The following is a 57671-nucleotide window of genomic DNA, read 5'->3' as shown; positions in this document are numbered from 1 at the left end:
TCGCCCGGTTCACCGACCGAGACGTCCCCGGCAGCGGGTTCGACGGCTACATCCCGTCGAACACTGCTGCCGGGGACGTTCTGCGTCATCGTCCCGTGCGAAACTGAAGACCGCACCCTGGGAGGCACGGACTTGCTGGACGGCTCGACTGAGGACTCGGCGGATAACTCGGCGGAGGACTCAACGGACGAAATCGCCATCGCCACCGACGTGGCCCCGACACGGCCTCCGCACACGGTTCTTCGCTGGGTCGCGGTCGGTGTCCTCGCCATCGCGGCCGGCATCGCGACGTATGTACTCGCCGTACGGACGGTGACCGGCCAGACCATCGAGAACGCCGCCCTGCGCGGCGCGGATCAGGCCGGGCGGGCCATGACGGTGCAGGCCGACTCGGTACTGGGCACCATCACCATCACCTCGATGGTGATCGCCATGCTCGCGCTGCTGGTGTTCGCCGTGATCCGCCGCCGGTCCTGGGTCGGTCTGGCCGCACTGGTCATCATCGTCGCCGGGCAGGTCGTGACGCAGATCCTCAAGAGCTATGTCCTGTCACGGCCCGAACTCATCGACGCCTACCCGCAATACCTGCAGAACAGCCTGCCCAGTGGGCACACCACCGCGGCGATGACCATCCTCTTCGGCGTGCTGCTGGTGACGCCGTTCCGGCTACGGGCACTCGTGGCGTTGGTGGTGATGCCGTGGGCGATCGGCGTCGGCGCCTACACGATCACCGCGAAATGGCATCGCTTCTCCGACACCCTCGCCGCCGACGCAGTGGCCCTCGCGATCGCCTGCCTCGTATGTGTGATCGGTGTGCGGCTGGGATATCTGCGGATCACCCCCGCCAACTCACCTGGGCGTCCGATCGGCCAGCGCGCGGTCGTTGTCTTCTGGTCGGTGCTGTTCGTGGTGGCCACGGCCGCCGGCGCCGGGCTCTGGGTGGTCACCTGGCTCGCCGGATCGATCGATGCCGCGGCTGAGTACCGGTATTTCCTCGGCGCGCTCGTCGGTTCCGCGGCCGGATCGATCGCAACCGCACTGATCTTCTGGTGGACGCTGCAGCGGGTGACGATCGGCGACGGACCCGTGGCCCGCGACGACGCCGGCAGCTGATCAGCGCCGGAGCTCGCCGAGAACGTCCGAATGCCCGTGCCGGCGGCACCAGCTCACGATGTAGCGGGCGTGTAGTCCGCACCAGCGATACACCGCCGCCTGCGACAGCGGCAGGCGCTCGTCGTGTTCGCCACGCTGGGTGATGATCGGGCCGAGATAGTGACTGGTCAGCTTGTTGGCCGTGTTGGGCGACACCTTGGCCGCGGCCGCGAGGCTCGCCGTGTCGGTGGCGCTGCCGGAAGCGATGGCGCCCGCGAGTCTGCCGGCGGTGTGCCCACGGCGCCCGACGAACAACTCGTACAGCGGCGGCATGCGACGGCCCATCGGCTGTGCCGTGGGCAACCGCTGCCCGAGGGCGACGGTGCGGATCGCGTTCATCAACGGCATCAGCCCGTCGGACTTGGCGATCACCCCTGACACCTCCGGACGCAGCCGCGCCTCTTCGAGGTGATCGCGTTCCATACTGTGCCCCTGGGTGGCCAGCAGCACCGGCGCCAGGCGATCGGCGTGACGTAGTGCGTCGATGGCGTCGAGCCCGTCGAACATCCATTCCATCGTCGGCCGATTCCAGATGAGGTCGGCGGCCACCACGTCGAACCGGACTCGCCTGGCGACGCCGTGCACGAACTCGTCCTGGTCGGCCGCCACCGTCACCACCACGTCATCGAACGACGATTCCAGCGGCTTGGCGACGACATGCCCCAGCGGCGACGCGATGAGAATGCGCATTTGACTACCCACATGCGCAATTTAGCCTTCGATCAGCAAGTCATGCGCGATCTGGCATCAAGAGCAACCGTTTGGGTGACAAGAGCACCCGAACTCCGCGGAACTGGTCACAACAACAGCTGATTCTGTCGGTGTGGTCGGTGACAGTGGATTCATCTGATCCACCTCCACCGCAGGGGAACACATGACCGCACAGATGGACCGCGACCTACGCGTGCCGCTCTACCCGTTACCCAGTCCGGCCACCGTCGCGATCGTCGCCGAGCGTGACCTCACCGATGCGGCGCTCGCCGCGCTCGTAAAAGGTCTCGGCTACCACGCGGTCATCATCGACGTGGACGTCGCCGCCGATCTGCTGCCGCCGACGATCGCCATTGTCCGGTCCGCCGACAAGCTGGCCCGATTCCGCGCGCGACGCGGAATGCGCAACTGCCTGATCGCCGCGATCGGCACCGACATCCGAGATGCGCCCGGGATCACCATCGCCAACACGCCGTTGGCGGCCCGTCAGCTCGAAAACCTCCTCGAGCAGACCGCGCGCCGCACACCGAGCCTGCGCAGTCGCGTCAACGTCACCGACCGCGAGCTGGAGATCCTCACCACCTACGCCCTGGGTGCGACGTTGCGCGAGACGTCGCATACCCACTATGTCGCCGAGAGCACGGTACGCGCGCACTATCGCCGCGTGTCGCAGCGCTACACCGAGGCCGGCCGTCCGGTCGGCAACAAGGCGCAGCTCCTGCTGCAGTTCATGGCTGACGGCTGGGTCCAACCTGCCCAACTCGCCGTCTGAAACGCGCGCCGGGCGGTTCTGGTCGCGCCGGACGGTTCTGGCCGCAGCTGCAGGTTCTGGCCGCAGTTTCGCCTCCAAGCCGGAACCCGCGGGTGCGGCCGGAACAGCCACTAGCCTGACGACATGCGCACACATCGATGGGTGGCGAATGGCTTCGGTGGGCTCGACGACTTCGAGTTCATCGCCGACGAACTTGCGCCACCGAGCGTCGGTGAGGTCACCATCGAGGTGCGGGCGGCCGGGGTGAACCCGGCCGACCTGAAGCACGCGCAGCGGGTCGTAGATCCGGCGGATCTACCGCTGCCGATCGGTTACGAGGTCGCCGGCACCATCGCCGCGATCGGCCCGGACACCGAGATCGCCTCCGGCGGTGGCGCCGTCGGCGACGAAGTGCTCGCCTTCCGGGTGCGCGGTGGCTACGCGACGGCACTGACCGTGCCCGCGTCGACGGTGTTCGCGAAACCGGAGACCCTCGACTTCCCGGAGGCCGCCAACCTGTTGCTCGCCGGGTGCACCGCCGCAGACATGCTTCGCGCGGCGCGCATCGAGCGCGACGACACCGTCTTGCTGCACGCGGCGTCGGGCGCCGTCGGCGTCACCGTCCTCCAATTCGCCCGACTCCGCGGAGTCACGGTGATCGGCACTGTCTCCCCAGCGAGCGCCGAGCGCGTACGGGCGTTCGGCGGGATACCGGTCCGCTACGGCCCCGGGTTGGCCGATCGCATACGCGCCATCACCCCACAGCCCGTGGTCGCCGCCCTCGACGCGGCGGGTACCGACGAGGCCGTCGATTCCTCACTGGAGCTCGTCGACGACAGATCGCGAGTGATCACCATCGCGGCACCACAACGCGCCCGGGCCGACGGATTCATCGCCCTGGGTGGGACGCAGCCGGAGAGCCTCGCGTTTCGGAACACGGTGCGGCCCCAGCTGATCCGCCTCGCGGCTCACGGCGAACTGGTGGTGCCGATGGCACGAACCTATCCACTCGCCGACGCCCCGACCGCGCTCGAAGTGGTCGCGGGTGGCCATCCCGGCGGCAAGATCGCTTTGCTTCCCTGACCAAGCATGGCGGGTCAGCTGATCTCGCCACTGTCCTGCAGGACGGTCTCTTCGGCCCGATGGTCGTCGGGATGCTCTTCGGCCGCCAGCCGCGGGATCAGTCCACCCGCAAGGACATCGGACACCTGGCGACGCGAGAGACGATGCCGGACAGTGAACGTCTGATCCTTGGTGGAGTTGCGTACGGTGAGCGTGTCGGCGGAATCGATCGCTTCGCGCAGGCCGTCCAGACGCAGCACATCGTCCCGGTCGATGTCGTCGTAGTCGGCCGGGTTGTCGAACTCCAAGGCCAAGACCCCGAAGTTCGCCAGGTTCTGCCAGTGGATGCGTGCGAACGACTTGGCGATCACCACGCGCAGACCGAGATGTCGCGGCGCGATGGCCGCATGTTCCCGCGAGGATCCCTGACCGTAGTTCTCCCCACCGATGATGACGTGACCGCCATCGGCCTGACGGGCACGCTCGGGATAGGTCTCATCGACCTGGGTGAAGCTGAACTCGGCGAGCTTGGGGATGTTGGACCGCAACGGCAATGCACGCGCGCCAGCCGGGGAGATCTCGTCGGTGGAGATGTTGTCACCCACCTTGAGCAGTACCGGTGCCTCGACGTCGTCGGGCAGGGGGTCCAGTTCGGGCAGGCTGGAGATGTTGGGGCCCTTGACCGGTTGGATCTTCTCCGCTTCGTCGGGCGACGGGGGCGCCACCAGCATTGCCGTGTTGATCGAATGCTGCTTCGGCAGATCGAGCTTCGGATAGGCCATCTTCACGTCGGCCGCCCAGTCCCGTGGGTCGGTGATCGCCCCGGTCAGCGCGGAGGCCGCCGCCGTCTCGGGGGAACACAGCCACACCGCGTCCTCCTTGGTACCCGAACGCCCCGGGAAGTTGCGTGGCATGGTGCGCAACGAGTTCCGTCCCGTCGCGGGGGCCTGCCCCATCCCGATACAGCCCATGCAGCCGGCCTGATGGATGCGGGCACCACCGATGACGAGTTCGGCGGTGGCGCCCATCTGTGTGAGGTCGGTGAGGATCTCCCGCGACGTGGGGTTGACGTCGAAATTGACCTCGGGCGGGGTCTGCCGCCCGGCCACCATCGCGGCGGCGATCGCAAAGTCCCGCAGCCCGGGGTTGGCGCTGGACCCGATGACGACCTGAGAGATATCCTCGCCGGCCACCTCGCGGACCTGCACCACGTTGCCCGGCGACGACGGCTTGGCGATCAGCGGTTCGATGTCGCCGAGGTCGATGGTCTCCTCGATGTCGTAGGTCGAGCCCGAATCGGCGACGAGTTCGGACCAGTCGTCTTCGCGGCCCTCGGCCGCCAGGAACTCCCGCACTGCGGCGTCACTCGGGAACACCGTTGTGGTGGCGCCCAATTCGGCGCCCATGTTCGCGATGACGTGCCGATCCATCGCGGTGAGCCCGTCGAGGCCCGGTCCGTGGTACTCGATGATCCGGTTCACGCCACCTTTGACGTCGTGGCGTCGCAGCATCTCCAGGATGACGTCCTTGGCCGAACACCACTCGGGCAGTTCACCTTCCAGGCGGATACCCCAGATCTCCGGCATCCGGATGTTGAGCGGGCGACCGGCGATCGCGAGGGCAACCTCCAACCCACCGACGCCGATCGCGAGCATCCCCAGCGATCCGGCAGCGGGGGTATGCGAGTCGGAGCCGACCATGGTCTTCCCGGGTATCCCGAAGCGCTGCATGTGGGTGGGGTGGGAGACACCGTTGCCTGGTTTGGAGAACCAGAGCCCGAAGCGGGCGCATGCCGTCCGCAGATACTCGTGGTCTTCGGCGTTCTTCTCGTCGGTCTGCAACAGGTTGTGATCGACATACTGGACGCTTGCCTCGGTCCGGGCCCGGTCCAGCCCGAGCGCCTCGAGTTCCTGCATCACCAGCGTGCCGGTGGCGTCCTGGGTCAGCGTCTGGTCGATGCGCAGCGCGATCTCCTCGCCGGGAGTCATCTCGCCGGCTTCCAGATGTGCTGCGATGAGCTTACGGGCGACGTTCTCGGGCATGATGTGCTCCTCCGACACGACTGGGCGGTCTTGTTCGGCCGTCTCATTGGGGTATGACTCCACAGCAGGCTTACCCAGAACACGCCGATTCGACACCCCGGAAGTGGTGCCTTTTGGCCCACGACACCGCCCTGGTCGTCGGCGCATGCTGAAGATATGAACACCGCATGGATGTTCGCCGCTGGTGCGCTGGCTGCCGCGGCGGTGGGCTATCAACGTGTGCTGAGGCAGCCGATCCTGAACTGGGGCGCCACCGACGACGAGGTCAACGCCGCATTGCCCGGCGATGAGCTACTGCCCGACCCCGACGGGGTGTCGACCAGGGCCATCACCATCCTGGCCCGCCCCGAGTACGTGTACCCGTGGCTGGCGCAGATGGGCCCGGACCCCCGAGGTGGCGCCTACACCTACGACTGGATCGAGAACCTTCTCGGCCTGCACATGCACAGCGCCGACAACGTGCTCGACGACTTCCAGCACCCGCAGATCGGCGACGAGATCGGACTGGGCCCCAACACGATGCGCATCGAGATCGCCGAGCCAGATCACGCGTTCGCGACGCGCTCGGCCGACGGCAACTGGGTGTGGGCGTTCACCCTGGCCGATCGGCACGACGGCACCACCCGGCTGATCAGCCGCAACCGCTTCCGGCTGCCTCGGCTGGTCGACCGTCTCGGCATGCTGCCGATGGAACCGGGTTCGTTGATCATGGAACGCAAGATGCTGCACGGGATCAGGGATCGGGCGGAGAATTTGGCGAAGGAGCAGAGCGTCGGGGTCGGCTGACGAAAGTCTCGGCTTGGCGACCGACGGAGCGATCAACAAACCGGGCGATCAACAACCAGCCACCGCTGGTCGAGTAGCAGCGAACGGAGTGAGTTGCGTATCGAGACACGTTGTGCTGCAGGTGGTCTCGATACGGCGCTCGCCTAGCGGCTCGCACCTACTCGACCAGCGGAAGGGGCTTGCCCAAGTAGCGGGTGAGTTACTCGACCAGCGGAGGGGGCTTACCCAAGCAGCGGGTGAGTTACGCGACCAGCAGAGGGGGCGGGGAGATCAGTCCTCAACCCGGTTGCCTTTCTCGTCCCAGTGCGCGGCGACCTTCTTGCTCGGCTGCACCCGCGGCGGTTCCCCCGGCATCTTCGGATAGCTTGGCGGATAAGGCATGTCGCCGAGACCGTTGGCGTCGTCGCGCTGCACCATCTCCAGCAGCGGCTCGATGCCCCGGCGGTGCGCGGCGATGTCGGACATCGGGTCTCCACGGCGCGCAACCAGATCCGGGACGGTGGCGATAGTGCAGTCGTCCGGGTTCACATCGGCGAGTTCGTCCCAGGTCACTGGCGTGGACACCCGGGCGTTGTGGCTGCGCCGCGCCGAATAGGGTGAGGCCATCGTGCGATCGCGGGCATTCTGGTTGAAGTCGATGAAGATGCGTTCCCCGCGTTCCTCTTTCCACCACGACGTGGTCACCGCGTCGGGGTCGCGCCGTTCGAGCTCGCGGGCCAGCGCGATCACTGCGCGCCGGGTGGCGATGAAATCCCACTTGGGTTCGATGGGAACGAACACGTGGATACCGCGGCCGCCAGAGGTCTTGGGAAATCCCGTGTAGCCCATATCTTCCAGGAGCGGTTTCAGACCTTCGATCGCGACGCGGCGCACGTCGTCGAAGTCGGTGCCCGGCTGTGGGTCGAGGTCGATCCGGAGCTGGTCGGGATGATCGTTGTCCGGGTCGACGGTCGGCCAGGTGTGGAAGGTGACCGTGCCGAGATTGGCGCCCCACACGATGTCGGCCGGAATGGTCGGCTTGATTGCGTCACCGGTTCGGCCGGAGGGGAACACGATTCGGGTCGACTGGACGTGTTCGGGCCTCTTCTTGGCGATGTGCTTCTGGTAGATCTCGCCGCCGTCGACACCGTCGGGAAATCGCTGCAGGAAGGTCGGACGGCCGTGCACGGCAGTCATGATGACACCTTGCAGAGCGATGTCGCGATAGTAGCCCACCAGATCCCTTTTGCGGCCGCCGTTCTCGCCGAGTTCCGGGAAATAGATCTTGTCCGGGTTGCTCATCCGGACGGCCACACCGTCGACGTCGAGTTCCTCGGCAGGAGAACGAGAAGGCATGTCTAGGACGTTCCTTCCAGCACGTCGTGCAGGTCGTAGGTCAGCGGCACGTCGAGCTGGTCGTAGGTGCAGCTCTCCGGATCTCTATCCGGCCGCCAGCGCAGGAATTTCACGGTGTGCCGGAACCGATGATTCTCCATCTGGTCGTAGGCCACCTCGACCACCAGCTCGGGCCGGATGGGAATCCACTCGCCCGATTTCTCCGAACGCCAGCGGGTCGGTTCACCGGCCGACGGCTTGTCGGGGTCCAGACGCATCGGTTCGAACATCTGTTGTAGCTCGATGCGTTTGGCATCGGAGAAAGCGCCGGCCCCACCCACCATCCGCAGCTCGCCGCCGGCGTAGAGCCCCAACAACATGGACCCCAGACCGGTACCGCTCTTGTGCACGCGGTAGCCGAACACGACACAGTCGGCGGTGCGCTTGTGCTTGACCTTCACCATCTCGCGCTTGTTCTCGACGTAGGCGCCGGCGAGTCGTTTGGCGACAACACCGTCGAGTCCGGCGCCCTCGAATGCGGTGAACCAGTCGGTAGCGACGGCAGGATCGCCGGTCACCCGGCTGACGTGGAGTCGACGGTCGGCGCCACCAGATGGGGCGATGGCCCGCAACAATGCTTCGCGCCGCACTCCGAAGGGCTCACCCATCACGTCGGCCGGCCCCAACGCCAACGCATCGAAGCCGATGAAGATCGCGGGCGTCTTCTCGGCGAGCATGGTGACCCGCGACTCGGCGGGATGAATACGTTGGGCCAGGGAGTCCCAGTCCAGGCGATGGGTGTCGCCGATCAGCGCCGGGACCCCGATCTCTCCGTCCACCACGGCTTTCTCGGGCAGTTCGGCCTTGGCGGCACTGACGAGCTCGGGAAAGTAGCGCGCCAGATCCTTACCGCCACGCGATCCGATCGCCACTTCGTCGCCGTCGCGAAAGATCAACGCCCGAAAGCCATCCCACTTGGGTTCATACGACCACACCGGGTCGTCGCCGGGCTGGTCGGGCACCGCGGTGACGGCCTTGGCGAGCATCGGCGCGATAGGTGGCATAACCGGGAGGTCCACGGGTCACATGGTACGGGCCGGGAAGGTGTGGGAAGACGGTGTTGGTTGCGTGGTTTCGATACGGTCTCGGCCAGCGCCTCCGACCTACTCAACCACCGACACACACCACCACCTCGGCCAGCGCCGGTTCGGAGGACGGACTCACGCCAACAACGCTCGCTGGACAACTCGCGGATTGAGTAGCCGCGAACAGAGTGAGTGGCGTATCGAAATCCGGCGTCGCCAGCCGGTCGGTAGGGTGATCGGCGATGGACCTGGGAGGAACCGCGATGCCGGCGGGGCGGTATGCGCCGTCCCCGTCGGGTGATCTGCACGTGGGTAATCTGCGCACCGCAGTGCTGGCCTGGCTGTTCGCCCGCACCACCGACCGGGCGTTCTTCATCCGGATGGAAGATCTCGACCGCACCGCGGTGGGCTCCGATCGCGGGCAACTGGCCGACCTCGCAGCGCTGGGCCTGGATTGGGACCCGCCGGTGATCTACCAGTCGCATCGACTGGCGTCATACCGTTCGGTCATCGACGGGCTGCGCGACCAGGGCCGCACCTTCGAGTGCTTCTGCACGCGGCGCGAGATTTTGGAGGCACCGTCGGCGCCGCATGCCCCACAAGGCGCCTACCCGGGCACCTGCCGCGACCTCACCGACGCCGAACGCGCCGATCGGCGCCGTTCACGTCCGCCGGCCATCCGAATCCGCGCCGACGTCGACCATTTCACCGTCGACGACATCCTGCACGGGCCCTACACGGCGATGGTCGACGACTTCGTGATCCAACGTAACGACGGCACCCCCGCCTACAATCTCGCGGTGGTGGTCGACGACGCTGCGCAGGGCGTCGACCAGGTGGTACGCGGTGGCGACCTGCTGTCGTCGGCACCGCGTCAGGCTTACCTGGCCGCGCTGCTGGGGCATCGGCAACCCACCTACGCCCACGTTCCGATGGTGCTCAACGACAACCGCATTCGCCTCAGCAAACGCGACGGCGCGGTGACCCTGACCGATCTGGCCGAAAACGGCGTGTCCGCCGCGCAGGTGCTCTCACACATCGCGCAGTCACTGTGGCTCGCCGAGGACGGCGAGTCGGTGGACCTGGCCGCGCTGGCCGAGCGTTTCCAGCCCGACGCCCTGCCGAAAGAGCCGTGGATCCTGACCGACGCCGACTGGCGCTGACACCGCCGACTCCCCACCGGTCAGGCGGTCGCGAGCAGCCGATCCAGCACGTCGTGCAACGTGAGCACACCGGCCACGTCGTCGTCGACCACCACGATGGCCAGATGCTGCCGCGTTTCACGCATCGTGGCCAGTGCCCGGTGCACGGGCTCGGTCGCCGCGAACGTCTGGACCGGACGCATCAGATCCGCTGCGGTGGCCTCGGGGGCTGCCGACAGGCAGTCCCGGACGTGGACGACGCCCACATACCGGTCGGCGCCGGTGGCGACGCCCTGCACGAGTAGTCGTCGATGTCCCGTCGACCTCGACGTCGCGCGGATCGCCGCGGGCGATGCGGTCGACTCCACTGAGCTCACCACGGCGCCGGCCAGCACGTCGGCGACGGTGAGCCGCTGCAGTTCCAGCGCCCCGGACAGGTGCGCGTGATAGCGCTCGTCGAGGGTGCCGACGGTGGCGGAGTGTTCGACGAGATGACGCAGGGCATCAGCGTCCTGCCCGGCGGCGACCTCGTCGACGGCCTCCACACCCACCCGGTGCAGACACCAGTTGGCCAGCACATTCAGCCGCACGATGAGCGGTCGGGTGACCCACATGAAAGCCCGCATCGGCAGAGCCAGCAACGTCGCCGACCGTTCCGGATGCGCGATCGCCCACGACTTCGGCGCCATCTCACCGACGACGAGGTGCAGGAACGTGACCGCGATCAACGCGAGGACGAACCCGGCGACGTCGGCGGACCACGTCGGCATACCCCATGTCTCGAACAGCGGCGTGAGCCAATGGTGCACGGCCGGCTTGGTCACGGCGCCGAGCGCTAGCGTGCACACGGTGATACCCAGTTGCGAACCCGCCAGCAGCACCGACAGTTCCGAGGCGCTGCGCAGCGCGGCGCGGGCCGAGCGGCTGTCGGCGGCCGCGTCTTCCAACCGGTGCCGGCGGGCGGCGATGAGCGCGAACTCGACGGCGACGAAGAAGGCGCTCGCCGCGATCAACGCGATGGTGACCAGTAAAACAACCCACGGATTGCTCATCGTGCACCCTCCTCGGCGGTGGCGTCGGGAATGGTGAGCAGCACCGACGACGGCACATGCCGTCCCACCGACAGCACGGTCATCGTGGCGGTGGCGGGCCGCAGATCGTCCTCGTCGAGCGGCACCGGGTCACCGACCAGGTCCACCTCGACCACGTCGCCGATGGCGGGCAGGCCGCCGAACTCGGCGATGACCAGTCCGGCGACGGTTTCATGGTCACCTTCGGGCAGGTCACGGCCGATCACGCGGGACACCTCGTCGAGGTGCGCGTCGCCGCGAACCCGCCAGCCCTCGTCGACACGTGCGATCGGTCGCGCTACATCGGAGTCGTGTTCGTCGTCGATCTCGCCGACCAATTCCTCGGCGATGTCCTCGACGGTCACCACACCGGCGAATCCGCCGTACTCGTCGATGACCACCGCCAACTCGTCGTGAGCGGCGTCGATTTGGGCTAGCACCTCGGGCAGCGGCAGCGATACCGGCACGATCACTGCGGGCCGAGCGAGATCGGCCGCGGTGGAGTCCCCCGCGTCGGCCTCGGGGGTCGCGTCACCATCCGACCAGACGAGCAGGTCGTGGAGGTGGACGACCCCGGTCACGTCGGCACGATCGTCGACGACGGGGTAACGCGTGTGCCCGGCGCTCATCGCGGCGAGCACCTCGGCGGCCGGATCGGTCGCGCGCACCACATCCACGCGCGTCCGCGGGATCATCGCGTGCTCAGCGGTTCGGGTGGGAAAGTCGAGCACTCGATCGAGCAGCGCCGACAGTTCCGCGGGCAGCTCGCCCGCGTCGCGGGATTCGGCGACGATGTGTTCGAGGTCGCGCGGGGTGGCCGAATGCTCGACGTCGTGCACCGGTTCGATCCGCAGTGCCCGCAGCAGCAGGTTCGACGCGGTGTCGAATAGGCTGATCAGCCAGCCGAAAACGGCCAGGTAGATGGTGGTGGACCGAGCCAACCACCGCGCGACGGGCTCGGGCCGCGCGATCGCGAGGTTCTTCGGGAACAGCTCACCGAACACCATCTGCACCACGGTGGAGAAGCCGATCGCGATGACCGTGCCGAGGGTGACCCCGACCGCAACTGGGACCCCGACGTCGCCGAGTAGTTCCCCGACGCCGCTGCCGATGAGCGGTTCGGCCACGTAGCCGACGAGCAGTCCGGTGACGGTGATGCCGAGTTGGGCTCCGGAGAGCATGAACGAGGTGCGCCGGGTGACGGTCAATGCACGGGCCGCGGCTGCGTCGCCGGCCTCGGCGCGAGCCTGCAACCGCGACCGGTCGACGGCCATGAAGCCGAACTCCTGCGCGACAAAGTAGCCGGTCAGGGCGGTGATGAGGACGACGACCAGGATTCCGACGATGATTCCGAGGACGGTCAACATGTGGCCACCGCCGTCGGTTCAGGCTTCGGCGAGCCGGGTCTTCGAGGTTTCTTGCGTTTCGGACGGGGGCGCTTGGCGCGTCTCATCGGGTCTTTCTGACTGGCGGTCGGGGCGGGGAGGGTGCGGTGTACGCACTGTCCTCACAAGTGCGCAACGAATTATACGGCAGTCGGGTTCCCGCTAGTCCGGTGTGGCTTCGGTCACCTGTCGCGCGACCTCGACGAGCGGTGTGTTCGTATCCTGCGACAGACGCCGCAGCAACTCGAAGGCAGCCACCGCGTCGATGGTGAAGCGCTCCATCAACATCCCCTTGGCCTGACCGATCAGATCACGGCTGGCCAACGCGCTGCGGAAGTCGCCCTGCTGACGGGCCCGATACAGCGCCAGCGACGCATGGGTGGCGTAGACCAGACCCACCTCGACGGAGTCGTCGTCGAAAGCGTTGACCCGGTCGGAGAACAGGTTCAGTGCACCGATGGTGGCGTGATGGGTGAACAGCTGGAACGACAGGCTGGATCGGGCCGGCGTCTCGGCCACGGTGCGCGCCGACAACTCGGGCCAACGCGGATCGGCGGCGATGTCGTCGACCCGGACCATGTGGTGCTGCCATGCGGCTTCCACACAGGGGCCCTGTCCGGTCTCTTTCTGCAGAAGATCGAGGTGGACCATGATCTCGTCGGTCGGGGCGATGGTCTCGTACTCGCGGGCCTTCGGGTCGACGAGCAGGACGCCTGCGTGATCGGTGCCCGCCACGTGCTCGACAGCACCGGCGGTGATGGCCTCGATCACCTCGTCACTTGCCGCGCGGTCGGTCTCGGGGATTGCGTGCATCGTGCGTGATAGGTCGGCGATCGCCTGATGGACACTCATCTGTCATCTCCTCCGGTCCCACGACGCCCCGGGTCCCCGGGCGACACGATCGTCGACGGCGGCCCGGTGTCCACCGTAGTAGGCCGCAGGCGGCGGCGGGCGCCCGCCATCAGAGCGGTCCCCGGGGCTACAGATTCCGAACCCCGGGGACCTGGCCCTCGGCGAACTCCGCGGCGCCCGCCCGGGCTTGGTTGGCGGCTACCCGCAGCTGCGAACGGTCAAACGCGCGGCTGCAGTCAGCTGCCGGTTCCCGCGTAGTAGCGCGCCAGGAACTCGTCTCGGTACTCCGGGTAGGTGCCGTCCTCGATGGCCTGGCGCGCGCGGTCGACCATCGTCACGATGAAGGAGACGTTGTGCAGCGTGGCCAGCGTCGCGGCCAACCCCTCCTTCGCCTTGAAAAGGTGATGCAGATAGGCCCGGCTGTACTGGCTGGTGTAGTTGTCGATCTCGGGATCGAGGGATCGGAAATCCCTGCGGTACTTGGCATTGGTAATGTTGTAGCGCCCGTCGAGGGAGTAGATGGCGCCGTTGCGCGCCACCCGGGTGGGTGAGACACAGTCGAAGGTGTCGGCACCGTTCTCGATGGCGGTGAAGATGTCGTCGGGTTCGCTGATGCCGAGCAGGTGCTTCGCGGTGTCCTCCGGCAGTTCCTGGTTGACCCAGCCGACGATGGTGCCCAGATTGTCCTTCTCCAGCGCCCCGCCGATGCCGTAGCCGCCGAAGCCGCGTCCACCGTCGGCCTGATCCATCGCACTCATGGTGACCAGGTCGCGGGCGGCCTTGCGGCGCAGGTCCTCGTACTGCGCACCCTGAATGACCCCCCACAGCGACTGCGCCGGACGGTGGGTGCGTTCCCGGGACAGCCGGTTGTGTTCGGCCAGGCATCGGATCGCCCACAGCCGGGTACGCTCCAACGAGTTCTCCTGGTAAACGCGCGTATTCATCAGAGTGGTCAGTTCGTCGAAGGCGAAGATGATGTCGGCGCCCAGCTGATGCTGGATCTGCATCGAGACCTCCGGGGTGAACCGGTGCGCGGACCCGTCCAGGTGCGATTTGAAGGTGACGCCGTCGTCGTCGACCAGCGACAGACGTTCGCGACCCTCGGCGGTGATCTCGTCGTTCTGCTCCCCGGTGACATCCATCGAGATGACCTTCTTGAATCCGGCGCCCAGCGACATCACCTGGAATCCACCGCTGTCGCTGTAGGTGGGGCCGGGCCAGTTCATGAATGCACCGAGCCCGCCGGCCTCGTCGATGATGTCCGGGCCGGGCTGTAGATAGAGGTGATAGGCGTTGGCGAGCACGGCCTGCGCGCCGAGTTCGCCGACGGCCTCGGGCAGCACCGTCTTGACGGTGGCCTTGGTGCCGACCGGCACGAAGGCCGGCGTGCGGATGCGGCCGTGCGGGGTGTCGATGACGCCGGTGCGGCCCATCGTCCCGGGCAGAGAGGTCCCGACGGAGAACGAGTGGTCGGGGGACAGAGACATGGAGCTCACCGGCGAATTCTCGCAGTTGGACACCACCACACAAAACCCGACGTTCGACGGGGGGACACGTGTTGGGTCCGGTTGCGCCGACGCGTGGGCCGTCGCTCGGTCGGATACGCGGCATGCGATTCGTTACGGTGAATCCATGTCGCGAATCGTCACACGGTTGTCTCTCGGTTTCTGCGCTCTGGCCCTCTGTGCGTTCGCCACCGCTTGCGGAACCGAGGAGCAGGCGGTCCAGACGACCACCGCCACCCTCAGCGAGAACCCGTCGGCGCCGGTGGTGGCCGGTCCGAGTCCGCGGCCTACCAGCGACACCACGCAGGCGCAGCCGACCGACGATCGCGAATGCGGCACCACGTCCGGCCCCGATGGCGCACTGCGCGTACTGATCACCGACGGGACCGTCTCCTGTGAGGAGGCCATGGCCCTGGCGGCGCAGTACGGACCGATGATCGCGACTGGACGCGACCAGATGGTCGACGGGTGGGAATGCGGCCCGTCGGACGACGCCGGAGTCCTCGCGAAGTGTGAACGCGACAACGACGCCACCACCGATGACGACGACGAGATCGACTTCGCGCCCTGATCCAACGGGGCCGGCCGCCCTGGATTGTGGCGCTCATGACCTGACGCCCTTGACCCTGACGCAACGTGAGGCGCAACAGTGTCCGGTGTGAACGATGCGGAACACGAGTACACGGTCGGCGCGGTGGCACGGCTCGTCGGGATCAGCGTGCGCACTTTGCATCACTACGACCACATCGGTCTGGTGGTGCCGTCGGGACGCACCGGTGCCGGATATCGGGTCTACGACGATGCCGATGTCGAACGACTGCACCGGGTACTGACCTACCGTCAGCTCGGGTTCTCGCTGGAGCAGATCGCGACCCTGCTCGACGATCCGTCGGTCGATGCGCTGGCGCATCTGCGTGATCAGCACGAATTGCTGACCGACCGGATCGATCGGTTACGTCGGATGGTCGCCGCTGTGGAGGACATGATGAATGCGAAGCGCGACGGCATCCAATTGACGGCTGCCGAACAAGCCGAGATCTTCGGCGACGACTGGCCGGGCGAGGACTACGCCGCCGAAGCAGAAGAACGCTGGGGTGACTCCGACGCGTGGCGGCAGAGCCAGGAGCGCACCGCCGGGTTCTCGAAAGGCGACTGGCAGGCGGTGAAGGCGCAGACCGACGCCCTCGAGGAGCGGTTGGCCGAGGCGATGCGTGCCGGCGTGATGCCGGGGACACCGGAGGCCAACGCACTCGCCGAGGCCCACCGGGCGTCGATCAACCGGTTCTACGACTGCGGACATGAGATGCAGGTGAACCTGGCGCAGATGTACCTCGCCGACCCCCGGTTCACGGCGCACTACGACGAGCGCGCCGAGGGTTTGGCGCAGTACGTGCACGATGTCATCGTCGCCAACGCCGACGGGCAGTGATCTCGATACGCGTGCTCGCCTGGCGGCTCGCAGGCTACTCGATCACCAGTTTGGCTCCCCGGCGCGAGGGAGCGCGACCTCCGCGAGCCGCGCCACCCCTCGGCGATCGAGGAGGGCACACACCTCCGCGAGCCGCCTCACGCTGGTGATCGAGGAGGGCACACACCTCCGCGAGCCGCCTCACGCTGGTGATCGAGGAGGGCACACACCTCCGCGAGCCGCCCCATGCTGGTGATCGAGGAGGGCACACACCTCCGCGAGCCGCCCCATGCTGGTGATCGAGGAGGGCACACACCTCCGCGAGCCGCCTCACGCTGGTGATTGAGTAGGCCGAGCCCCTGGGCGAGGCCGTATCGAAATCACCCGACCGCGGCTTCCTCAGCCCAGCAACGCCTGCGCGACCCGCTCGAGCGCCGCGGCACGGCTGGCCTTCACCAGCACCGCGTCCCCGGCCTCGAGGTCGGCGAGGGCGGCGACGGCACTGTCGATGTCGGGGACGTGGCGGGCGGACTCACCGTAATCGGGGGCGTCGACGGCGATCACCTCGACGCCGAGGTCACGCGCCTGCTCGGCGACCGACAAATGCGCTGCCGCCGAACCGGCACCGAGCTCCCCCATCGTGCCGAGCACGGCCACCCGGCGCCCGGCATCGAGCACAGCCAGCGACCGCAGGGCCGCGGCCATCGAGGTGGGGTTGGCGTTGTAGGCATCGTTGAGCACCAGCACCCCGGCGGCCGAGGTGACGAGGTCCATGCGGAGTCCGGACAGACTCGCACCGCGCAGGCCGTCGGCCATCCGATCCACCGGCACACCGAGCCAGCCGGCGGCGGCGACCGCGGCCAGCGCATTGGGCACCTGATGCTCGCCACGAGCACCGAGTGCGATGTCGGCATCACCCCACGGGGTGTGCAGCCGGAAGGACGCGCGCAGCTCGTCGTCGAGGACCACGTCCGAGGCGCGGACATCGGCTGTCGAACCGAGTCCGAAGGTCAGCACGCCCGCGTCGGTGCGCTCGGCCATGGCGGCCACCCGCTCGTCGTCGGCGTTGAGGACAGCGAGGCCATCGACCGGCAACGCCTCGACGAGCTCACCTTTGGCGCGCGCGACCGCATCGATGTCGCCGAACAGTTCCAGGTGCACACCCTCGACGCGGGTGACAACCCCGACGGTGGGCCGCGCGATCGAACACAGCAGGTCGATGTGGCCGATGCCGCGGGCGCCCATCTCGACCACGACAGCCTCGGTGTCGGCCGGGGCGTTGGCCAGGGTCAGCGGCAGCCCGAGCTCGTTGTTGAACGATTTCTCGCTCGCGGTGGCACGGAACGTGGTGGCCAGCGCCCCGGCCAGCAGATCCTTGGTGGAGGTCTTGCCGACCGACCCGGTCACCCCGACGACCCGGTCGGGCAGGCGATCGCGGGCCGCAGCACCGAGATCGGCCAACGCCGCGGCGGTGTCGGTGACGGTGATCGCCGGCAATGAGACGTGCGGCAGGCTGCCCTCGGAGCTCAGGTACGCCGCGGCACCCGCCGACTGCGCCGACGACACGAACTCGTGCCCGTCTCGGGCGGCCACGATCGGCACGAACAGCTGCCCGGCCTGCACGCTCCGGGAGTCGATGCCGACCCCGGAGATCTCCACGTCATCGCCGACCAGCCGCCCATTGACCGCAGCCGCGATCTCGCTCGCCCTGAATTGCACACCGCAACGCTACAAGGCTCGCCGCCGACCGCCACATACCCGAGGAGGACAAACCCAGACGACTCGCACGACATCGTCGACGTATGGTGTGGGCCATGGCCTCACCCCTGCTGCGTCTGGTCGTCCTTTATGGCGGCGTGTCCGCCGAACACGACGTCTCCTGTGTGACCGCCGCCCACGTCTTGGCCGCCGCCGACCGCAGCAAGTACGACCTGGTGCCGATCGGCATCACCAAATCGGGGACGTGGCTGCGCAACGACAAGGCGATAGCGGCACTCGCCGAGGGCAGCGACCTACCCGAACGACTCGAACCGGCCGGTACCGAGGTGGAGCCCCTCGCTGCGATCCGCGGCGAGGGCACCGATCAGGCGATCACCGTGGTACTCCCGCTGCTGCACGGACCGCACGGCGAGGACGGCACCATCCAGGGCATGTTGGAGCTGTTCAAGGTCCCTTACGTGGGTGCGGGCGTGCTCTCGTCGGCGCTGTGCATGGACAAGGCGATGGCCAAGATCGTCGCCGAGCAGGCCGGAATCCCACAGTGCCGCTGGGTCGAGTTCCGCGACGGGATCGACGACCCGAACGAGATCGTCACCCGCGCGGTGGCCGAGCTCGGGCTGCCGGTGTTCGTCAAACCCGCCAACCTCGGCTCGTCGGTGGGCATCACCAAGGCCCACGACGCGGCCGAACTCGACAAGGCCGTCGACCTCGCGCTGCGCTACGACGATGTGGTGATCATCGAGGAGGCGGTCACCGCCCGCGAGGTGGAGGTGGCGGTTCTCGGCAACGCCGCCCCGGAGGCGTCGGCGCCCGGAGAGATCGTGCCGGGCAGTGAGTTCTACGACTACGAGGACAAGTACGTCACAGGTGCCGCGCAGCTGGTGATCCCCGCCGACCTGCCCGACGACGTCACCCGCGAGGTCCGTGAACTGGCGGCCAAGGCGTTCACCGCCTTGCGCTGCGCGGGGATGGCACGTGTCGACTTCTTCTATGAGGCCGAGGGCCGCGGCTGGCTCCTCAACGAGGTCAACACCATCCCGGGCTTCACGCCGGCTTCGATGTATCCGAAGCTGTGGGAGGCCACCGGTATCAGCTACCCCGACCTCATCGATCAGCTCGTCGCGCTCGCGCTGGACAGCCATCGGCGCCGGGTCGGGTTCTCCACCGAGCACTGATGGCTGGGTGCGCGGGACGGGCCGGGGGTTCGATACGACCCGAGCTTGGGCTTGGCCGTGGCAATGACTGAAATCAGGAGCGATCGGCCCGACCGGTGGCCGATCGCAGTTTGCGGCCCCCGCCCGCCGCAGCAACCGCACCCCGTCGCGGCGATTCTGCGCCCCCCGGGCCGAGGCGGGGCGGTAATGTGCTCGACGTGACAGACCCCGGCCGCGACGAGAACCACTCGCTGCGCCGTCCGGATGGCGATCCCGCGGTGGTGCTGCGGGTTCTGGTGTATTCGGACCATTCCGACACCCGCGCGGCGGTCCTCGGTGCGCTCGGCGGCAACCCCGATCCCGCGCTCCCCGAGCTCAGCTTCGTGGAGGTGGCCACCGCCCCGATGGTGTTCGCGCAGCTCGATGCCGGCGCGATCGACGTCGCCATCCTCGACGGTGAGGCCGCGCCCGCCGGCGGCATGGGCATCGCCAAACAGATGCGTGACGAGATCGACCCGTGTCCGCCGATCCTGCTGTTGCTCGGTCGCGCCGATGACCGCTGGCTGGCCGACTGGTCGCGGGCCGACGCCACGGCGACCCTCCCGGTGGACCCGATCGCGTTGTCCACCACCCTCGTCGACCTGCTCCGAAACGCCGAACTCCAGAAACCCTGACAAGGGCGGCTCCCCCGCTAGTAGGCTTTGTGTCACAGCTCACATGTGACTCCGACTGTGGGGAGGCCGTCACGATATGAACGCCTACGTCCCGATCATGGTCCTCGGGGCAATTGCTGTGGCGTTTGCGGTCTTTTCAGTTGGCGTTGCGATGTTGATCGGACCGAAACGGTACAACCGCGCCAAACTCGAGCCCTACGAGTGCGGCATCGAACCGCACACCGAATCACACGCTCTGACGCCCGCCGGCGACGACTCGACCGGCGGCGTGCTCACCGCATCACGGATCACCGAGAGGGCCGTCCAACGTATCCCGGTGAAGTACTACCTCACCGCGATGCTGTTCATCATCTTCGACATCGAGATCGTCTTCCTCTATCCGTGGGCGGTCGCCTTCGACCTCCTCGGCTGGTTCGGTCTCGCGGCCATGGCGCTGTTCATCGTCAACGTTTCGGTGGCCTACGCCTACGAATGGCGACGCGGAGGGCTCGCCTGGGAATGACCACGATCTCGGTGCACGCCCGACGCCGGGCGGTACCGGGAACGTCGCTACACGTGAGGAGGTGTCGCCGATGGGACTCGAGGAGAAACTGCCGAGCGGGTTCCTGTTGAGCACCGTCGAGGATCTGGCCGGGTTCATGCGCAAGGGTTCCCTGTGGCCGGCCACCTTCGGCCTGGCCTGTTGCGCCATCGAGATGATGGCCACCACATCGGGTCGCTACGATCTCGCCCGTTTCGGGATGGAGGCGTTCCGGGCCTCGCCCCGACAAGCCGACCTGATGATCGTCGCCGGTCGGGTCAGCCAGAAGATGGCACCGGTGTTGCGGCAGATCTACGACCAGATGACCGAGCCCAAATGGGTACTGGCGATGGGTGTTTGCGCTTCGTCGGGCGGCATGTTCAACAACTACGCGATCGTGCAGGGTGTCGACCACGTAGTGCCCGTGGACATCTACCTTCCCGGCTGCCCCCCGCGGCCGGAAATGCTGCTGCACGCCATCCTGAAGCTGCACGAACAGATCCAGCAGATGCCGCTCGGCGTCAACCGCGAACAAGCCATCTGGGCTGCCGAACAGGCAGCGCTGCAGGCGAAACCGACGATCGAGATGAAGGGCCTGCTGCGATGACCGAACCCCGGGCGCCCAAGGCGGCGGGCGACATGAGCCGCGCGGAGCAGACCGGCCCGGAACAGATCGGCATCCGCAAGGGCTTGTTCGGGGTGCACGGCAGCGGCGACACCTCCGGCTATGGCGGACTCGTCCAAGCCGTCACCCTGCCCGGCAGTTCCACCCGCCCGTACGGCGGGTATTTCGACGAGATTGCCGACGAACTGGCCGCAGGTCTGGCCGAGATGTCCGCGCGTGCGCCCGGCTACGACGAGGCCGTCGAGAAGGTGGTGATCTTCCGCGATGAAATGACCGTCCACGTGCGCAGACAACACCTGCGACCGGTGGCGCTGACGCTGCGTGACCGCGACGCGCTGCGGTTCGAACTGTGCCTGGGTGTCAACGGTGTCCACTACCCCGATGATCACGACCGGGAACTGCACGCGGTGTATCCGCTGGCGTCGATCACCCACAATCGTCGAGTGCGCCTCGAGGTCGCCGCCCCCGACTCGGATCCGCACATTCCCACGCTCACCGACATCTACCCGACCAACGACTGGCACGAGCGCGAGACCTACGACTTCTTCGGCATCGTCTTCGACGGCCACCGTTCGCTGACCCGTATCGAGATGCCCGACGACTGGCAGGGCCATCCCCAGCGCAAGGATTACCCGCTCGGTGGAGTTCCGGTGGAGTACAAGGGGACCCGTATCGCACCCCCTGATCAGCGGAGGTCCTACAACTGATGACCACCACCGATGACAACACGCCCAACTCCCATCCCGACGACGTGCGTGCCACCCAGACCTACACGGTCTCCGGTCAGGACTGGGACGAGATCGTCACCGCCGTCCGCGAACGGGCCGAAGCCCAGCCCGGCGACGAACGCATCGTGGTCAACATGGGTCCACAGCATCCCTCCACCCACGGAGTGCTGCGGCTGATCCTGGAGATCGAGGGCGAAACCGTCACCGAGGCCCGGTGCGGAATCGGCTACCTACACACCGGCATCGAGAAAAATCTCGAGTACCGAACCTGGATGCAGGGGGTCACCTTCGTGACCCGGATGGACTACCTGTCGCCGTTCTTCAACGAGACCGCCTACTGCCTGGGTGTGGAACGCCTGCTGGGCATCACCGACGACGTCCCAGAACGTGCCAGCGTCATCCGGGTATTGCTGATGGAACTCAACCGGATCTCCTCGCACCTCGTCGCACTGGCCACCGGCGGAATGGAACTCGGCGCGGTCACCGCGATGTTCCTCGGTTTCCGGGAACGCGAGATGATCCTCGACATCTTCGAATACATCACCGGCTTGCGGATGAACCACGCCTACATCCGGCCGGGCGGCGTCTCCCAGGATCTGCCCGAAGACGCGGCGGACAAGGTAGGCGAGTTGCTCGATATCCTGCCGGCTCGACTCGGTGAACTCGAGGACCTACTCAACGAGAATTACATCTGGAAGGCCCGCACCCAGGGCGTCGGCTATCTCGACCTCACCGGGTGTATGGCGCTCGGGATCACCGGCCCGGTCCTGCGGTCGACCGGCCTGCCACACGACCTGCGCAAGTCCCAACCCTATTGCGGCTACGAGAACTACGAGTTCGACGTGATCACCGACACCACCTGCGACTCGTATGGCCGGTACCTGATCCGGGTCAAGGAGATGCAGGAATCCGTGCGGATCGCACGGCAATGCCTCGACCGTCTGCAACCCGGCCCGGTGATGGTCGCCGACCGCAAGATCGCCTGGCCGGCCGACCTGGCATTGGGGCCCGACGGACTCGGTAACTCGCCCGAGCACATCGCGAAGATCATGGGCACATCCATGGAAGCGTTGATCCACCACTTCAAACTGGTGACCGAAGGCATGCGGGTGCCGGCCGGACAGTGCTACGTGCCCGTCGAATCGCCCCGGGGCGAACTGGGCGTGCACATGGTCTCCGATGGGGGCACACGCCCTTACCGGGTGCACTACCGCGATCCGTCGTTCACGAATCTGCAAGCGGTGGCGGCGATGTGCGAGGGCGGCATGGTGGCCGACGTGATCACCGCGGTCGCCAGTATCGATCCGGTGATGGGAGGGGTAGACCGATGAGTGACCCGGTGTTCGTGGATCTGACCGCGCCGACCGAGCAGGGAGAGCATCCCGGCCAGGGTGCGGTGGTCCTGCCGCCGCAACCGCATCCGACTATCCGCTTCGACGGCCCCGACCACTACGCCGACGAGGTGCGCACCCGGCTGGCGGCCGACGCCGCCGGCATCATCGAACGGTATCCACAGCCACGTTCGGCGTTGTTGCCCCTGCTGCATCTGGTGCAATCCCAGGACGCGCAGATCACTCGTGCCGGCGTGGAGTTCTGTGCCGCACAACTGGGGCTCACCGCCGCCGAGGTCGCCGCGGTTGCCACCTTCTACTCGATGTACCGCCGGTCGGCCACCGGCGAGTACCTCGTCGGGGTGTGCACCAACACGCTCTGCGCGGTGATGGGCGGCGACGAGATCCTGGCCGCGCTGCGCGACCACCTGGGTATCTCGCCCGGGGACACCACTGCCGACGGACGCATCACCCTCGAACACGTCGAATGCAACGCGGCCTGTGACTTCGCGCCGGTGGTGATGGTCAACTGGGAGTTCTTCGACAACCAGACCCCTGCGGGCAGTGTGGAACTCGTCGAGGATCTGCGGGCAGGTGTCGCGGTCACCCCCACGCGATCCACCGGCAGTGTGTGCAGTTTCCGACGGACCGCTCGGCTGCTCGCCGGGTTACCCGAAGACGGGGGTGACGCATGACCGCGCTGTCGACCGGCACCGACCCTGCCGAAACTCCTGTCCTGAGCCGCTATTGGGACGAACCCGAATCCTGGACACTCCGAAGCTACGAGTCCCACAACGGGTATGCGGCGTTGCGTAGCGCGCTGCAACAGGAGCCGGACGACCTCATCGACACCATCAAGGCTTCCGGGCTGCGGGGACGCGGTGGTGCCGGATTCCCGGTAGGCATGAAGTGGTCGTTCATCCCGCAGACCGATCCGGCCGATTCCGACTCCCCCGATCCGCGCCCTCACTATCTCGTGGTCAACGCCGACGAATCCGAACCGGGAACCTGCAAGGACATCCCGCTGATGCTGGCGTCACCGCACTCGCTCATCGAGGGTGCGATCATCGCCGCCTACGCGATCCGCGCCGCGCACGCCTTCATCTACCTTCGCGGCGAAGTGGCCTCGGTGCTGCGCCGACTCCGCTCAGCGGTCGAGGAGGCCTACACCGCAGGCTATCTCGGCTTCGACATCCTCGGATCAGGCTTCGACCTGGAATTGGTGGTGCATGCCGGCGCCGGCGCCTACATCTGCGGTGAGGAGACCGCACTGCTGGACTCGCTGGAAGGCCGGCGCGGCCAACCACGGTTGCGGCCACCGTTTCCCGCGGTCGCAGGTCTCTATGCCAGTCCGACGGTGGTCAACAACGTCGAATCGATAGCCAGTGTGCCGCCGATCATCCGCAACGGTGTCGACTGGTTCCGCTCGATGGGCACCGAGAAGTCGCCTGGATTCACGCTGTACTCGCTGTCGGGGCATGTGGCCCGCCCCGGCCAGTACGAGGCGCCGCTGGGTATCACATTGCGTGAGCTGCTCGAGCGCGCCGGTGGGGTGCGCGCCGGTCACGAGCTGAAATTCTGGACACCCGGGGGATCGTCGACGCCGATCCTCACCGCCGAGCATCTCGATGTCCCCCTCGACTACGAGGGGGTGGGCGCGGCCGGTTCGATGCTGGGCACCAAAGCGCTGCAGATCTTCGACGAGACGACGTGTGTGGTCCGCGCCGTGCTGCGCTGGACCGAGTTCTATGCCCACGAGTCGTGCGGCAAATGCACCCCGTGCCGGGAGGGCACCTATTGGCTCGTGCAGTTGCTGGCACGGATCGAGGCCGGCGCGGGTACTGCCGCCGATCTCGACACCATCACCGATGTCACCAACAGCATCGTGGGAAAGTCGTTCTGCGCGCTCGGCGATGGCGCGGGCAGTCCCATCGTGTCGTCGTTAGAGCATTTCCGCGACGAGTACCTCGCCCACTTCGAGGGCGGCTGCCCGTTCGATCCGCACCGATCAACGCTCTACGCCGACTCCGAGTCCGGAGGTGACCGATGACCGCCGTCGACGAACCCACCACCGAACAACGACCCGATCTGGTGACGGTCACCATCGACGGCGCCGAGATCGTGGTACCGAAAGGAACTCTGGTGATCCGGGCCGCCGAGCTCATCGGCACCCAGATCCCGCGATTCTGCGATCACCCGCTGCTCGACCCGGTCGGCGCCTGCCGGCAGTGTCTCGTGGAGGTGGAGGGCCAGCGCAAACCGCTGGCCTCGTGCACCACTGTGGTCACCGACGGCATGGTGGTGCACACCCAGCGCAGTTCCGAGGTCGCGGAGAAGGCTCAGCGCGGCGTCATGGAGCTGCTGCTCATCAACCATCCACTCGACTGTCCGGTGTGCGACAAGGGCGGTGAGTGTCCGCTACAGAACCAGGCGATGTCCTCGGGACGGGGCGACTCCCGGTTCACCGGCACCAAGCGGACCTTCACCAAACCGGTCCCGTTGTCCTCGCAGGTCCTGCTCGACCGGGAACGATGCGTCCTGTGTGCACGTTGCACACGGTTCTCCGACCAGGTCGCCGGCGACCCGCTGATCGACCTCGCCGATCGCGGTGCGTTGCAGCAGGTGTCGATCTACCAGGACGAACCGTTCGAGTCGTACTTCTCCGGCAACACGGTGCAGATCTGTCCGGTCGGTGCCCTCACCGGTGCCGCATACCGATTCCGTGCGCGGCCCTTCGACCTGGTGTCGACACCCGGGGTCTGCGAACACTGCGCCAGCGGCTGCGCGCAACGTACCGATCACCGACGCGGCACGGTGTTACGTCGCCTGGCCGGCGACGATCCCGAGGTCAACCAGGAATGGAACTGCGACAAGGGACGCTGGGCGTTCGCCTACCCGAACGCCGACGACCGGATCACCGCGCCAATGATCCGCGGCGCCGACGGTGAGCTCCGAGGCGCGTCGTGGGCCCACGCGCTGCGCCACGCCGCCCAGATGCTGTCGGCGGCACGCGGCCGCACCGGAGTGCTGGCCGGGGGCCGGCTCACCGCCGAGGACGCCTACGCCTACGCCCGATTCGCCCGGGTCGCCCTGGACACCAACGACATCGATTTCCGTGCGCGAGTGCACAGCGGCGAGGAGGCCGACTTCCTCGCCGCACAGGTCGTGGCCCGACCCGACGACATCACCTACCGCGACCTCGATACGGCACCGGCCGTGCTGCTGGTGGCCTTCGAGCCGGAGGAGGAGTCACCCATGGTCTTCCTCCGCCTCCGGCGCGCCGTGCGCACCCGCAACCAACGGGTCACCGCGATCGCCGCCCTGCCCAGTGCCGGCGTCCGCAAGCTCGCGGGCCACCTGCTACCCACCGTGCCGGGAGATGAAGCTGCGGTACTGGATTCCGCTGCCGCCATCGACGCGGTCGCCGCGCCGGGATCGGTCATCGTCGTCGGCGAGCGGTTGGCCGGGACACCCGGAGGGCTGAGCGCCGCGGTGCGCCTGGCCGAACGGACCGGGGCACGGCTGGCATGGATCCCGCGTCGAGCCGGTGAACGCGGCGCACTGGAGGTGGGTACCGCACCCAACCTGCTCCCGGGTGGCCGGCCCGTCGCCGATCTGTCCGCGCGCACCGAGATCGCGATGGCCTGGCAGGTCGCCGATCTGCCGAGCACGCCCGGCCGCGACACCGCTGCCATCGTCGCGGCGGTGGCCCGGCGGGAACTGTCGGCATTGCTGGTGGGCGGGGTGGAGCTCGCCGACCTCCCCGACCCGGCCGCAGCCATCGCCGCCGTGGCCGACGCCGATGTCGTGGTGAGCCTGGAGATCCGACGCAGCGCCGTCACCGACCGCGCCGATGTGGTGCTGCCGGTTGCGGCGGCACCGGAGAAGTCGGGAATGTACCTCGACTGGGAGGGCCGCGCCCGCCCGTTCGGCACGGCCCTGCCGGAGGTCGGAACGTTGCCCGACCATCGGGTCCTCGACGCTCTCGCACATCAGATGGGCGTCGACATCCGGTGCGCAGACACCGCGACGATCCGTGCCGACCTCGAACGACTCGGGCCCTGGCGCGGACTGCGACCACCGTCGCCCGACGTCGCCGTGCCGCCGCATCGGCCGACGGTCGAGACCGGCCGGGCCGTGCTCGCCACGTGGCGCATGCTCCTCGATGACGGGCGCCTCCAGGACGGTGAGCCGCATCTCGCCGGGACGGCCCGCACCCCCGTCGTCCGCATGTCGGCGGCCACCGCAGCGGGAATCGGTGCCGCCGACGACTCGCCCGTCGAGGTCAGTACCACCTGCGCCGCGATCGTGTTGCCGTTGCAGATCACCGAGATGGTCGACGGTGTGGTCTGGGTGCCGATGAACTCACCGGGCGCGTCGGTGACCGCGGACCTGCGAGCGCAGGCCGGTGACGTCGTCACCATCGCGACGGTCGAGGAGGTGTCATGACCTTCCCCACGCTCGCCGACTTCGGTCAGGACCCGTGGTGGCTCATCGGGCTCAAGGCGCTGGCGGTATTCGCGTTCCTCGTGGCGAATCCGCTCGCCGCGATCCTCATCGAGCGGAAGATCATGGCGCGCATGCAGACCCGGATCGGACCCAACCGGGTGGGGCCCCGTGGACTGTTGCAGAGTCTGGCCGACGGTGTGAAGCTCGCCCTCAAGGAGGGCATCATCCCCAGCGGCGTGGACAAGCCGATCTACCTCGCCGCTCCGATCATCGCGGTGGTCCCAGCAGTGATGGCGTTCGCGGTCATCCCCTTCGGCCCCATGGTCTCGGTGTTCGGGCATCAGACCCCGCTGCAACTCACCGACCTCCCGGTCGGTGTCCTCTACGTGCTCGCGATCACCTCGGTCGGGGTGTACGGCATCGTGCTGGCCGGATGGTCCTCGGGGTCGACCTATCCGCTGCTCGGCGGGCTGCGCTCCACCGCTCAGGTGATCTCTTACGAGATCGCCATGGGCCTCACGTTCGCGGCGGTGTTCCTCGACGCCGCCACCATGTCGACCTCAGGCATCGTGGCAGCGCAGGAACACCACTGGTATGTGCTGCTGTTGCTGCCGTCCTTCGTCATCTACGCGGTGTCGATGGTCGGTGAAACCAACCGCGCACCTTTCGATCTCCCGGAGGCCGAGGGCGAACTCGTCGGTGGTTTCCACACCGAGTACAGCTCGCTGAAGTTCGCGATGTTCATGCTCGCCGAGTACATCAACATGGTCACCGTCTCGGCGCTGGCCACCACACTGTTCCTCGGCGGCTGGCAGGCCCCGTGGCCGCTGAGCGCGTTCGACTGGGCGAACTCCGGTTGGTGGCCGATCCTGTGGTTCACCCTCAAGGTCTGGGTGTTCCTGTTCGTGTTCATCTGGCTGCGCACCAGCCTCCCGCGGCTGCGCTACGACCAGTTCATGAATCTGGGCTGGAAAGTCCTCATCCCGATCTCGCTGACCTGGGTGATGGTGGTGGCCGTGATCCGGGCGGCGATCGGCACCTCCGACGACGACGACCTCGCGCGGTCGCTGGTCTCCGCGGCGGCGGGGCTCGTGGTGACCGCGCTGCTGTTGTACGCGGTGTGGCGGTTGATGCGACTGCCGAAGGAAGCCGAAGAGGACGAGAAAGCCGCACAACCGCCCGCATTCGATCCGATGGCCGGCGGGTTCCCGGTGCCCCCGTTGCCCGGTCAGGTCCTCTCGGCGCGTCCGATGTCCCCGCCGCCCGATCCCCGCAAGGAGACGACCGATGCCTGATTTCATGAAGCCGATGAGCGGACTGGGCGTGACGTTCTCGTCGATGTTCTCGCCCACCATCACCGAGCAGTACCCCGAGCAGAAAACACCCACCGCACCTCGCTATCACGGCCGCCACCAACTCAATCGGCATCCCGACGGACTGGAGAAGTGCATCGGGTGCGAACTGTGCGCCTGGGCGTGTCCGGCCGATGCGATCTACGTCGAGGGTGCCGACAACACCGACGAGGAGCGGTATTCGCCGGGCGAACGCTACGGCCGGGTGTACCAGATCAACTACCTGCGGTGCATCGGTTGCGGTCTGTGCATCGAGGCCTGCCCCACCCGGGCGTTGACAATGACCAACGACTACGAACTCGCCGACGACAACCGCGCCGACCTCATCTACGAGAAGGACCGGTTGCTGGCACCGCTGCCGCCCGGGGTCGAGGCGCCGCCACACGAGATGGCCCCGGACTCCACCGAGGAGAACTACTACCGCGGTGAGGTGTCGAAGGAGGGGCGCCTGGTGGGGAGGGCGGACTCGTGACCACCACGCTCCTCGCGGAGCTGACCCGCACGTCGACATCGGTCCCGCTCGCTTCGCTCCCGACGACCAGCACGGGTGAGGCCGTGCAGTTCTGGGTGCTGGGGGCGGTCGCACTGATCGGTGCTCTCGGCGTCGTGTTCGCCACCAAGGCCGTGTATTCGGCGATCTTCCTGGCGACGACGATGATCATCCTGGCGATCTTCTATGTCGCGCAGGGTGCGCTGTTCCTGGGTGTGGTGCAGGTGGTGGTCTACACCGGCGCGGTGATGATGCTGTTCCTGTTCGTGCTGATGCTGATCGGTGTCGACTCGTCGGACTCCCTGGTGGAGACGCTGCGCGGGCAACGCGTTGCCGCAATCCTGATCGGACTCGGATTCGGCGTGCTGCTCATCGCCGGGATCGCCAACGCGTCGCTCGCCGTGTTCGTCGGCGCGCCGGTGGCCGGCGCGCCCGGTGCACCGGCCACCGCGGACGACGGCAACGTCGAAGCGATCGCCGAACTCATCTTCGTGCAGTATCTTTGGGCGTTCGAACTCACCGGCGCCCTGCTCATCGCGGCCACGCTGGGCGCCATGGTCCTCGCCCATCGGGAACGGTTCGGTCCGCGACGCACCCAGCGGGAGCTGTCAGTACAACGATTCCGGGACGGCATCGACATGACGCCGCTGCCCAGTCCCGGCGTGTACGCGCGGCACAATGCCGTCGACGTGCCCGCGCTGCTCCCGGACGGCACCCCGTCGGATCTGTCGGTGAACGCCACGCTGCGTCCCCGATCTGCGGTCGCGCCGAGTCACGAATCCCCCAGCATCCGTAGACAACTCGCCGAAGGACGCGGGAAGGACCACGGATGAATCCAGAGAACTACCTCTACCTCGCGGCGTTGCTGTTCGCTATCGGCGCAGCCGGGGTGCTGCTGCGGCGCAACGCGATCGTGGTCTTCATGTGTATCGAGCTGATGCTCAATGCAGCCAACCTCGCATTCGTGACGTTCGCCCGGATGCACGGCTCGTTCGACGGTCAGGTGATCGCGTTCTTCGTGATGGTGGTCGCCGCAGCCGAGGTGGTGGTGGGTTTGGCCATCATCATGACCATTTTCCGCGCCCGCAGGTCGGCCTCGGTCGACGACACCGACCTGCTGAAGCGATAGTGAGGTGCCGGTGAGCTCCCAGACGACCGCCGACCTGCTCTGGCTGGTGCCCGCACTTCCGCTGATCGGCGCAGCGATTCTGTTGCTCGGCGGCCGACGCACCGACCGTTGGGGCCACCTGCTCGGCACCGGACTCGCACTGGCGTCGTTCGTGGCGGGACTGATCATGTTTGTCGGCATGCTCGGCCGTGGCGCCGATGATCGTGCCGCGCACCAGATCCTGTTCAGCTGGATACCCGTGGGTCAGCTGCAGGTTGACTTCGGACTGCAACTCGACCAGCTGTCGATGTGCTTTGTGTTGCTGATCACCGGAGTCGGATCGCTGATCCACATCTACTCGATCGGCTACATGGCCGACGACCGGGATCGTCGCCGATTCTTCGCCTACCTCAATCTGTTTCTCGCCGCGATGCTGCTGCTGGTATTGGCCGACAACTATCTCGGCCTCTATCTCGGCTGGGAAGGCGTCGGGCTCGCATCGTATCTGTTGATCGGGTTCTGGCAGTACAAGCCGACCGCGGCGACTGCGGCCAAGAAGGCATTCGTGGTCAACCGCGTCGGCGACATCGGCCTCGCGGTCGCGCTGATGATCATGTTCGCCACCGTCGGTGCGGTGAGTTTCGAGGCGGTGTTCGCCGGCGCCGGACAGGTCGGCGAGAACGTTGTCACCGCACTCGGATTCATGCTGCTGCTGGCCGCCTGCGGAAAGTCGGCGCAGGTCCCGTTGCAGTCGTGGCTCGGCGACGCGATGGAAGGCCCCACCCCGGTGTCGGCGCTGATCCACGCCGCCACCATGGTGACCGCAGGCGTCTACCTGATCGCGCGCTCCAACCCCATCTTCGATCTCGCGCCCGCGGCACAGGCGGGCGTGGCCGTGGTCGGCGCGGTGACGTTGCTGTTCGGCGCGATCATCGGCTGCGCCAAGGATGACATCAAGAAGGCACTCGCGGCGTCGACGATGAGCCAGATCGGTTACATGGTGCTGGCGACCGGACTCGGCCCGGCCGGATACGCCTTCGCCATCATGCATCTGCTCACCCACGGCTTCTTCAAGGCCGGATTGTTCCTGGGCGCCGGGTCGGTGATGCACGCCATGGACGACGAGACCGACATGCGTCGCTTCGGCGGGCTGCGCACCCTGATGCCGATCACCTTCGCCACCTTCGGGGTCGGCTACCTCGCGATCATCGGCGTGCCACCGTTCTCCGGCTTCTTCTCCAAGGACCCGATCATCGAGGCAGCCTTCGCGTCCGGCGGCGTCGGCGGCTGGCTCCTGGGTGGTGCCGCGCTCCTCGGCGCCGGAATCACCGCCTTCTACATGACCCGGGTCATGATCCTGACGTTCTTCGGCGAGCGACGATGGGCCGACGATCCGCCCCCGCATCCGCACGAATCTCCCGGGGTGATGACCGGCCCGATGATCCTGATCGGCATCGGTTCGGTGGTCGCCGGCGCCGCCTTGGCGTGGGGTGATTCGCTGGTGCACTGGCTCGAACCCGTGGTCGGCGAAGAGCATCACGAGCTCGCGGTGCCGGCATGGGTGGTGACGGCGACCATCCTCGCCGTGGTGGCCATCGGCATCGGCCTGGCCTGGCGGCAGTACGCGATCCGCCCGGTGGTCGTACCGGCGCCCGACGATGTCGGGCCCCTGACCGTCGCCGCGCGACGTGATCTCTACGGCGACACCGTCAACGAACGACTACTAATGGCGCCCGGCCAACACCTGACCGCGGGGCTCGTCGCGGTGGAGCGCGACGGCGTCGACGGACTGACCACCGGTGTCGGAACCACGATCGCCCGAGCGTCACAACGAGTACGGTCCTGGCAGAACGGCTACGTGCGTTCCTACGCGCTGTCGATGTTCGCCGGCGCCCTGGCGATCGTCGCGCTCGTGATGGTGGTGAATGTGCTGTGAACATCCCCTGGTTGACCATCCTGTGGCTCCTGCCGGCCCTCGGCGGGGTGGCGGCGCTCGCCGTGCCGAACACCCGCCCCGACCTCGCCAAGTGGTGGGCCCTGGCGGTCTCGCTGACCACGTTCGGGGTGGCCCTCGGACTGACAGTCGGTTTCGACGCCGACGGCGCGCGATACCAGTTCGTGGAGGACCTGCGCTGGATTCCGGCCATCGGGACGCGCTACGCGTTGGGCCTCGACGGCATCGGGTTGGTGCTGGTCCTGCTGACCACGGTGCTGCTGCCCATCCTCATCCTCGCGGGCTGGCACGACGCCGACCATTCCGGGTCACTGGATCATGCGGGTGGGCGCAGACAGAAGGGACCGCACACCTATCTGGCCCTGATGTTGTCGGTCGAGGCGATGGTGTTGATGAGTTTCGTCGCCATCGACATCCTGCTGTTCTACATCTTCTTCGAGGCGATGCTGATCCCGATGTACTTCCTCATCGGCGGATTCGGGGTCCGTGAGGGGAACGATCGTGCCCGCGCTGCGGTGAAGTTCCTGTTGTACAACCTGTTCGGCGGGTTGATCATGTTGGCCGCGGTGATCGGCCTGTACGTGGTGACCGCACGATCCGGGCTCGGCACCGACGGGGCGGGCACCTTCGATCTACGGGTCATCGTCGACGCGGTGTCCGCCGGAGAACTCGACGCCGGCACCGGTCTGGTCCGAATGCTGTTCCTCGGCTTCATGTTCGCGTTCGCGGTGAAGGCGCCGCTGTGGCCGCTGCACGGCTGGCTGCCCGATGCCGCGGTCTCGGCCACACCGGCGAGCGCGGTGTTGATGATGGCGGTGGTCGACAAGGTCGGCACCTTCGCCATGCTGCGCTATTGTCTGCAGTTGTTCCCCGATGCCGCACGCTATTTCGCACCCCTGATCGCAACCCTCGCGGTGATCGGCATCGTCTACGGCGCGATCCTCGCGATCGGACAGACCGATGTGATGCGCTTGATCGCCTACACCTCGATCTCGCACTTCGGGTTCATCATCCTCGGCATCTTCGCGCTGACCAGCCAGGGCCAGACCGGTTCGACCTTGTACATGGTCAACCACGGGATCTCCACCGCCGCATTGTTCCTGGTCGCCGGGTTCCTGGTATCGCGGCGCGGCAGCCGACTGATCGCCGACTACGGCGGCGTGCAGAAGATCGCGCCTGTCCTGGCCGGCACCTTCCTGGTGGCCGGACTCGCCACGCTGTCGCTTCCGGGACTGGCACCGTTCGTCAGCGAGTTCCTGGTCCTCATCGGCACGTTCACCCGCTACCCGGTGGCCGCCGTCGCCGCCGCGAGCGCCCTGGTGTTGTCGGCGATCTACATCCTGTGGACCTACCAACGCATGATGGGCGGCCCACCGAGACCGGCATCCGCGGAAGGACCGGGAGCCGCGACCCGCCCCATGCGTGACCTCCACGGGCGGGAGCTGGCGGTCGTGACACCGCTGCTCGCACTGCTGCTGGTCTTCGGCGTCTACCCGAAGCCGTTGCTCGACATCATCGATCCGGCCGTCACACACACGATGAGCACGATCGGTGAGCAGGACCCCACACCCACCATCGTGGTACCGACGGAGGGAGACCGGTGATGACGGTTGCACAGCTCGCCCTCATCGAGGCACCCAGCGTCGCCTACGGCGCACTGTCGCCGATGCTGATCGTGTTCGGTGTCGCCGTCGTCGGCGTGCTGGTGGAAGCGTTCACGCCCCGACGGCTGCGGTACCCGACGCACCTGGTGTTGTCGCTCGGCGGTCTCGTCGCCGCGCTCGTCGCCGTCATCACAGTTGCCGTCGCCCAGACCCGCGGCGGCGGTCTCGGTGAATCCGTCATGTCCGGTGCGGTGGTCATCGACCGCCCGACGCTGTTCCTGCAGGGACTGCTGGTGCTGATCGCGATCGCCTCGGTGGCCTTCATGGCCGAGCGGCGGCTGGAACGGGTGGTGGCCGCACCGGCACCGGGCCAACGGCTCAGCGACGGTCCGGGAGCCGCCGCCCAGGCCACCTTGTCGTCGGTCGAGGCGGACATGTTCACCCCGTCCGGGGCATCGGTACCCAACACCGACGCCGAGTTCGAGGCGACCCGCGCGGGTGGTCTCACCACCGAGGTGTTTCCGCTGACGTTACTCGCGGTCGGCGGAATGATGCTGTTTCCCGCATGCGGTGACCTGCTCACGATGTTCATCGCGCTCGAGGTGTTCTCACTGCCGCTGTACCTGTTGTGCGGTCTGGCGCGTCGACGCCGACTGATCTCGCAGGAGGCCTCGCTCAAGTACTTCCTACTCGGCGCCTTCGCGTCGGCGTTCTTCCTGTTCGGTGCCGCCTTCGCCTACGGGGCCACCGGATCGCTACAACTCGGGGCGATCGGCGAGGTGGTCGACGCGGCGGCTCGCGAGCCGGCCGGCGACACCGTGTTGCCACTGATCGCGCTGGGCCTGTTGGCGGTGGGGTTGCTGTTCAAAGTCGGCGCCGTACCCTTTCACGCCTGGATTCCGGACGTGTATCAGGGCGCCCCCACCCCGGTCACGGCGTTCATGGCGGCCGCCACCAAGATCGCCGCGTTCGGCGCGTTGCTGCGGGTGTTCTACACGGCCTTCGGTGGTCTGCGAGATGATTGGGAGCCCGTGCTGTGGGCGGTGGCGATCGCCACCATGCTCGTCGGCGCCGTGATGGCGGTGACCCAGACCGATGTCAAACGGATGCTTGCGTATTCGTCGATCACTCATGCGGGATTCATTCTGTTGGGATTGGTGGCCTTCGACGAGGCCGGCCTGGCGGCAACGATGTTCTACCTTGCGGCGTACGCGTTCTCCACCTTCGGCGCCTTCGCCACGGTGGCGGTGGTGCGCGAGCCGGATCGCCAGTCGGGCCCGCACATGTCCGGCCGTGAGGCCACCGACATCGCACAGTGGGCCGGACTCGGCCGACGCTACCCGCTGGTCGGCGCGATGTTCTCGATGTTTCTGCTCGCGTTCGCCGGCATCCCGCTCACCAGCGGCTTCATCGCGAAGTTCGACGTGTTCGCGGCAGCGGCCGGCAGCGGCGCCGGAGTCCTGGTGGTGATCGGTGTCATCAGCAGCGCCATCGCGGCCTACTTCTACGTCCGCATCATCGTCGCGATGTTCTTTGCCGACGTCCCGGTGGACGCCCCTCACGTGGTGAAACCGAGTGTCCTCACGACGTCGTCGATCGCGGTGTGCACTGTGGTCACCATCGGACTGGGGATCTTCCCGCAGCCGCTGCTGGACCTCGCGGCCAACGCCGCGCAGTTCCTGTCGTGACCGACCGTGCGCCCGGGACCGAAATCTCGGCGCTGCTGTGCACGGGAATGGCGGATCAGCTCAGCGGGTGCCCGCACCGACCGACAGTCGACCCCGCCCTTACCTGCGATTCGAGGTCACCCAACATCACGGTAGATCACCCGGTTTCGTGGGCAAGTGTGGCCAAGTGCCTTGCCGCTCAGTACTCCAAGGCTTTCAGGACCTCATCGCACTGGAAGATCCGGTCGTAGCGTCCCGCAGTGCGCTGCCGGAGAATTCCCAGGTCTACTAGCTTCGCTATCGCCGAGTTGGCGGCTTGGTACGAAACTCCGTACAACTTCGAGGCCAGAGTGGCAGTGATCATCGGGTACCCCACCAAATCGTCAGCAATACGCAGTGCGACACCCTTCGACCCCTGAAGTGTCATCTGGAAGCTCTCGCGCAGCGCGAGCAACCGATCGACGCGAGCCGCAACCTCAAGCGCCTCGGCGTGGATTGCTGCAGACATAAAGCAGATCCACCCGTCCCAGTCTCCCGTCTGCGACACGCGGAGCAATCCCTCTTGATACTCAGACCGCCGCTGCACTAGCCACGGAGACAGGTTCAGGATGGGGTATCGCAGGTCGCCCGCGGACATCAGCTGCAGAGTCGCGACCAGCCGACCTAGGCGGCCATTCCCGTCATGGAACGGGTGCAGCGTCTCGAACTGATAGTGGGCCACTGCAACGCGGACTATCGTGGGCACATCGTTGATCTCACGAATCCAGTCCTGCCAAGCTTCCAGGCCATCGATCAGACGATGATCTGCGGGAGGCGGAACGAAGCGGGCCGAATCCACCCGCCGATTGCCGACGCCAATGAAAACCTGAGAAGTGCGCACGCTCCCGGCGTGTGCACTGTCACTCGGAGTTCCACGGAGCAACTCTGCCTGCAGGTCTTCAAGCATGCGGACGGAAATCGGCTGGCCTTGGCCGATCATCTCGTACGCTCGCTCTGCTGCAGTCACGTAGTTTCGAACTTCACTGACAGTGCTGGTCATCTCGTCGTTATCTAGGAAGTCCGCCTCGAACACGTCAGACAGAGCCGCGTAGGTCCCCTCTAGAGCAGACGTGCTTACTGCCTCGCGGCGTGTCGCCGGCCGCGCTAGCAGCGTGGGGTTCGGAAGCAGTGATGACGCCTGGTCCGCTCGAGCGAGCGCAGCCGTCGCGTCGATTACGACCGAGTACGACGACGCCTGTAAGTCAAAGTTCGCAGGCAGTGGATTTGGAACGTAGCCGAAGTACTCGTACTCCTCGCTGAACCTAGGGTCGTAACCCCTGATGGGCACTAACTTCCCCACCGGGCTGTCTTTCAATCTCTCGGATCCATTGGGCGACCCAACCTTGAAAACCGACGATGTAATTTCAAGGTTATCGCGCCAACCTTGAAATTGGAGCAGACAATTTCAAGGTTGGGTGGCGGGGTGGTTGCCGTCGAGACCAGCGTGGGGTGACGACTCAACGGGGATAGTCGCGCCATACTTCCCGTGACATCTTCGGTCACGTGACCGGGGATGGGGTGTGGAGTGCCGCCTGGCCTCCTGGCTTCGGTGTGTAGGTCTTGCCGTCCGTACCGGTGATGGGTGCGGCATCGGCAGGTGTTGCATCGCAACACCTCGATTCAATCGCCCGGATCGACAGCCCCGACTCCCGCAGGCTTGCCACGACCTCGGAGCGGTCCTCAGCTGGGGAACGAGCTGCCAATGCAGTGCCAAGGGAAGGATCTCGACGACCTCGCGGTCACCGTGAAGTAGCGCTACTCGACGCAGAGTGTGGGCAAAGTATGGGCAGATGGCGGGCACGACACCATCGGCTGAAACACGAAACGGCCCCTCACCTGGATAGATGAGGGGCCATTCGCTGCGGTGGCGGAGGGATTTGAACCCTCGGTACGGGGTTACCGCACACAGCATTTCGAGTGCTGCACCTTCGGCCGCTCGGACACGCCACCGCGGAAGACTGTACCGCAGTCGACGCCTGAGCCTAAATTGGCTGGTCAGAACACCCCAAGGCGCTAGTTACCGGTGAGCTTGTTCTTGACGTCGTCGACCTTGCCCTTGACGGCATCAGCGGCGTCGGCGACCTTCTGCTTGCCCTGGGCGATGCCCTGATCGCTCTTGCCCTCTTGCTTGAGGTCCTCGTTGTCTGTGAGGGAACCGGCAGCTTCTTTCCCGCGTCCCTTCATTTCCTCGGCCTTGTTCTTGGCGTCGTCCTCGATACCCATGAACTGCCTCCTCGGTGAGAGTCGCCGGGACCGGATGTCCCGGGCTACGAGAGCACTTACCACCGTGCCATGGAAGCTCAAACCTCTCCACGACCGCAGGTCAGTGCGAGCCCGACCCGCCGAGGCGGTCCTTGAACTCGCCTGCCTTCTCCCGGGCGAGGGCGACGGCCTCCTGGACTTTCTCGTTCTCGGCGATCTCGCCGAATTTCTCCTTCGCGGTGTCGACGGCTCCCTGGACGGCGTCGCTGGCTGCGAACTCGTCGATCCTGTCGCGGACCGTGTTCACCGCGTCGTGCACGGTGTCGCTGGCCGCGAACTCGTTGATCTTGTCCCGGACGGTGTCGACGACGTCGTTGATCCTGTCGGTCGCATCGGACATGGCCACTCCTCGGTTCGTTGGGTGGCACACACGACACCGTGCGCGCCCATGGCTCCAATCTGCCAGAGGAAGCGCGCCCATGGACCCTGATATTCACCCTGAAATCGCACTTCAGGGCGCCGCGGTACTCAGATCCGCCGGGGGTGGAAGAAATCGAGCATCAGGTCGCGGCACTGCTCTTCGAGCACCCCGCCGACGACCTCCGGCCGGTGTGCCAGCCGGGGATCGCGGACGACATCCCAGAGCGAGCCGACCGCGCCGGTCTTCGGCTCCCAGGCCCCGAACACCAGGGCCCCGATCCGCGCCATCGTGATCGCGCCGGCACACATCGTGCACGGTTCGACGGTGACGACCAGCGTGCAGCCGGACAGCCGCCAACCGTCCCCGAAGCGGCTCGCGGCGGCACGAAGCGCCAGGATCTCGGCGTGCGCGGTCGGGTCAGCGAGCGCCTCACGACGATTCGCTGCGCGCGCCAGTTCGATCCCGTCCGGATCCAGCACCACCGCCCCGATGGGGATGTCGTCGTCGCCGGCCTCGGCCGCGGCGGCGAGAGCCTCACGCATCATGGTCTCCCAGTGCGCGCGCGGCGACCCGCCACCGGTTGGGCTCAATGTCCCAGCTTGTCGAGCACCTTGGACAGTTCGTCGGCGAATCCGAGACGGGCGGCGATCATCCCGACCTGTTCGTCGGCGTAGAGATCCGTGTCACCGACGATGATGCTCATCACCGCATCCGGCAGCCCCAGGTCGGCGAGGATCGCCAGATCACCTTCCTCCCAGGGGTCCACATCGTCGAGTTCGTCCGGGTCGAGGTCCGGGATCTCGATGTTCATGGCGTCCAGGGCGTCGGCGGCCACGTCGTAGTCGATGCCAGCAGTCGCATCGGAGACCAACAGTCGCGGACCCTGGGGGGTGGGCCGCAGGACGATGAAGAACTCATCGTCGACATCGAGGAGCCCGAAGACGGCGCCCGTCGCGCGCAGCGAACGAAGCTGTTTCTCGGCGTCGGCGAGATCGGACAATGCCGACGACTTCAGCGCGGTGACCTTCCACGCGCCCTCCTCGCGCACAACGGCGACCGCGAACCCCTCGATCTCGTCGCTGACATCCTGTTTGTTGGGACCACCTGTTACACCCGCGCCGGCACCTGCCATGCAGGTCACCGTAGCCGCTAACCGCGTGCCGCCCAAGTCCTCTCCCCTCCCCCCCGCACCGCGGTCCACCGCCGCACCGACCCGGACGCATCGCCAGGGTCCCGGACGTTCCCGCCTCACCGCTGTGTGTGCGAATGTGATGAGGTGACTGCCGCGTCTGCCACCCCCTCCGCACCGAACCGATCGATCTGCATTCTCGGACTCGGACTCATCGGGGGCTCCCTGATGCGTGCACTGCAGATCGACGGACATCGAGTGTTCGGGTACAACCGTTCGGCGGAGACCGTCGATGCCGCCGTCGCGTCGGGCCACGATGCGTCCACCGACCTGGTGTCCACACTCGAGCGCGCGGCGGTCGACGACGCCGTCCTGGTGCTCGCGACACCCGTCACCACGATCGACGAGCTGCTCACCGAGGTGGTCGCGCATGCGCCGAACTGCCTGTTGACCGATGTGATCAGTGTGAAGCGGGCGGTCGCCGACGCGGTCGACCGCCACGCCCCGGGTGTGCGGTACGTGGGTGGGCACCCGATGGCCGGTACCAGCCGATCCGGGTGGTCGGCGACCGATCCGGATCTGTTCCGTGATGCGATGTGGATGGTGTCGACCGAGGACGGCACCGATCCGAACGACTGGTCGGCGGTAGCGGCGTTGGCCCGCGCGGTCGGCGCTCTGGTGGTGCCGGCCGCGCCCGACGCGCACGATCGGGCCGTCGCGGCGATCTCCCATCTGCCCCATCTCACCGCGGCGGCCACCGCAGCGGTGGGTGCCGGCGAGAGCGAACTGGCGCTACGCCTGGCCGCGGGCAGCTTCCGCGACGGTACGCGGGTCGCCGCGACGGCCCCGGGCCTGCAACGGGCGATGTTGGAGGCCAACCGGATAGCACTGCTGAATGTGCTCAGCGAGACCATCGACCGGCTGCTGGCCGCACGCGACGAGCTGCGCGATCACGGCACCGTGGAGGTCCTGGTGGACGACGGCCACCGATCCCGACTGGCCTATGAAGCGATTGCCGGGTCGGAACCAGTGCCGATCACCGGGGTACAGGTCGGCGAGCCGGGCTGGGCTCAGCAGCTACGGCGCCAGGCGCACCAGGCCCGCGTCTGGCTGGGTTGAGCCGTGGGTCAGACCCGGGTGGCCAGGCCCGCGTAGTCGACAACGAATCCATTGTCGTCCACCGTCAGCGACGACGTCACGATCGGCGACACGACGTCGATCCCGTCGGCGGTCGGGGTGTAGTGCAGGGTGGCCGGCTCCACTGTTCCGCTGGGCAGATACAGGTAGACCACGGGAACGTCGATCTCGCTGCCGCCCCGGTGCAGCCCATGACGACGGATCGGCAGGGCGTTGAACATCGGCGACAACGCGAGGTCGATGTCCTCGGCACCATTGAAGTCGCTGCGCTGCGTGCCGTCGGTGGTCTGGACCAACCAGTTGTGCTCACCGTCACGGGTGATCGCCATCTGTGTTTCGCCACTCGCTCGCACCAGATGCAGCGACAGACGTTTGGTGACGCCGCTGTCGTTGGTGACGAGTTCGTAGGACGCCGAGAACGCCTCGTGGGCGTCGGTGGCTGCGGCAATGATGCGGCCGTAGGCCTTGATCCGGGCGCCGTTGACCAACAGGCGCACCTGTTCGAGCCGGTCAGCGCCCTCGCCGCGCCAGGTGACCATCGTCTTGAGGTCGGGCGCCGTCGACGAGCCGCCCGACCCGGCGGTGTTCTCGGAAGCAGTTTGCGAAGCACTCACGGATCTACGGTAGCGACCTGGGCACCGGCGTACACACTCGATGGGCAGGCTGACGCCCCTGATCGGTGACCACGCTCACCTCAGGCCCGGCAGGAAACGGTCCGGCGCGGTGACTGCGCGGTGATCCGATCCTCGGCGACCACGCGGCCATCAACGGTGATCGTGCATCGCGCTTCACCCTCGCCGGCGAGCACCAGCACCCGGAGCGGATTGGCCGAGCCGGTGAAAGTGACGGTCCAGGCCGCCGACGCCCCGACCGTCGTACGCAGACCCACATCGTCGACGTAGAGGATCGTGCTCGGCGAGCTGGCGGCCACTTCGTAGGTGACCTCCTTGCCCGCGGTACGCGCCGAATCACCGGGCCCCCCGGGCGCGCCGGGTGCTGCGGTCGGCGGCTGAGTGGGTAGTTCGGAGATCACCATCGGCAACGTCGGTTGGGTGACGGGTTCGTCGCCACGCAGCGCAGCGCGGCCGACCGTCAAGGCCAGCAGCCCGAGCGCTGCGACCGCGACGAGCGCCACAAGACCGACGAGACGTCGATCCGACGGCGGCCGGCGCGGGGCGTCGACTCCTTCGCCGCGCTCGTACGGCCGGGCCCCGTCGGCGAGTACGCCATCGTCAGGTGCGCCGGGTGGTGTGCCCGTCGGTGAGTCGCCGTGGGATGCCTGTCCGGATGCACCGGCCGGTTGGCCAGGAACGAACATCGGTGTGCCGTCCGGGGCATAGCCGAGCGGCGGATACAGCTGGCCGTAGATCGGTGTCCGATAGAGATCATCCGTTGGCGGTGGTGTCGACCGGGGCGGCGTTCCGGTGGGATCTCCCATCGTCGGCCTCCCGTCGTGTCGTCGACCGGCACTGCGCCGGTCGTGGGCTCCTACGCCCACTCTTCGACACTACGTCGGCCCGGATGTCACCGCCGCCACCGTCCCAGGCCCCCGGATCACTTGATCGACTTACCGCGCCGTCGCCTCGGCCCGTTGCGGGTCGGCTCCCTGCCCACCGAATTTCAGCTTGCCGTCCTCGAACAGCAGCGGGTAGAGCAGGCCGCCGATGAGTCCGCCGAGCAACGGCGCCAGCCAGAACAGCCACAGCTGGGCCGGCGCCCCGTCTCCGTTGAAGAAGGCCACGGCCGTGGATCGCGCCGGATTCACCGACGTGTTGCTGATCGGGATCGAGATCAGGTGGATCAGGGTCAGGCACAGGCCGATGGCCAGCGGGGCGAACGTGCTGGGCGCCTTGCCGCCGGTGGTACCCAGCACGACGAGCAGGAAGAACGCCGTCAGCAGGACTTCGGCGATGAGCACCGCCAGCAGGGAGTACCCGTCCGGCGAGTTCTCGCCGTACCCGTTGGCGGCCATCCCGCCGATACGGTCGAATCCGTCTTTGCCGCTTGCTATCACGAGGAGCAGGAGCCCGGCGAGCAGTCCACCCACCACCTGCGCGATCCAGTAGCCCGGCAGATCTTTCCACGCGATCCGGCCGCCGACCGCCGCGCCGAGGGTGATCGCCGGATTGAAGTGTCCGCCGGAGATGTGGCCGACCGCGTAGGCCATGGTGACCACGGTCAGACCGAAGGCGAGCGCGACACCGAGGTAGCCGATGCCGACTTGATAGTTGTCGCCGCCATCGGTGGCCTCCGCGATCTGTTTGGCAGCGAAGATCGCTGAACCACAGCCGCCGAATACCAACCAGAACGTGCCGAACAATTCCGCAGCCAATTTTGCGACGGGTGAGGACGAGTTCATGCCTGAACCTTTCGGGTGAACGTCACGACATCGATCTCGCGAGTCACGATAACGGAGATGGGCTTGCGATCGGTGAATCCTGCGAAACTCTTCCGTGCCGTTTCCGCACTCGGATCGAACCGGTGTTCAGAGCGCCGGGATCACATGGTCGATCAGCAGCGGCGCGAGATCCTCGGGCAACGGCCTGTCCTCGACGTCAAGCCAACGGATCTCGGCGATCTCAGCGGAAGGCGTGAGTTCGTCGACGACACCGTCGTAGCCGAATACTGTTGCCTCGATCTCGAATCCGGATTCGTTGGCCGCCGCGGATCGGAACTCCCCCCAGCAGCGCAACCGGTGTGGCGGAATGACGAGACCCACTTCCTCCTCGCACTCGCGCGACGCCGCTGCGACCGCCGATTCCGATGTCTCCGGTTTTCCGCCGGGGAGCATGAACCGCGACGTCCCCCGCTTGCGCACGGTGAGCAGGTGTCCACGCCGGTCCCGGATGACGACGCCGCTGACAACGATTATCCGTGGGGTACTCGACACCCGGTGATCGTAAGGCCCTGACAGGTTCGACAACGGCGGTGACCGCTGTGTCTGAGTTGTCCACAGAATCTACTCACATGTGTGTAATTCGATCCGGGATGTGCACAGGTTCCCGAGCGAGCGGTTCCGCAAAAACGACACACGCCCCGTCACCTGATGGTGACGGGGCGTGTGTCGAGTGCGCCCGTAGGGATTCGAACCCCAAACCTTCTGATCCGTAGTCAGATGCTCTATCCGTTGAGCTACGGGCGCGTGCTATTCAGTTGTACTCCCACGGTCGGCGTGACCGTAGGTCGGCGGAGGCGAGAGGATTTGAACCTCCGGTCCCGTGTTAGCGAGACAACTCATTAGCAGTGAGTCCCATTCGGCCGCTCTGGCACGCCTCCTTGGCGGAGTCCTTTCGAACTGCCGAAGCGAAAGGTTACACACACTGTGCGCCACGAAGCAAACCGCGACTACGGCCGACCGGCTGCGACCTGACCACGGCCACACAACTACATTTGACGGGTGGCTTTGCGTATCCGAGAAGACCTTGCCGACCTGCCCGTCTACGTGCCCGGCAAGACGTTCCCCGGCGCGGTGAAGCTGGCGAGCAACGAAGTCACCGAGGGCCCACTGCCCAGCGTGCGCGAGGCCATCGGGGCGGCAGCGGCCGCCGTCAACCGCTACCCCGACAACGGCATGGTGGAGCTCACCGCAGCCCTGGCCAAGAAGCTCGGTGTCACCGAGTCCGAGGTCCAAGTCGGATGCGGGTCGGTGATCCTGTGCCAGAACCTGATCACCGTCACCAGTGGACCCGGCGACGAGGTGGTGTTCGGCTGGCGCTCCTTCGAGACCTATCCGTTGGCGACCCGGGTCGCCGGTGCGACGCCCGTGCAGGTGCCGCTGACGTCGGACCTCACCTACGACCTGCCGGCGATGGCGGCCGCGATCACCGACCGCACCCGGCTGATCTTCGTGTGCAACCCGAACAATCCCACAGGAACGGTCGTGGAGGCCGACGCCTTGCGTCAGTTCCTGCGTACCGTGCCGTCGGACATCATCGTCGCGCTCGACGAGGCGTACTTCGAATACCTGCGGCTGGGTCCGTCGCAGGCTTATGACGCCCTCGAACTGCGGCGCGAGTTCCGCAATCTGGTGGTGTTACGCACGTTCTCCAAGGCGTATGGGCTGGCGGGGTTGCGGGTCGGCTATGCGCTCGCCGACCCGGAGGTGATCGTCGCGCTCGGCAAGGCGCACGTCCCGTTCTCGGTCAACAGCGTCGCCCAGCAGGCTGCGCTGGCCTCGCTGGCCGCCAAGGACGAACTGCTGGCCCGCACCGACGCAGTCGTCGCCGAACGCACTCGGGTGAGTGGCCGACTGCGCGATCTCGGCTATCGGGTGCCCGATTCGCAGGCGAATTTCGTGTGGCTGAACCTCGGCGACGACACGATCGAGTTCGCGCAGGCCTGCGTCGAGGCAGGGGTGGTGGTGCGTCCGTTCGCCGGCGACGGTGTCCGGGTCACGGTCACCCACCCGGCCGAGGACGACGTCTTCCTGCGCTTCGCCGAGCAGTGGGCGGCGCGGACGAAATCCTGAGGTCGCCGCACCTTGGTTTTTTGATCAGAGGCCGCGAGAGATGGTGGGCCAGGCCTTCGCAAGATCCTGCTCCCAATAGATCCAGCTGTGGGTGCCGATCAGCCGGAAGCCGTCGGTGAAGGCCACATTGTTGGCGCGCAGCGTCGCTGCGAACTCCAACGAGCAGCGCCACGCGCCGAGTTCGAGCGCCGATCCGGCGGCGGTCACCGCCTCACGCGGTCCATCTTCGGGATCGTAGGGCGCGGTGAGATCGCGGGGCCCGATCGCCCCGGAACCCGCTGCGATGAAGATGTCCTTGCCACGGAGCTTGTCGAGATGCTTGCTGGGATCGTGCGCATCCCAGTTCGCCGAGCCGAACGGCCCCCACATGTTGGTGGCGTCACCGCCACTCTTGGCGACGGTGGTGCGGACGTAGCTCTCGTTCACCGGCCCCGACACCGGCGGGCAGCCACTCAGCGAGGCGATCCCGCTGTAGAGGCTCGGGTTGCGCATGGCCAGGGTGAACGCCGACTGCCCGCCCATCGAGAGGCCGACCACCGCATTGCGGCCCGTCCCGTCGAAGCGGTCGTCGATCAGCGGGGGCAGTTCCTTGGTCAGAAACGTTTCCCACTGCGGCTTGCCCAGGGCGGCGTCACGCTGCACCCAGTTGGTGTAAAAGCTGCCCGCGCCGCCGGTCGGCAACACCACATTGACGTTCTTGTCGGCGAAGAACTTGCCGGCCTTGCCCTTGGTGATCCAATCGCTGACGTCCTCGCCGGCGTCGGCCCCGTCGAGCAGGTAGACGGTCGAACGCGGCCCCGACGAATACTGCGGCGTGAGTACCGAGACCTTGACCTTGCCGCCCATGGATGGGGAGTCCACCCAGATGTCGGTCCGCAGCGGGCTCAGCTTCGACGACTTCGAGATCTCGGCGACCTTGGTGTCCGCGTGCGCCACCCCGGGCGCAGCGAGCACTCCGATGAGTACGGCGGCGACCACCGCCGGCCACCGATACGACTTCCGCATGTCATCCCTCACAACACGACGTGCCGCCCGCGACTTCGTCGTGCGGGTCGTCCGAAAATTACGGATCGCGGCGCTCCCCATCGAACCGCGGCGTCCTGCGACCAGAGTACTGATCGGTAGGCGCCTTCCGGAACCCCGACACTATGCTGCAGGTCGCGCCGGCGCACGCCGGCAGATTCCCCGGGCGCAGGCTCCGGGGGATCACCAACCAGGAGACCGCTGATGCCCGAGTCACACAATTCGGCCGCCGCGACCGGCGCCGGTCTCGATGCCGACGGCTTCGCGTTCGTCGCGCGGGTCCCGGTGCGCTGGTCGGACATGGACGCGTTCGGTCACGTCAATCACGCCCGGATGGTCACGCTGATGGAAGAGGCACGGATCGAATGGCTGATGGCGGCCAGGAGTGTCGCCGAGTCCGACGACGACGTCGCCGCGCTGATCATGAGCGCGATGATCGTGCACGTCGAGATCCGATATCAACGCCAACTGCGCCACGACGACACCCCATTGCAGGTCGGCATGTGGATCACCGGCCATCGTTCGGTGGACTTCACCATCGGCTACGAGATCCGGGCATCCGACGACGACCAGACGGCGAAGGCCGCGTGCGTGGCGAGCACCCAGATGGCCGTCGTCGACACCGAGGCGCACACGTTGCGCCGACTGAGCCCCACGGAGAAGGGATACCTACGATCCTGGATGCGGGCTCAGGACGGCTCGTAGCGCGCCGGCAGTTCGTGCGCGGCACCCGGTGAGAGCCGAGCGATGTTGCCTTGCAACACATCCCGATAGATGCGGAGCTGCTCTTCACCGCTGCGCACCTGCTCGGTGAGTCGTTTGGTGTTGTCCACCGACATCTCCCGGTCACCGGAGCGAGCGATGAGTTCGCCGATCCGGTCATCGATGGTGGTGGTCCGGTTGTACTCCGCGAGCACCCGCAGTTCGACGGCCGCGGACTCGACGACTGCGGCGACATCGCCGAGCGCCTGCACCCGGTCGATCAGTTCGGTCCACACCGGGCGCAGCGTCTTCTCCCGCCGGTCGATGTGTTCGGCGAAGGACTGGTCGAAACCCCCGTTGCGCTTGGCCCGGTCCAGATCGATGCGCACCGCACGCAGCGCGATGACGTCCGCGGCGATCTCGGCGAGTTCCGCGTGCAGGTTCACCTGGGTGCGCTGCAGTTCGAAATGATCCGACAGCCAGGCCGGGTTGCCGACGATCCGGTCGTAGAAGTGCCCCGCCACGAACAGCAGCGTCTCGTAGCCGTCGACGAACGTCGCCGCACCGGCGGTCGCCGACGCCGCCGGCGCCGGTTCCTCGCGATCGGGGGCCAAGATCTGGCTTGCCCACTCACCGGCCTGCGGATATCCGGACTTCGACGCCACCTGACCGACGACACCGGCCAAGCGGTCGAAGGCAGCGGTCCCGGCGCGGCGCATGTAGCCCGAGGTGTGCACGTTGGGGGTGGGAGTGCACAACAATCCCGCGAACAACCGCTCCCGCTCCTCGATCTCGAGGTAGACGTTCTCGCGTCGCTCCCGCCGGATGGCGCGGGTCCCACCGGCGAACACACCTTTGGCCGTCACGATGTGTTTGCGGGCGTCGTCTCGTTTGCGATGCAGACCATTGATGCGGTTGCGCATCACGGCGGCCACGACGCCGGGCACCATCGGGTTGTCCAACTGTTGTTCGGCCTGGGCGATGGCCCGCTGCAGTCTCCGCAGATCGCCGAAGCCGCCGGGTAGCACCGGCAACGGCAGGCCGGTAGAGATCCGGCGCACCACGATGGCGCGTCCGGCGGGGGTGAGGAAGCCCGATGCGATCAGGGTGGCTGCGGTGTCGGTGAGCTCCGGGCGTTCACCCGGTACCCGCGATTGATCGCACCACGTGCGCAACTCGTCATCTGTCGTGGTCCCGGCAGGAACGCCGGGACGCCGGTTGTCGACCATTCCAGTCAATCCTCGATTCCCACCCGGATCCGCCGTCCTGTCCCGCCGATCCTACCCGCGCTCGACGAGCGGCTCGGGCGTGCGCGCGTGCGTGATCGGCCGGGTGATGCGGCGCAACAGCCAGGCCACGGGCACGCTGATCGCCGACGTCAGCAGGAAGGCTACCGCGGTGGAACCGGAGAACACCCGCCATCCGATCAGGTCCATGACCACCTCCAGTACGACGAGGTGAACGAGGAAGAATTCATAGGAGATCTCGCCGAACCACACCATCGGTCGACTGCCACACAGCCGCGCCCACCAGTCGCGTCCGTCACCGCCCCGGATCGTCAGCGGTCCGATCACGCCGACCGCGACGACCACATACAGGAGGTGTTTGACGATCGTCGCCGACGCGGTGGTCGGGGTGATGGTCGGCTCACCCGCGATCGCGGTGCCGCTCAGCAAGAACGGCCCGACAGCCACCGCCACCGAGATCGTCGGGTCCCAGCGCGAGACGAGGCGGCCGACCACCGCCAGCAGCATTCCCGCGACGAACCACCCGAAGAAGGCCGGCGCCCACAACCGCGCGGTCGGGCTGAGATCGGTGCTGCCGGCGACGACCACCGACCAGATCGGCGAGACCGACATCAACGCCACCAGTCCCACGATCAGCAGATCCGGCCGCCAGCGGTGCCGGCAGATCAGCGTCAGACCTCCGGCGATGACGGGCAGCACCAGATAGAACACCACTTCGGCGGCCAGACTCCACATCTGGGTCAGGCCCGAATGCAGGTGGCCAAGGCCGTACACCTGCGTCAGGGTCATGTTGCGGGCGAACCCCGACCAGCCGGTGCCGGTGGGCGCGGCATCCGGCGGTGTGTACACCAGGAACAACGCGTACACCGCCAAAACCGTCAGCCAATAGGCCGGCAGAATGCGTCGCGCCCGATGCCAGAAGTAGCGGCCCACCGACGGCTGGCCGCGCCGACCTGCGAGCGCATCGACCCACGGCGAGAACAGCAGATAGCCGGAAAGGACGAAGAACAACGCGACACCGATCTCGAATCGCGACAGCAGACGCCCGGCGAAATCGTCGGTGTAATGCCCGGTCCAGAATGCCGCGTGGGTCAGGCACACCGCGAGTGCGGCGATGGTGCGGATACCGGTGAGAGACGGAATCCGCGCAGCCATGCAGCGATCCTGCCATCTGCGGTACCGATGGCAGGATATGGGCATGGGAGAACATGTGCGCGGCCAGATCTGGCGCGGCGGCGAGAAGGTCGACGGATTCGAACTCAGCGCCATCTCCGATCACATCGGACACGCCGACGAACTGATCTGGGCCGACCTCGAGTGCCCGAGCCACGAGACGATGGCCGCACTGGCCGACGAACTCGACCTCGACCCGTTCGCGATCGAGGACACCACCGCCAAGGCCGAACGAGTGAAGACCGTCGCCTACGAGCACCACACGTTTCTGATGGTCTACGCGGTCACCATCACCTCGGCGGAGGGCACATCGCCCGACATGGCGCACCCGACGGAGCGGGCCGACGAATTCGAGTTGCATCGGATCTCGATGTTCATCAAGGACAACACGTTGATCACCGTGCGATTATCGGAGGGCTTCGACATCGACGAGGTGGTGTCGCGGTGGGATGAGATGGGCGGCAAGCAGTACGGCATCGGCGCGTTGCTGCACGGGCTGCTCGATGTGGTCGTCGACGGGCACTTCGATGCGGTGCAGCGGCTCGACGACGCGGTGGAGTCGCTGGAGGGTTCGCTGTTCGACGAGAAGGTAGCGGCCCGCACGCTGCAACGCCATACCTACGATCTGCGTAAGGATCTGGTGCTGCTGCGTCGGGTCATCCTGCCGATGCGCGAGGTTATCGGCAGTATCCAGCGACGCCGCTTCGAGAACAACGCCCCGTCCGAGCTCGACCCGCATTTCTCCGACCTCTACGATCATGCGCTGCGTGCGGCCGAATGGACCGAATCGGTTCGGGACATGATCACCACCGTGTTCGAGACCAACCTGTCGCTGGCCGACGCGCGACTGAACTCGGTGATGAAGAAGCTGACCGGATGGGCCGCGATCATCGCGGTGCCCACCGCGATCACCGGTTTCTATGGGCAGAACGTACCCTTCCCCGGATTCGAGCGCACCCTCGGATTCGTCACGAGCACTGTGTTGATCGTCGCGATCGTGTGCGCCCTGTACGTCACCTTCCGCCGACGCGACTGGCTCTGATCGTCGACCGTCGTCAGGCCGGGCGGGGTATCGCCGCCGACTCGCTCTGCCCGATCCAGGCGGGCACCTCGCGACGGACCTCGGCCGGCGCCATGATGGTGATCGTGTTGTCGGACAGCGCAGTCCGCCAGTCGATATCGCCGCGCCACACCTCGGTCAGCGTACGGAGATCGGTGACCACGGTGCCGTCTATCTCATAGCCCGGGTCGAAGTCGCAGACCTGCGGGACCCCGTCGCTCACCACCAGCCACCATGAGCCGGCCTTGCCGATGACGTCGCGGAAGCTGAACTCGAGCACCGCACGGCGACGCGGCCACCGCTCGATCGGCATCGACCGGTGGATGTCCCACATCAGTAGATGTGGGTCGAGGTCGGCGTCGCCGAGTTCGCCGATCCACCGAATACCCCACGCGCTCAGGGCAGTGACGACCTCATGGAGTTCCTGGCCCTTCTCGGTGAGTGCATAGGTCGACCGGCCGCCGACCTCAGATCGTCGTATCACCCCGGCACGTTCCAGCGTGCGCAGCCGTTTGGTGAGCAACGCCGGCGACATCTTGGGCACCCCGCGTCGTAGGTCGTTGAAATGCCTGCTGCCCAGCAGGAGTTCACGCACGACGAGGATCGTCCACCGTTCGTCGAGCAATTCCATCGCCTTCGCTACCGGACAGAACTGTCCATACGAGGTCATCGCACACCGCCTTTGATCCGCCGCGTTCAAGTACACACCCGCGTGCGCCGATTGACTAGTACAGATTGTGAACCTGCGGTGGTTCAGATCTTGATCTAGATGCCCCGACCGGACCGCGCGATGGTGATGGGGCACCACACGCCCGGCCGCATTGGCCGAGCACACCACATCACGATCATCACCAGGAGACGAGTTCATGACAATCGACAGCATCACCACCGACACCGCGATCAAGCAACGCCATCGCGCGATGTGGGCATCCGGCGACTACCCGGCAGTAGCCGACGTCATCGCCGACCTGGGGCCTCGGCTGGTGACTGCCACCGGCATCGGCGCCGACGACAAGGTGGTCGACATCGCTGCCGGCGCAGGCAATGTGGCCGTACCGGCCGCGCGGACCGGAGCCCCCGTGGTCGCCACGGACCTCACCCCGGAGCTGCTGGCTACCGGCGAGAGCCGCTTCCCTGATCTCGGAATCGTCTGGCGCACAGCAGATGCCGAGGACCTTCCGTTGGACGACGACGCCTTCGACGTCGCGGTGTCGTGTGTCGGCGTCATGTTCGCACCGCACCACCAGGAGTGCGCCGACGAACTCACGCGGGTCACCCGGCCGGGGGGTCGGATCGGGCTGATCAATTGGACACCAACAGGTTTCATCGGCGAGCTGTTCACGGTGATGAAGCCCTACGCACCGCCTCCCCCGCCGGGGACGAAGCCTGGTGTGTTGTGGGGCGATGCCACGCATGTGGCCGGTCTGTTCGGCGAACGGGTCACCGATCTCACCGCCACCACCGCCACCCTCGAGGTGACCGCTTTCGCTGATGGCGCCGCATTCCGGGACTTCTTCAAGGCGTCGTACGGGCCCACCATCGCGGCGTACCGCACCGTCGGTGACGACACCGACCGCGCGGCCGAACTGGACGCCGCGATCGCCGGTCTCGCCGACTCCCATCTCAACGACGGTGTCATGCGATGGGAGTACCTGCAGGTGACCGCCACAGTCACCGGCTGAGCAACATCTCGAGCCGAGGCCCGTCGCCACCGACGGCGGGCTTCGGTCGCGTTCGATCACGGTTGGCGCTCGGCTCAGGGGTACCCTCGGCGGGATGCATGCCGCCGCGCTCGCGCTCCCGGATCTGACCACCCAGGCGCGCCGCCTCGTCGAACTCGGGCTCGGCCAACTCGCCGGGCTGCCGGATTCGGCCATCCACGATGCCGTGGCCGGTGTCGAGGTGGACGACGCGTTGCTGGTACCGGGACCCGCTCTCGTGACCCCGTCGGCGCTCGCCCCGCTGGTGAACCGCGCAGACAAGCCGGGCTTCGTCGTCGTCGACATGACCGACCTCGACCAGTTCGGTCCGATCCCGGGTGTCGACCTCCCGGACACCCCGTTCTACCTGATCAGCGGCCTCGACCGGGGCGACGAGATGGCCAACTGGAGTCCCGATGAGGCGCTGCCGGCGATCACCGGCGCCGGGCGCACGCCGTTGACCGTCTCCGAAGGCATCGCGTGGTTGCTGCAGCAACCCGATCGGCTCGAACCGAACCACTGCTTCATGACCATCGGCTCGCGGTTGCGCAAGCCCAACGGCCGCCTGGACTCCCGCACTCCGGCGATCTGGATCTCCGGCGGAACGGGCCGCGACGGCCGGGAGCGCAAGGGCGCCCCCAAGGTCGGCTGGTGCTGGGCCGGCAACCGGCACACCTGGCTCGGATTCGCCTCGGCCGCGCAGCGACGCGCTCTCTGAGCTTCCGTCGGCCCTTGCGGCTGGCAGCCATCAGGCGCGCGTGGCGAACGCCGCCTCCCCTTCCGGGTTGCGGGCCGCACTGCGGCGGGCCAAGCCGAAGCAGATGAGTGCCACCACGGCCGAGCACACCATCACGCACGCCATCGGCACCGCGGTGTCGTCGCCGGCCAGCCCGCCCAACGGCGAGACGCCGCCGCCGACCAAGAACATCACCCCGCCCAACACAGCACTGCCGGCGCCGGCTGCATCACGGGTGTGCTCCATGGCCAACGCAGCACTGTTGCCCATCACGAACCCGACCGCGGTGACGGCGACGAACAGCGGTACCACCAGCAGCACCGGCGCCGACGACAGCGCGGCCACCAGCACGCACACCGACGCGACCAGCAGCACGGGCACCGCGACCCGGATGACATGCGCCGGATGCACGTGCCGCCGCGACAGCCTCGCCGCCACCAGCCCGGCGGCCGTCATCCCGAGTGCGTTCACGGCGAAACACAATCCGTAGACGAACGACGACGTGCCGAGCACCCGCTGATAAACGAACGACGAGCTCGAGATGTAGGACATCAGCGACCCGAACGCGAACGCCTGGGTGAAGACGTAGGCGAGGAACGCCGGCTTGCCGAACCTGCCCACGAGGTCGCGGTAGCCCAGACGCGAGGCACGGTCGGCAGCCGGCAGCGTCTCTGGCACCGAGGTGAGCGCCATCAGCAGTTGCAGCACCGTTGCCGCCAGGATGACGCCGAGTACGCCACGCCACGAGACGTGTCCGGCCAGCACACCACCGATCACCGGTGCGAGCACCGGCGCGAGGCTCTGGATCGTCATCATCAGCGTCATCGAGCGGGCGCCGGCGAACCCGACGAGCAGGTCGGCGATGATGGCGCGGGCGATCACCATGCCCGCTGCCGCTGCGACCGCCTGCAAGAAGCGCGACGCGATCAAAATCTCGATGTTGGGTGAGATCACCACCACGACCCCGGCCAGCACCGCCACCGCGGACCCAATGAGCAGTGGATTACGACGACCGAAACGATCCGACACCGGACCCCACAGCACCTGCCCGACCGCCACACCGATCAGAAACGCGGTCAAGGTCAGTTGCACGTGTGTGGCGTCGGTGCGCAGCGATTCCTGCACCTCGAGGAACGACGGCAGGTAGAGGTCGGTGGCGATCGGCGCCGTCGCCGACAGCAGCGCCAGCGCCAGCAGCAGTCGCGGACCGAGGCCGTCGCGGGTGGAGTTCACCCGGGCGACGGTACCGCGCATGCTCATTCACGCGAATGATCGGGCTGTTGACCACCGACGCACCCGCGCTACCGTCCCCTGATTGTGAACATCAAACGGATCATCGCGGGGGCCCTGATCGGCGGAGCCGCGGTCATGGGGATCAATATCGGAGCAGGTCACGCGGAAGCGAAGATCGAGCCGGGGCAGTACAAGTACCAGGCGTTCACGTGGGGACTCATCCCCACGCCCGTGTCCAACGTCCGGATCGTCGGCGACCAGTTCTACTCCGACATCTCCGGTGTCGGACCGTCTGACATCAACAGAGCTACCATCGTGCCGACGAAGAATGGTGGAATCCTCACGCTGTCGAAGGATCCGGTCGCCATGTGGTTCGGCCGAATCGAATTCACGAAGACCGCATACGGTTATCACGGGACCACCTTCAACTACGGCGGCATCCCGACCGGCGACGTCGTCTTGAAAAAGGTCCGCTGAAAACTGCCTACCCGGCCCGCTATCTAGCGCGTCACACTTATTCACGCGAATGATCAGGCATGAAAACAGCCCACCACCTGCGGTGACTGGTGACGGGCTCACCGCGGAAGCGGAGGGATTTGAACCCCCGGTGGTTTTACCCACGCTCGCTTTCAAGGCGAGTGCATTCGGCCGCTCTGCCACGCTTCCCTGCGCACGAGGCTACTGGAGACCGCAGGTCGCGAGCACATCGGCCCGCGACGACGACGTGTGACTAGTGTCGGCAGGGTGCGTGCAATAGCCGGAACCGATCAGCTGTCCGTCGTCACCGTTCCCGATCCCGAAGCCGGCCCCGACGAGGTCGTCATCGATGTCGTGGCCGCGGGTGTCAACCGAGCGGATCTACTGCAGCGCAAGGGCCTGTATCCGCCGCCGCCCGGTGCCGTGGACACCCTCGGCCTCGAAGTGTCCGGCCGCATCGCCGCGGTGGGAGAGCATGTATCGGGCTGGCAGGTCGGCGACGAGGTGTGCGCGCTGCTGGCCGGCGGCGGTTACGCCGAGAAGGTTGCGGTGCCGGCGGTGCAAGTGCTGCCCAAGCCCGCATCGGTCGACCTGGTACACGCCGCCGCGCTTCCCGAGGTGGCGTGCACGGTGGCGTCCAACGTCTTCGACGCCGGACATCTGGCGTCCGGGGAGCTGCTGCTGATCCACGGCGGGTCGTCGGGGATCGGCACCCACGCCATCCAGGTCGCACACGCGATCGGCGCGCGGGTGGCGGTCACCGCACGCACCGCGCAGAAGCTGGACCGGTGCCGCGAGTTGGGCGCCGACATCCCCATCAACTACGCCGACGACGACTTCGTCGAGATCGTTCGAGGTAGTGGCGGCGCCGACGTGATCCTCGACATCATGGGCGCCAAGTACCTCGAGAAGAACGTGAAGGCACTCAACACCGGCGGACGGCTGGTCATCATCGGTATGCAGGGCGGCACCAAGGCGGAGCTGTCCATTGCGGCGCTGATGACCAAGCGGGCGTCGGTCATCGGCACCACGCTGCGGTCACGACCGGTGAGCGGTGTCAACTCGAAGGCCGACGTGGTGGTGACGACGCGACGGATCACGTGGCCGCTGCTCGAATCCGGCGAGGTGGTGCCGATTGTCGACGCCACGTTCCCGCTCGCCGACGCCGACGCCGCGCACGCCCGCCTCGACAGCGGCGACGCGATCGGCAAGGTGCTGCTGACCATCGACTGACTGTCAGAAGTTGCGCTTGGCCGGAAGGTTCGCTCCGATCTTGGCGAACACCTCACCGAGCATCTGGAACTCCTCGGCGGTCAGCGGATCAACCACCAGCCGCGCGATCGCGTCGTCACGCACCGCGGCATGCCGCGCCAGCACCTCACGACCCCGGTCGGTGATGCGCACGAGCCGGTGTCGTCCATCGGTCTCCGATTCGGTGCGTTCGGCCAATCCTTCGTCCACGAGCCGGGTGATCTGCCGGGACACCGTGCTGACCGACATGTGCACCACCGCGGCGAGCTCACTGATGCCGCGTTCCTCCGAATTCTGCAGACCTTCGAGAACCCGGAGATCGACCTGAGTGAACCCCGACGCCGACATCGCGGTGTTGATCTCGGCCAGCAGCCCCCAGCCGCCACTGACAAAGGTCCTCCAGATCTCGCGTTGGGCGGGACTGAGCTCCCGGTAGGGCTCTTCGCGACTGGCGCCCATCACCTCTCCGTCGGCCGAATGACAACCTTCATTGTCGTAAACCTAATGGCCGCGATGGCGCACCGCTAATCGCGGATGGACTTTTTCGAACATTTGACCCACTGTGTCGATCAACCGAGTGACCCGAGTGCCCGCACGAGGTGATCGACCTCATACGGCGTCGAGTACGGGCCGAGCCCCACGGTCACCGCGCCACCGAAATCGTCGGCGCCCATCCGGACCAGGGCCCGGCTGGGCACATCGGCCAGCGCGCAGATTCCGTTGTCGGCCAACCGGCGCACCACCTTCTCCGCAGCCACCCCGTCGAACGTGAAGCTCACCGCGGGGACCCGGTCGTCGACGGTGCCGATCAGATTGACCTGGTTGAGGTGCTGCACGGTGGTCATCAGATAGACCGTCAGCCGCTGCATGTAGGCCGACACTCCCCCCAAGGCGGTGACCAGCCGCTGGCGCCGTGTCCCGCCGGCCGCGTCGTCGAGCGCGGCGAGATGTTCGACCGAGGCGGTCAGCCCGGCCAGCAACCCGCCCTGCAGCGACTCGGGTTCCAGACGCGCCGGACCCTCGGCACGCGGATTCATCGCGAGCGTCCGCATGGGCCCGATCGCCGACGGATCGCGAAACACCATCGCCGCGACCCGTGGGCCGCCCCACCGCTCGGCAGACACCAACAGCACATCGGCGCCCAGTTCGGCGATGTCGAGAGGCAGGTAGGGGGCGGCGCTGGTCGCGTCGACCACGAGCTTCGCACCGACCTGGCGGGCCAGGGCGGCGATCGCGCTGACGTCGGTGATGGCGCCCATCGTCGACGACGCGAGGGTGACCGCGACGACGGCGGTGCGTTGATCGATCAGCTCGCGATACTGCCAGGTCGGCAGCCCACCGGTCTCCACGTCGATCTCGGCCCAGCGGATCTGGGCGCCGTGGGTGTCGGCGACCCGAATCCACGGCACGATGTTCGGTTCGTCGTCCTGACGACTGACCACGACGTTGGCGCCGAACCACGTGGACATCGGCATCGCCTCGGTGAGCCCGGCGACCAACGCCGACCGCGAGGGTCCCAGGACCACGCCACCCGGGTCGCCCGCCACCAGGTCGGCGACCGCGCGTCGCGCCCGTTCGACGGTGTCGGCTGCGGCGCGAGCACCGGGGTATTCCGCACCCGGCGCGGCCGACAACTGCCGGAAACCGGTCGACACGGCGGTGGCGACCGAGTCGGGGATCAGCATCCCGGCCTGCGGATCGAGGTGGATCCAGCCGTCGCCGAGCGAGGGAAACAATCCACGCACATGGGCGACGTCGAAGGCCATGTTCACACCATAGACATGGGGTGTCGGCGCAGACCCCGGGTGGCCTTCGGCACAATGGACCCCATGCCTTCTGGACCGAACTCTGCACCGTTCCCGGGCGGCGACCCGCGCACCGGCAACCCCGGCGACGACGACAACATCATCGTCGTCGGTGGCCAGACACCGTCGGGCTCGCAGGGTGAGCCGGACGAGGAAACCCAGAACGTCGCCGACATGGTGGAGCAACCCGCGAAGGTGATGCGGATCGGCACCATGATCAAGCAATTG

Annotated in this window: 55 protein-coding genes, 4 tRNA genes and 1 pseudogene (1 of these 60 cut by a window edge); 31 read left to right on the top strand and 29 right to left on the bottom strand. The window is 66.9% G+C overall.

Annotation, left to right across the window (positions count from 1 at the left end):
- Positions 1–132: 132 nt before the first annotated feature.
- Entirely contained in the window at positions 133–1113 is a 981-nt protein-coding gene (locus tag L1892_RS09800) for a phosphatase PAP2 family protein (protein ID WP_235723402.1), read from the top strand.
- Here L1892_RS09800 and L1892_RS09795 read toward each other — a convergent pair whose 3' ends face one another.
- Complete coding sequence (locus L1892_RS09795) at positions 1114–1842, bottom strand: MSMEG_1198 family transcriptional regulator (RefSeq protein ID WP_235723401.1); 729 nt, start codon at positions 1840–1842, stop codon at positions 1114–1116.
- Between the two features lie 184 nt (positions 1843–2026).
- On the opposite strand from L1892_RS09795, the gene L1892_RS09790 reads away from it, so the two are divergent.
- Positions 2027–2635, top strand: a complete 609-nt coding sequence (locus L1892_RS09790) for a helix-turn-helix transcriptional regulator (RefSeq protein ID WP_235723400.1) — start codon at positions 2027–2029, stop codon at positions 2633–2635.
- 123 nt (positions 2636–2758) lie between these two features.
- Entirely contained in the window at positions 2759–3697 is a 939-nt protein-coding gene (locus L1892_RS09785; protein WP_235723399.1) for an NADP-dependent oxidoreductase, read from the top strand.
- 14 nt (positions 3698–3711) lie between these two features.
- Here L1892_RS09785 and L1892_RS09780 read toward each other — a convergent pair whose 3' ends face one another.
- Positions 3712–5718, bottom strand: coding sequence for an aconitate hydratase (locus L1892_RS09780; protein WP_235723398.1), 2007 nt, complete (start codon positions 5716–5718; stop codon positions 3712–3714).
- 156 nt (positions 5719–5874) lie between these two features.
- Here L1892_RS09780 and L1892_RS09775 point away from each other — a divergent pair, with 156 nt between their 5' ends.
- Positions 5875–6504: an SRPBCC family protein gene (locus L1892_RS09775; RefSeq protein WP_235723397.1), complete on the top strand. Its 630-nt coding sequence runs from the start codon at positions 5875–5877 to the stop codon at positions 6502–6504.
- A gap of 270 nt (positions 6505–6774) precedes the next feature.
- Here the strand turns inward: L1892_RS09775 and L1892_RS09770 are convergent, their stop codons facing one another.
- Positions 6775–7839, bottom strand: coding sequence for a DNA polymerase domain-containing protein (locus tag L1892_RS09770; RefSeq protein WP_235723396.1), 1065 nt, complete (start codon positions 7837–7839; stop codon positions 6775–6777).
- 2 nt (positions 7840–7841) lie between these two features.
- The gene (locus L1892_RS09765; protein WP_235723395.1) at positions 7842–8897 is read right to left on the bottom strand and encodes an ATP-dependent DNA ligase; all 1056 of its coding nucleotides are present in this window, start codon (positions 8895–8897) and stop codon (positions 7842–7844) included.
- A gap of 248 nt (positions 8898–9145) precedes the next feature.
- On the opposite strand from L1892_RS09765, the gene gluQRS reads away from it, so the two are divergent.
- Positions 9146–10066, top strand: a complete 921-nt coding sequence (gene gluQRS / locus L1892_RS09760; RefSeq protein ID WP_235723394.1) for a tRNA glutamyl-Q(34) synthetase GluQRS — start codon at positions 9146–9148, stop codon at positions 10064–10066.
- Between the two features lie 20 nt (positions 10067–10086).
- Here gluQRS and L1892_RS09755 read toward each other — a convergent pair whose 3' ends face one another.
- From L1892_RS09755 to tgt, 4 genes are all read right to left on the bottom strand, one after another.
- Positions 10087–11097 carry a hemolysin family protein gene (locus L1892_RS09755; protein ID WP_235723393.1) on the bottom strand — a complete coding sequence of 337 codons (1011 nt, stop codon included), beginning with the start codon at positions 11095–11097 and terminating at the stop codon, positions 10087–10089.
- On the bottom strand, positions 11094–12482 hold the full coding sequence (locus tag L1892_RS09750; protein WP_235723392.1) for a hemolysin family protein: 1389 nt from the start codon (positions 12480–12482) through the stop codon (positions 11094–11096). The genes L1892_RS09755 and L1892_RS09750 overlap by 4 nt, the downstream gene beginning before the upstream one ends.
- A gap of 180 nt (positions 12483–12662) precedes the next feature.
- Positions 12663–13352, bottom strand: a complete 690-nt coding sequence (locus tag L1892_RS09745) for a GAF and ANTAR domain-containing protein (protein ID WP_235723391.1) — start codon at positions 13350–13352, stop codon at positions 12663–12665.
- 236 nt (positions 13353–13588) lie between these two features.
- Complete coding sequence (gene tgt / locus L1892_RS09740; RefSeq protein WP_235723432.1) at positions 13589–14839, bottom strand: tRNA guanosine(34) transglycosylase Tgt; 1251 nt, start codon at positions 14837–14839, stop codon at positions 13589–13591.
- A 145-nt stretch (positions 14840–14984) separates the two neighbouring features.
- Here tgt and L1892_RS09735 point away from each other — a divergent pair, with 145 nt between their 5' ends.
- Both L1892_RS09735 and L1892_RS09730 read left to right on the top strand, forming a co-directional pair.
- The gene (locus L1892_RS09735; RefSeq protein ID WP_235723390.1) at positions 14985–15428 is read left to right on the top strand and encodes a hypothetical protein; all 444 of its coding nucleotides are present in this window, start codon (positions 14985–14987) and stop codon (positions 15426–15428) included.
- Between the two features lie 78 nt (positions 15429–15506).
- Positions 15507–16286 carry a MerR family transcriptional regulator gene (locus L1892_RS09730; protein WP_235723389.1) on the top strand — a complete coding sequence of 260 codons (780 nt, stop codon included), beginning with the start codon at positions 15507–15509 and terminating at the stop codon, positions 16284–16286.
- 378 nt (positions 16287–16664) lie between these two features.
- Here the strand turns inward: L1892_RS09730 and L1892_RS09725 are convergent, their stop codons facing one another.
- Positions 16665–17984, bottom strand: a complete 1320-nt coding sequence (locus L1892_RS09725; RefSeq protein ID WP_235723388.1) for a UDP-N-acetylmuramoyl-tripeptide--D-alanyl-D-alanine ligase — start codon at positions 17982–17984, stop codon at positions 16665–16667.
- Between the two features lie 95 nt (positions 17985–18079).
- On the opposite strand from L1892_RS09725, the gene L1892_RS09720 reads away from it, so the two are divergent.
- From L1892_RS09720 to nuoN, 15 genes and pseudogenes are all read left to right on the top strand, one after another.
- A complete protein-coding gene (locus L1892_RS09720; RefSeq protein ID WP_235723387.1) occupies positions 18080–19159 on the top strand; it encodes a D-alanine--D-alanine ligase family protein in 1080 nt (359 codons plus the stop codon).
- A 230-nt stretch (positions 19160–19389) separates the two neighbouring features.
- Positions 19390–19812 (top strand): DNA-binding transcriptional response regulator, encoded by a 423-nt coding sequence (locus tag L1892_RS09715; protein WP_268900174.1) that lies wholly within the window; start codon positions 19390–19392, stop codon positions 19810–19812.
- A 76-nt stretch (positions 19813–19888) separates the two neighbouring features.
- Positions 19889–20314 carry an NADH-quinone oxidoreductase subunit A gene (locus L1892_RS09710; RefSeq protein WP_235723386.1) on the top strand — a complete coding sequence of 142 codons (426 nt, stop codon included), beginning with the start codon at positions 19889–19891 and terminating at the stop codon, positions 20312–20314.
- Between the two features lie 70 nt (positions 20315–20384).
- On the top strand, positions 20385–20939 hold the full coding sequence (locus L1892_RS09705) for a NuoB/complex I 20 kDa subunit family protein (protein WP_235723385.1): 555 nt from the start codon (positions 20385–20387) through the stop codon (positions 20937–20939).
- A 32-nt stretch (positions 20940–20971) separates the two neighbouring features.
- Positions 20972–21664, top strand: a complete 693-nt coding sequence (locus L1892_RS09700) for an NADH-quinone oxidoreductase subunit C (protein ID WP_235723430.1) — start codon at positions 20972–20974, stop codon at positions 21662–21664.
- Positions 21664–23016, top strand: a complete 1353-nt coding sequence (gene nuoD, locus L1892_RS09695; protein ID WP_235723384.1) for an NADH dehydrogenase (quinone) subunit D — start codon at positions 21664–21666, stop codon at positions 23014–23016. Before L1892_RS09700 ends, nuoD begins: the two co-directional genes overlap by 1 nt.
- Positions 23013–25066 (top strand): annotated as a pseudogene (gene nuoF, locus L1892_RS09685) (NADH-quinone oxidoreductase subunit NuoF). Before nuoD ends, nuoF begins: the two are co-directional and overlap by 4 nt.
- Positions 25063–27465, top strand: a complete 2403-nt coding sequence (locus tag L1892_RS09680) for an NADH-quinone oxidoreductase subunit G (protein ID WP_235723381.1) — start codon at positions 25063–25065, stop codon at positions 27463–27465. Before nuoF ends, L1892_RS09680 begins: the two are co-directional and overlap by 4 nt.
- Complete coding sequence (gene nuoH, locus L1892_RS09675; protein ID WP_235723380.1) at positions 27462–28760, top strand: NADH-quinone oxidoreductase subunit NuoH; 1299 nt, start codon at positions 27462–27464, stop codon at positions 28758–28760. Before L1892_RS09680 ends, nuoH begins: the two co-directional genes overlap by 4 nt.
- Positions 28753–29289 (top strand): NADH-quinone oxidoreductase subunit NuoI, encoded by a 537-nt coding sequence (gene nuoI, locus L1892_RS09670; RefSeq protein ID WP_235723379.1) that lies wholly within the window; start codon positions 28753–28755, stop codon positions 29287–29289. Before nuoH ends, nuoI begins: the two co-directional genes overlap by 8 nt.
- Before the next feature lie 20 nt (positions 29290–29309).
- On the top strand, positions 29310–30140 hold the full coding sequence (locus L1892_RS09665) for an NADH-quinone oxidoreductase subunit J (RefSeq protein WP_235723429.1): 831 nt from the start codon (positions 29310–29312) through the stop codon (positions 30138–30140).
- On the top strand, positions 30137–30436 hold the full coding sequence (gene nuoK, locus L1892_RS09660) for an NADH-quinone oxidoreductase subunit NuoK (protein ID WP_235723378.1): 300 nt from the start codon (positions 30137–30139) through the stop codon (positions 30434–30436). The genes L1892_RS09665 and nuoK overlap by 4 nt, the downstream gene beginning before the upstream one ends.
- Positions 30437–30446: 10 nt before the next feature.
- Entirely contained in the window at positions 30447–32351 is a 1905-nt protein-coding gene (nuoL, locus tag L1892_RS09655; protein ID WP_235723377.1) for an NADH-quinone oxidoreductase subunit L, read from the top strand.
- The gene (locus tag L1892_RS09650; RefSeq protein WP_235723376.1) at positions 32348–33973 is read left to right on the top strand and encodes an NADH-quinone oxidoreductase subunit M; all 1626 of its coding nucleotides are present in this window, start codon (positions 32348–32350) and stop codon (positions 33971–33973) included. The genes nuoL and L1892_RS09650 overlap by 4 nt, the downstream gene beginning before the upstream one ends.
- Positions 33973–35661 (top strand): NADH-quinone oxidoreductase subunit NuoN, encoded by a 1689-nt coding sequence (nuoN, locus tag L1892_RS09645; protein WP_235723375.1) that lies wholly within the window; start codon positions 33973–33975, stop codon positions 35659–35661. Before L1892_RS09650 ends, nuoN begins: the two co-directional genes overlap by 1 nt.
- 178 nt (positions 35662–35839) lie before the next feature.
- On the opposite strand, the gene L1892_RS09640 is transcribed toward nuoN, so the two are convergent.
- From L1892_RS09640 to L1892_RS09615, 6 genes are all read right to left on the bottom strand, one after another.
- A complete protein-coding gene (locus tag L1892_RS09640) occupies positions 35840–36979 on the bottom strand; it encodes a Fic family protein (RefSeq protein ID WP_235723374.1) in 1140 nt (379 codons plus the stop codon).
- A 562-nt stretch (positions 36980–37541) separates the two neighbouring features.
- Positions 37542–37629, bottom strand: a tRNA-Ser gene (locus tag L1892_RS09635).
- Positions 37630–37692: 63 nt separating this feature from the next.
- Entirely contained in the window at positions 37693–37902 is a 210-nt protein-coding gene (locus L1892_RS09630; RefSeq protein ID WP_235723373.1) for a CsbD family protein, read from the bottom strand.
- Positions 37903–38002: 100 nt separating this feature from the next.
- Positions 38003–38281: a hypothetical protein gene (locus tag L1892_RS09625; protein ID WP_235723372.1), complete on the bottom strand. Its 279-nt coding sequence runs from the start codon at positions 38279–38281 to the stop codon at positions 38003–38005.
- 128 nt (positions 38282–38409) lie between these two features.
- Entirely contained in the window at positions 38410–38844 is a 435-nt protein-coding gene (locus L1892_RS09620; protein WP_235723428.1) for a nucleoside deaminase, read from the bottom strand.
- A 44-nt stretch (positions 38845–38888) separates the two neighbouring features.
- Positions 38889–39434, bottom strand: a complete 546-nt coding sequence (locus tag L1892_RS09615; protein WP_235723371.1) for a tRNA adenosine deaminase-associated protein — start codon at positions 39432–39434, stop codon at positions 38889–38891.
- A gap of 144 nt (positions 39435–39578) precedes the next feature.
- Here L1892_RS09615 and L1892_RS09610 point away from each other — a divergent pair, with 144 nt between their 5' ends.
- Complete coding sequence (locus L1892_RS09610; protein ID WP_235723370.1) at positions 39579–40550, top strand: prephenate dehydrogenase; 972 nt, start codon at positions 39579–39581, stop codon at positions 40548–40550.
- Between the two features lie 8 nt (positions 40551–40558).
- Here the strand turns inward: L1892_RS09610 and L1892_RS09605 are convergent, their stop codons facing one another.
- From L1892_RS09605 to L1892_RS09580, 6 genes are all read right to left on the bottom strand, one after another.
- Complete coding sequence (locus L1892_RS09605; RefSeq protein WP_235723369.1) at positions 40559–41182, bottom strand: putative glycolipid-binding domain-containing protein; 624 nt, start codon at positions 41180–41182, stop codon at positions 40559–40561.
- Between the two features lie 80 nt (positions 41183–41262).
- Positions 41263–42006, bottom strand: a complete 744-nt coding sequence (locus tag L1892_RS09600) for a hypothetical protein (protein ID WP_235723368.1) — start codon at positions 42004–42006, stop codon at positions 41263–41265.
- Between the two features lie 129 nt (positions 42007–42135).
- The gene (gene aqpZ / locus L1892_RS09595; protein WP_235723367.1) at positions 42136–42927 is read right to left on the bottom strand and encodes an aquaporin Z; all 792 of its coding nucleotides are present in this window, start codon (positions 42925–42927) and stop codon (positions 42136–42138) included.
- Positions 42928–43053: 126 nt separating this feature from the next.
- Complete coding sequence (locus L1892_RS09590; protein WP_235723366.1) at positions 43054–43458, bottom strand: NUDIX hydrolase; 405 nt, start codon at positions 43456–43458, stop codon at positions 43054–43056.
- 179 nt (positions 43459–43637) lie between these two features.
- Positions 43638–43710: transfer RNA gene (locus L1892_RS09585), tRNA-Arg, on the bottom strand.
- A gap of 45 nt (positions 43711–43755) precedes the next feature.
- Positions 43756–43844 (bottom strand) — tRNA-Ser (locus tag L1892_RS09580).
- A gap of 121 nt (positions 43845–43965) precedes the next feature.
- On the opposite strand from L1892_RS09580, the gene hisC reads away from it, so the two are divergent.
- Positions 43966–45036 carry a histidinol-phosphate transaminase gene (gene hisC, locus L1892_RS09575; RefSeq protein ID WP_235723365.1) on the top strand — a complete coding sequence of 357 codons (1071 nt, stop codon included), beginning with the start codon at positions 43966–43968 and terminating at the stop codon, positions 45034–45036.
- 24 nt (positions 45037–45060) lie between these two features.
- Here hisC and L1892_RS09570 read toward each other — a convergent pair whose 3' ends face one another.
- Positions 45061–46041: an alpha/beta hydrolase gene (locus L1892_RS09570; RefSeq protein ID WP_235723364.1), complete on the bottom strand. Its 981-nt coding sequence runs from the start codon at positions 46039–46041 to the stop codon at positions 45061–45063.
- A 222-nt stretch (positions 46042–46263) separates the two neighbouring features.
- Between L1892_RS09570 and L1892_RS09565 the strand changes: the two genes are divergently transcribed.
- On the top strand, positions 46264–46764 hold the full coding sequence (locus tag L1892_RS09565) for an acyl-CoA thioesterase (RefSeq protein WP_235723363.1): 501 nt from the start codon (positions 46264–46266) through the stop codon (positions 46762–46764).
- Here the strand turns inward: L1892_RS09565 and L1892_RS09560 are convergent.
- Both L1892_RS09560 and L1892_RS09555 read right to left on the bottom strand, forming a co-directional pair.
- Positions 46749–47990, bottom strand: a complete 1242-nt coding sequence (locus tag L1892_RS09560) for a hypothetical protein (protein ID WP_235723362.1) — start codon at positions 47988–47990, stop codon at positions 46749–46751. The genes L1892_RS09565 and L1892_RS09560 overlap by 16 nt on opposite strands.
- A gap of 51 nt (positions 47991–48041) precedes the next feature.
- Entirely contained in the window at positions 48042–49163 is a 1122-nt protein-coding gene (locus tag L1892_RS09555; protein WP_235723361.1) for an acyltransferase family protein, read from the bottom strand.
- Between the two features lie 43 nt (positions 49164–49206).
- Here L1892_RS09555 and L1892_RS09550 point away from each other — a divergent pair, with 43 nt between their 5' ends.
- Complete coding sequence (locus L1892_RS09550) at positions 49207–50223, top strand: magnesium transporter CorA family protein (RefSeq protein ID WP_235723360.1); 1017 nt, start codon at positions 49207–49209, stop codon at positions 50221–50223.
- A gap of 13 nt (positions 50224–50236) precedes the next feature.
- Here the strand turns inward: L1892_RS09550 and L1892_RS09545 are convergent, their stop codons facing one another.
- Entirely contained in the window at positions 50237–50911 is a 675-nt protein-coding gene (locus tag L1892_RS09545; protein ID WP_235723359.1) for a winged helix-turn-helix transcriptional regulator, read from the bottom strand.
- Positions 50912–51107: 196 nt separating this feature from the next.
- Between L1892_RS09545 and L1892_RS09540 the strand changes: the two genes are divergently transcribed.
- Positions 51108–51923, top strand: coding sequence for a class I SAM-dependent methyltransferase (locus L1892_RS09540; RefSeq protein ID WP_235723358.1), 816 nt, complete (start codon positions 51108–51110; stop codon positions 51921–51923).
- Between the two features lie 94 nt (positions 51924–52017).
- Positions 52018–52659 carry a DUF5701 family protein gene (locus L1892_RS09535; protein ID WP_235723357.1) on the top strand — a complete coding sequence of 214 codons (642 nt, stop codon included), beginning with the start codon at positions 52018–52020 and terminating at the stop codon, positions 52657–52659.
- A gap of 30 nt (positions 52660–52689) precedes the next feature.
- On the opposite strand, the gene L1892_RS09530 is transcribed toward L1892_RS09535, so the two are convergent.
- On the bottom strand, positions 52690–53937 hold the full coding sequence (locus L1892_RS09530) for a multidrug effflux MFS transporter (protein WP_235723356.1): 1248 nt from the start codon (positions 53935–53937) through the stop codon (positions 52690–52692).
- 57 nt (positions 53938–53994) lie between these two features.
- Here L1892_RS09530 and L1892_RS09525 point away from each other — a divergent pair, with 57 nt between their 5' ends.
- Positions 53995–54387, top strand: a complete 393-nt coding sequence (locus tag L1892_RS09525; RefSeq protein WP_235723355.1) for a hypothetical protein — start codon at positions 53995–53997, stop codon at positions 54385–54387.
- Positions 54388–54491: 104 nt separating this feature from the next.
- Here the strand turns inward: L1892_RS09525 and L1892_RS09520 are convergent.
- Positions 54492–54576: transfer RNA gene (locus L1892_RS09520), tRNA-Ser, on the bottom strand.
- A 78-nt stretch (positions 54577–54654) separates the two neighbouring features.
- Between L1892_RS09520 and L1892_RS09515 the strand changes: the two genes are divergently transcribed.
- A complete protein-coding gene (locus tag L1892_RS09515) occupies positions 54655–55620 on the top strand; it encodes an NAD(P)H-quinone oxidoreductase (protein WP_235723354.1) in 966 nt (321 codons plus the stop codon).
- 3 nt (positions 55621–55623) lie between these two features.
- Here the strand turns inward: L1892_RS09515 and L1892_RS09510 are convergent, their stop codons facing one another.
- Complete coding sequence (locus L1892_RS09510; RefSeq protein WP_235723353.1) at positions 55624–56097, bottom strand: MarR family winged helix-turn-helix transcriptional regulator; 474 nt, start codon at positions 56095–56097, stop codon at positions 55624–55626.
- Between the two features lie 110 nt (positions 56098–56207).
- The gene (locus L1892_RS09505) at positions 56208–57404 is read right to left on the bottom strand and encodes a cysteine desulfurase-like protein (protein WP_235723352.1); all 1197 of its coding nucleotides are present in this window, start codon (positions 57402–57404) and stop codon (positions 56208–56210) included.
- A 63-nt stretch (positions 57405–57467) separates the two neighbouring features.
- On the opposite strand from L1892_RS09505, the gene L1892_RS09500 reads away from it, so the two are divergent.
- Positions 57468–57671, top strand: the start of a protein-coding gene (locus L1892_RS09500; protein ID WP_235723351.1) for a bacterial proteasome activator family protein. The gene runs 357 nt beyond the window's last position; 204 of the gene's 561 nt are visible here — the first part of the coding sequence; it begins with the start codon at positions 57468–57470; the stop codon falls past the right edge of the window.

Origin of the sequence: Gordonia tangerina, from assembly GCF_021556435.1 — a bacterium.
Classification (GTDB): Bacteria; Actinomycetota; Actinomycetes; order Mycobacteriales; family Mycobacteriaceae; genus Gordonia; species Gordonia tangerina.
Note: the sequence above shows the minus strand (reverse complement) of the source record. Positions and strands in the feature narration are given on the sequence as shown.

Coding starts and splice junctions, on each gene's coding strand:
- L1892_RS09795 (WP_235723401.1), bottom strand. CDS start 1,842: ATGCGCATTCTCATCGCGTCGCCGCTGGGGCATGTCGTCGCCAAGCCG.
- L1892_RS09790 (WP_235723400.1), top strand. CDS start 2,027: ATGACCGCACAGATGGACCGCGACCTACGCGTGCCGCTCTACCCGTTA.
- L1892_RS09785 (WP_235723399.1), top strand. CDS start 2,759: ATGCGCACACATCGATGGGTGGCGAATGGCTTCGGTGGGCTCGACGAC.
- L1892_RS09780 (WP_235723398.1), bottom strand. CDS start 5,718: ATGCCCGAGAACGTCGCCCGTAAGCTCATCGCAGCACATCTGGAAGCC.
- L1892_RS09775 (WP_235723397.1), top strand. CDS start 5,875: ATGAACACCGCATGGATGTTCGCCGCTGGTGCGCTGGCTGCCGCGGCG.
- L1892_RS09770 (WP_235723396.1), bottom strand. CDS start 7,839: ATGCCTTCTCGTTCTCCTGCCGAGGAACTCGACGTCGACGGTGTGGCC.
- gluQRS (WP_235723394.1), top strand. CDS start 9,146: ATGGACCTGGGAGGAACCGCGATGCCGGCGGGGCGGTATGCGCCGTCC.
- L1892_RS09755 (WP_235723393.1), bottom strand. CDS start 11,097: ATGAGCAATCCGTGGGTTGTTTTACTGGTCACCATCGCGTTGATCGCG.
- L1892_RS09750 (WP_235723392.1), bottom strand. CDS start 12,482: ATGTTGACCGTCCTCGGAATCATCGTCGGAATCCTGGTCGTCGTCCTC.
- L1892_RS09745 (WP_235723391.1), bottom strand. CDS start 13,352: ATGAGTGTCCATCAGGCGATCGCCGACCTATCACGCACGATGCACGCA.
- tgt (WP_235723432.1), bottom strand. CDS start 14,839: ATGTCTCTGTCCCCCGACCACTCGTTCTCCGTCGGGACCTCTCTGCCC.
- L1892_RS09735 (WP_235723390.1), top strand. CDS start 14,985: ATGTCGCGAATCGTCACACGGTTGTCTCTCGGTTTCTGCGCTCTGGCC.
- L1892_RS09720 (WP_235723387.1), top strand. CDS start 18,080: ATGGCCTCACCCCTGCTGCGTCTGGTCGTCCTTTATGGCGGCGTGTCC.
- L1892_RS09710 (WP_235723386.1), top strand. CDS start 19,889: ATGAACGCCTACGTCCCGATCATGGTCCTCGGGGCAATTGCTGTGGCG.
- L1892_RS09705 (WP_235723385.1), top strand. CDS start 20,385: ATGGGACTCGAGGAGAAACTGCCGAGCGGGTTCCTGTTGAGCACCGTC.
- L1892_RS09700 (WP_235723430.1), top strand. CDS start 20,972: ATGAGCCGCGCGGAGCAGACCGGCCCGGAACAGATCGGCATCCGCAAG.
- nuoD (WP_235723384.1), top strand. CDS start 21,664: ATGACCACCACCGATGACAACACGCCCAACTCCCATCCCGACGACGTG.
- L1892_RS09680 (WP_235723381.1), top strand. CDS start 25,063: ATGACCGCCGTCGACGAACCCACCACCGAACAACGACCCGATCTGGTG.
- nuoH (WP_235723380.1), top strand. CDS start 27,462: ATGACCTTCCCCACGCTCGCCGACTTCGGTCAGGACCCGTGGTGGCTC.
- nuoI (WP_235723379.1), top strand. CDS start 28,753: ATGCCTGATTTCATGAAGCCGATGAGCGGACTGGGCGTGACGTTCTCG.
- nuoK (WP_235723378.1), top strand. CDS start 30,137: ATGAATCCAGAGAACTACCTCTACCTCGCGGCGTTGCTGTTCGCTATC.
- nuoN (WP_235723375.1), top strand. CDS start 33,973: ATGACGGTTGCACAGCTCGCCCTCATCGAGGCACCCAGCGTCGCCTAC.
- L1892_RS09630 (WP_235723373.1), bottom strand. CDS start 37,902: ATGGGTATCGAGGACGACGCCAAGAACAAGGCCGAGGAAATGAAGGGA.
- L1892_RS09625 (WP_235723372.1), bottom strand. CDS start 38,281: ATGTCCGATGCGACCGACAGGATCAACGACGTCGTCGACACCGTCCGG.
- L1892_RS09620 (WP_235723428.1), bottom strand. CDS start 38,844: ATGCGTGAGGCTCTCGCCGCCGCGGCCGAGGCCGGCGACGACGACATC.
- L1892_RS09615 (WP_235723371.1), bottom strand. CDS start 39,434: ATGGCAGGTGCCGGCGCGGGTGTAACAGGTGGTCCCAACAAACAGGAT.
- L1892_RS09600 (WP_235723368.1), bottom strand. CDS start 42,006: ATGGGAGATCCCACCGGAACGCCGCCCCGGTCGACACCACCGCCAACG.
- aqpZ (WP_235723367.1), bottom strand. CDS start 42,927: ATGAACTCGTCCTCACCCGTCGCAAAATTGGCTGCGGAATTGTTCGGC.
- L1892_RS09570 (WP_235723364.1), bottom strand. CDS start 46,041: ATGCGGAAGTCGTATCGGTGGCCGGCGGTGGTCGCCGCCGTACTCATC.
- L1892_RS09565 (WP_235723363.1), top strand. CDS start 46,264: ATGCCCGAGTCACACAATTCGGCCGCCGCGACCGGCGCCGGTCTCGAT.
- L1892_RS09560 (WP_235723362.1), bottom strand. CDS start 47,990: ATGGTCGACAACCGGCGTCCCGGCGTTCCTGCCGGGACCACGACAGAT.
- L1892_RS09555 (WP_235723361.1), bottom strand. CDS start 49,163: ATGGCTGCGCGGATTCCGTCTCTCACCGGTATCCGCACCATCGCCGCA.
- L1892_RS09550 (WP_235723360.1), top strand. CDS start 49,207: ATGGGAGAACATGTGCGCGGCCAGATCTGGCGCGGCGGCGAGAAGGTC.
- L1892_RS09545 (WP_235723359.1), bottom strand. CDS start 50,911: ATGACCTCGTATGGACAGTTCTGTCCGGTAGCGAAGGCGATGGAATTG.
- L1892_RS09540 (WP_235723358.1), top strand. CDS start 51,108: ATGACAATCGACAGCATCACCACCGACACCGCGATCAAGCAACGCCAT.
- L1892_RS09535 (WP_235723357.1), top strand. CDS start 52,018: ATGCATGCCGCCGCGCTCGCGCTCCCGGATCTGACCACCCAGGCGCGC.
- L1892_RS09530 (WP_235723356.1), bottom strand. CDS start 53,937: ATGAGCATGCGCGGTACCGTCGCCCGGGTGAACTCCACCCGCGACGGC.
- L1892_RS09510 (WP_235723353.1), bottom strand. CDS start 56,097: ATGGGCGCCAGTCGCGAAGAGCCCTACCGGGAGCTCAGTCCCGCCCAA.
- L1892_RS09505 (WP_235723352.1), bottom strand. CDS start 57,404: ATGGCCTTCGACGTCGCCCATGTGCGTGGATTGTTTCCCTCGCTCGGC.